The 57,671-nt window shown below is 65.8% G+C and carries 49 protein-coding genes (2 of these 49 only partly in view); 22 read left to right on the forward strand and 27 right to left on the reverse strand.

Annotated features, from left to right (window positions below; all coding sequences use genetic code 11):
• Positions 1–749: the 3' portion of a chromate transporter gene (locus CFB43_RS35850; protein WP_089498795.1), read on the forward strand. It extends 430 nt beyond the left edge of the window; only the last 749 of its 1,179 coding nucleotides appear in the window; its start codon lies beyond the left edge, outside the window; its stop codon occupies positions 747–749.
• A gap of 101 nt (positions 750–850) precedes the next feature.
• Positions 851–1,045: a hypothetical protein gene (locus CFB43_RS35855; RefSeq protein WP_256990195.1), complete on the forward strand. Its 195-nt coding sequence runs from the start codon at positions 851–853 to the stop codon at positions 1,043–1,045.
• Between the two features lie 121 nt (positions 1,046–1,166).
• Here CFB43_RS35855 and CFB43_RS35860 read toward each other — a convergent pair whose 3' ends face one another.
• The 12 genes from CFB43_RS35860 to CFB43_RS35915 form a co-directional block, all read right to left on the reverse strand.
• The gene (locus tag CFB43_RS35860) at positions 1,167–2,609 is read right to left on the reverse strand and encodes an amino acid racemase (RefSeq protein ID WP_373452574.1); all 1,443 of its coding nucleotides are present in this window, start codon (positions 2,607–2,609) and stop codon (positions 1,167–1,169) included.
• A 14-nt stretch (positions 2,610–2,623) separates the two neighbouring features.
• Positions 2,624–3,898: a dicarboxylate/amino acid:cation symporter gene (locus tag CFB43_RS35865; RefSeq protein ID WP_089498797.1), complete on the reverse strand. Its 1,275-nt coding sequence runs from the start codon at positions 3,896–3,898 to the stop codon at positions 2,624–2,626.
• Between the two features lie 183 nt (positions 3,899–4,081).
• Positions 4,082–4,996: a LysR substrate-binding domain-containing protein gene (locus CFB43_RS35870; protein ID WP_089498798.1), complete on the reverse strand. Its 915-nt coding sequence runs from the start codon at positions 4,994–4,996 to the stop codon at positions 4,082–4,084.
• A 246-nt stretch (positions 4,997–5,242) separates the two neighbouring features.
• On the reverse strand, positions 5,243–5,563 hold the full coding sequence (locus tag CFB43_RS35875; protein ID WP_089498799.1) for a high-potential iron-sulfur protein: 321 nt from the start codon (positions 5,561–5,563) through the stop codon (positions 5,243–5,245).
• Between the two features lie 140 nt (positions 5,564–5,703).
• Complete coding sequence (locus CFB43_RS35880) at positions 5,704–6,045, reverse strand: cytochrome C oxidase subunit IV family protein (RefSeq protein WP_089498800.1); 342 nt, start codon at positions 6,043–6,045, stop codon at positions 5,704–5,706.
• A gap of 7 nt (positions 6,046–6,052) precedes the next feature.
• Positions 6,053–6,772, reverse strand: a complete 720-nt coding sequence (locus CFB43_RS35885) for a heme-copper oxidase subunit III family protein (RefSeq protein WP_089498801.1) — start codon at positions 6,770–6,772, stop codon at positions 6,053–6,055.
• Positions 6,769–7,380 carry a cytochrome c oxidase subunit 3 gene (locus CFB43_RS35890; protein WP_089498802.1) on the reverse strand — a complete coding sequence of 204 codons (612 nt, stop codon included), beginning with the start codon at positions 7,378–7,380 and terminating at the stop codon, positions 6,769–6,771. The genes CFB43_RS35885 and CFB43_RS35890 overlap by 4 nt, the downstream gene beginning before the upstream one ends.
• Positions 7,377–9,137, reverse strand: a complete 1,761-nt coding sequence (ctaD, locus tag CFB43_RS35895; protein ID WP_089498803.1) for a cytochrome c oxidase subunit I — start codon at positions 9,135–9,137, stop codon at positions 7,377–7,379. Before ctaD ends, CFB43_RS35890 begins: the two co-directional genes overlap by 4 nt.
• Before the next feature lie 31 nt (positions 9,138–9,168).
• Positions 9,169–10,317 (reverse strand): cytochrome c oxidase subunit II, encoded by a 1,149-nt coding sequence (locus CFB43_RS35900; RefSeq protein ID WP_089498804.1) that lies wholly within the window; start codon positions 10,315–10,317, stop codon positions 9,169–9,171.
• 104 nt (positions 10,318–10,421) lie between these two features.
• Positions 10,422–10,937: a hypothetical protein gene (locus tag CFB43_RS35905; RefSeq protein ID WP_089444395.1), complete on the reverse strand. Its 516-nt coding sequence runs from the start codon at positions 10,935–10,937 to the stop codon at positions 10,422–10,424.
• Between the two features lie 211 nt (positions 10,938–11,148).
• On the reverse strand, positions 11,149–11,658 hold the full coding sequence (locus tag CFB43_RS35910; protein WP_089429798.1) for a DUF1269 domain-containing protein: 510 nt from the start codon (positions 11,656–11,658) through the stop codon (positions 11,149–11,151).
• A 202-nt stretch (positions 11,659–11,860) separates the two neighbouring features.
• Positions 11,861–12,076, reverse strand: a complete 216-nt coding sequence (locus CFB43_RS35915; protein WP_089498805.1) for a DUF3820 family protein — start codon at positions 12,074–12,076, stop codon at positions 11,861–11,863.
• A gap of 123 nt (positions 12,077–12,199) precedes the next feature.
• Here CFB43_RS35915 and CFB43_RS35920 point away from each other — a divergent pair, with 123 nt between their 5' ends.
• Positions 12,200–12,388, forward strand: a complete 189-nt coding sequence (locus CFB43_RS35920) for a hypothetical protein (RefSeq protein ID WP_069250279.1) — start codon at positions 12,200–12,202, stop codon at positions 12,386–12,388.
• A gap of 269 nt (positions 12,389–12,657) precedes the next feature.
• On the opposite strand, the gene CFB43_RS35925 is transcribed toward CFB43_RS35920, so the two are convergent.
• Both CFB43_RS35925 and CFB43_RS38255 read right to left on the reverse strand, forming a co-directional pair.
• A complete protein-coding gene (locus CFB43_RS35925; protein WP_089498806.1) occupies positions 12,658–12,999 on the reverse strand; it encodes a hypothetical protein in 342 nt (113 codons plus the stop codon).
• Between the two features lie 718 nt (positions 13,000–13,717).
• Positions 13,718–14,845 carry a hypothetical protein gene (locus CFB43_RS38255; protein WP_144023182.1) on the reverse strand — a complete coding sequence of 376 codons (1,128 nt, stop codon included), beginning with the start codon at positions 14,843–14,845 and terminating at the stop codon, positions 13,718–13,720.
• Positions 14,846–15,569: 724 nt separating this feature from the next.
• Between CFB43_RS38255 and CFB43_RS35930 the strand changes: the two genes are divergently transcribed.
• Entirely contained in the window at positions 15,570–16,373 is an 804-nt protein-coding gene (locus tag CFB43_RS35930; protein ID WP_089498807.1) for a hypothetical protein, read from the forward strand.
• Between the two features lie 308 nt (positions 16,374–16,681).
• On the opposite strand, the gene CFB43_RS35940 is transcribed toward CFB43_RS35930, so the two are convergent.
• On the reverse strand, positions 16,682–17,710 hold the full coding sequence (locus tag CFB43_RS35940) for a methionine synthase (RefSeq protein ID WP_089498808.1): 1,029 nt from the start codon (positions 17,708–17,710) through the stop codon (positions 16,682–16,684).
• A 26-nt stretch (positions 17,711–17,736) separates the two neighbouring features.
• Positions 17,737–18,723 carry a DUF1852 domain-containing protein gene (locus CFB43_RS35945; protein ID WP_089499070.1) on the reverse strand — a complete coding sequence of 329 codons (987 nt, stop codon included), beginning with the start codon at positions 18,721–18,723 and terminating at the stop codon, positions 17,737–17,739.
• 270 nt (positions 18,724–18,993) lie between these two features.
• Here CFB43_RS35945 and CFB43_RS35950 point away from each other — a divergent pair, with 270 nt between their 5' ends.
• Positions 18,994–19,902 (forward strand): LysR family transcriptional regulator, encoded by a 909-nt coding sequence (locus CFB43_RS35950; RefSeq protein ID WP_089430136.1) that lies wholly within the window; start codon positions 18,994–18,996, stop codon positions 19,900–19,902.
• Between the two features lie 410 nt (positions 19,903–20,312).
• Here the strand turns inward: CFB43_RS35950 and CFB43_RS35955 are convergent, their stop codons facing one another.
• A complete protein-coding gene (locus CFB43_RS35955; protein WP_089498809.1) occupies positions 20,313–20,975 on the reverse strand; it encodes an OmpA family protein in 663 nt (220 codons plus the stop codon).
• A gap of 125 nt (positions 20,976–21,100) precedes the next feature.
• Entirely contained in the window at positions 21,101–25,828 is a 4,728-nt protein-coding gene (locus CFB43_RS39245) for a YadA-like family protein (RefSeq protein WP_144023183.1), read from the reverse strand.
• A 1,443-nt stretch (positions 25,829–27,271) separates the two neighbouring features.
• Here CFB43_RS39245 and CFB43_RS35980 point away from each other — a divergent pair.
• Together CFB43_RS35980 and CFB43_RS35985 are read left to right on the forward strand one after the other, a co-directional pair.
• Positions 27,272–28,108 (forward strand): response regulator transcription factor, encoded by an 837-nt coding sequence (locus CFB43_RS35980; RefSeq protein WP_089476273.1) that lies wholly within the window; start codon positions 27,272–27,274, stop codon positions 28,106–28,108.
• Positions 28,101–30,446, forward strand: a complete 2,346-nt coding sequence (locus CFB43_RS35985) for a sensor histidine kinase (protein ID WP_089499073.1) — start codon at positions 28,101–28,103, stop codon at positions 30,444–30,446. The genes CFB43_RS35980 and CFB43_RS35985 overlap by 8 nt, the downstream gene beginning before the upstream one ends.
• 139 nt (positions 30,447–30,585) lie before the next feature.
• Here CFB43_RS35985 and yjfF read toward each other — a convergent pair whose 3' ends face one another.
• The 4 genes from yjfF to CFB43_RS36005 all read right to left on the reverse strand — a co-directional run bounded on the left by yjfF (position 30,586) and on the right by CFB43_RS36005 (position 35,258).
• Positions 30,586–31,674, reverse strand: coding sequence for a galactofuranose ABC transporter, permease protein YjfF (gene yjfF, locus CFB43_RS35990; RefSeq protein ID WP_089498810.1), 1,089 nt, complete (start codon positions 31,672–31,674; stop codon positions 30,586–30,588).
• Positions 31,671–32,711 carry an ABC transporter permease gene (locus CFB43_RS35995; RefSeq protein ID WP_089498811.1) on the reverse strand — a complete coding sequence of 347 codons (1,041 nt, stop codon included), beginning with the start codon at positions 32,709–32,711 and terminating at the stop codon, positions 31,671–31,673. The genes yjfF and CFB43_RS35995 overlap by 4 nt, the downstream gene beginning before the upstream one ends.
• Complete coding sequence (locus tag CFB43_RS36000) at positions 32,708–34,222, reverse strand: sugar ABC transporter ATP-binding protein (protein ID WP_089498812.1); 1,515 nt, start codon at positions 34,220–34,222, stop codon at positions 32,708–32,710. The genes CFB43_RS35995 and CFB43_RS36000 overlap by 4 nt, the downstream gene beginning before the upstream one ends.
• A gap of 73 nt (positions 34,223–34,295) precedes the next feature.
• Positions 34,296–35,258 (reverse strand): ABC transporter substrate-binding protein, encoded by a 963-nt coding sequence (locus CFB43_RS36005; protein WP_089429808.1) that lies wholly within the window; start codon positions 35,256–35,258, stop codon positions 34,296–34,298.
• Positions 35,259–35,923: 665 nt separating this feature from the next.
• Here CFB43_RS36005 and CFB43_RS36010 point away from each other — a divergent pair.
• The gene (locus CFB43_RS36010) at positions 35,924–36,970 is read left to right on the forward strand and encodes a DNA topoisomerase IB (RefSeq protein ID WP_089498813.1); all 1,047 of its coding nucleotides are present in this window, start codon (positions 35,924–35,926) and stop codon (positions 36,968–36,970) included.
• Between the two features lie 151 nt (positions 36,971–37,121).
• On the opposite strand, the gene CFB43_RS36015 is transcribed toward CFB43_RS36010, so the two are convergent.
• The gene (locus tag CFB43_RS36015; RefSeq protein WP_089498814.1) at positions 37,122–37,577 is read right to left on the reverse strand and encodes a hypothetical protein; all 456 of its coding nucleotides are present in this window, start codon (positions 37,575–37,577) and stop codon (positions 37,122–37,124) included.
• Positions 37,578–38,182: 605 nt separating this feature from the next.
• Here CFB43_RS36015 and proP point away from each other — a divergent pair.
• Complete coding sequence (gene proP / locus CFB43_RS36020) at positions 38,183–39,652, forward strand: glycine betaine/L-proline transporter ProP (protein ID WP_089498815.1); 1,470 nt, start codon at positions 38,183–38,185, stop codon at positions 39,650–39,652.
• Between the two features lie 75 nt (positions 39,653–39,727).
• Here proP and CFB43_RS36025 read toward each other — a convergent pair whose 3' ends face one another.
• The 4 genes from CFB43_RS36025 to CFB43_RS36045 form a co-directional block, all read right to left on the reverse strand.
• Positions 39,728–40,552 (reverse strand): alpha/beta fold hydrolase, encoded by an 825-nt coding sequence (locus CFB43_RS36025; protein ID WP_089498816.1) that lies wholly within the window; start codon positions 40,550–40,552, stop codon positions 39,728–39,730.
• A gap of 195 nt (positions 40,553–40,747) precedes the next feature.
• The gene (locus CFB43_RS36035) at positions 40,748–41,740 is read right to left on the reverse strand and encodes a LysR substrate-binding domain-containing protein (protein WP_089498818.1); all 993 of its coding nucleotides are present in this window, start codon (positions 41,738–41,740) and stop codon (positions 40,748–40,750) included.
• A 614-nt stretch (positions 41,741–42,354) separates the two neighbouring features.
• A complete protein-coding gene (locus CFB43_RS36040; RefSeq protein ID WP_089498819.1) occupies positions 42,355–43,227 on the reverse strand; it encodes a ferritin in 873 nt (290 codons plus the stop codon).
• 37 nt (positions 43,228–43,264) lie between these two features.
• Complete coding sequence (locus CFB43_RS36045; RefSeq protein ID WP_089498820.1) at positions 43,265–44,212, reverse strand: fatty acid desaturase family protein; 948 nt, start codon at positions 44,210–44,212, stop codon at positions 43,265–43,267.
• A 418-nt stretch (positions 44,213–44,630) separates the two neighbouring features.
• Between CFB43_RS36045 and CFB43_RS36055 the strand changes: the two genes are divergently transcribed.
• The 13 genes in view from CFB43_RS36055 to CFB43_RS36115 are tightly spaced (at most 58 nt apart) and all read left to right on the forward strand, a layout consistent with a single transcriptional unit that may run on beyond the window.
• Positions 44,631–46,394, forward strand: a complete 1,764-nt coding sequence (locus CFB43_RS36055; RefSeq protein ID WP_256990196.1) for a fatty acyl-AMP ligase — start codon at positions 44,631–44,633, stop codon at positions 46,392–46,394.
• On the forward strand, positions 46,391–47,101 hold the full coding sequence (locus CFB43_RS36060; RefSeq protein WP_089498822.1) for an ABC transporter ATP-binding protein: 711 nt from the start codon (positions 46,391–46,393) through the stop codon (positions 47,099–47,101). The genes CFB43_RS36055 and CFB43_RS36060 overlap by 4 nt, the downstream gene beginning before the upstream one ends.
• Entirely contained in the window at positions 47,073–48,290 is a 1,218-nt protein-coding gene (locus CFB43_RS36065; protein ID WP_089498823.1) for an ABC transporter permease, read from the forward strand. Before CFB43_RS36060 ends, CFB43_RS36065 begins: the two co-directional genes overlap by 29 nt.
• Complete coding sequence (locus tag CFB43_RS36070; RefSeq protein ID WP_089498824.1) at positions 48,287–49,027, forward strand: outer membrane lipoprotein-sorting protein; 741 nt, start codon at positions 48,287–48,289, stop codon at positions 49,025–49,027. The genes CFB43_RS36065 and CFB43_RS36070 overlap by 4 nt, the downstream gene beginning before the upstream one ends.
• Positions 49,017–50,336 carry a hypothetical protein gene (locus tag CFB43_RS36075; protein ID WP_089498825.1) on the forward strand — a complete coding sequence of 440 codons (1,320 nt, stop codon included), beginning with the start codon at positions 49,017–49,019 and terminating at the stop codon, positions 50,334–50,336. Before CFB43_RS36070 ends, CFB43_RS36075 begins: the two co-directional genes overlap by 11 nt.
• Before the next feature lie 15 nt (positions 50,337–50,351).
• Positions 50,352–51,461 (forward strand): hypothetical protein, encoded by a 1,110-nt coding sequence (locus tag CFB43_RS36080; RefSeq protein ID WP_089498826.1) that lies wholly within the window; start codon positions 50,352–50,354, stop codon positions 51,459–51,461.
• 58 nt (positions 51,462–51,519) lie between these two features.
• Positions 51,520–51,774: an acyl carrier protein gene (locus CFB43_RS36085; protein WP_011350104.1), complete on the forward strand. Its 255-nt coding sequence runs from the start codon at positions 51,520–51,522 to the stop codon at positions 51,772–51,774.
• A 7-nt stretch (positions 51,775–51,781) separates the two neighbouring features.
• The gene (locus tag CFB43_RS36090; RefSeq protein WP_089498827.1) at positions 51,782–52,666 is read left to right on the forward strand and encodes a hypothetical protein; all 885 of its coding nucleotides are present in this window, start codon (positions 51,782–51,784) and stop codon (positions 52,664–52,666) included.
• Between the two features lies 1 nt (position 52,667).
• Complete coding sequence (locus tag CFB43_RS36095) at positions 52,668–53,291, forward strand: hypothetical protein (RefSeq protein WP_089498828.1); 624 nt, start codon at positions 52,668–52,670, stop codon at positions 53,289–53,291.
• 1 nt (position 53,292) lies between these two features.
• On the forward strand, positions 53,293–54,276 hold the full coding sequence (locus CFB43_RS36100; protein ID WP_179254980.1) for a ferritin-like domain-containing protein: 984 nt from the start codon (positions 53,293–53,295) through the stop codon (positions 54,274–54,276).
• Between the two features lie 3 nt (positions 54,277–54,279).
• Complete coding sequence (locus tag CFB43_RS36105; RefSeq protein WP_089498829.1) at positions 54,280–55,263, forward strand: ketoacyl-ACP synthase III family protein; 984 nt, start codon at positions 54,280–54,282, stop codon at positions 55,261–55,263.
• Positions 55,253–56,428 carry a PLP-dependent decarboxylase gene (locus tag CFB43_RS36110; RefSeq protein WP_089498830.1) on the forward strand — a complete coding sequence of 392 codons (1,176 nt, stop codon included), beginning with the start codon at positions 55,253–55,255 and terminating at the stop codon, positions 56,426–56,428. Before CFB43_RS36105 ends, CFB43_RS36110 begins: the two co-directional genes overlap by 11 nt.
• 24 nt (positions 56,429–56,452) lie before the next feature.
• A protein-coding gene (locus CFB43_RS36115; RefSeq protein WP_089498831.1) for an acyl-CoA ligase (AMP-forming), exosortase A system-associated crosses the window boundary here: on the forward strand, positions 56,453–57,671 show its 5' portion. Its footprint extends 356 nt past the window's final position; the window shows 1,219 of its 1,575 coding nt (coding positions 1–1,219); it begins with the start codon at positions 56,453–56,455; the stop codon falls past the right edge of the window.

Genomic DNA, 57,671 nt, shown 5'->3' on the forward strand with positions numbered 1-57,671 from the left:
CCGTCGGCGACGACAAGCTCCTCTGGGCGATCTTCCTGACCTTGGCCGCGGTGACCTTCATCACGGAATCGGAAATCGCGTGGCTGTTCGTCGCTGCCGGCCTGATCGGCTGGCTGTGGCGTGCTCCACCGAAGTGGCTGCACAAGGGCGGCCTGAATGCCGTTGCCGCTGCCCAACTACCCGCAGTCAGCGGGTGGCTGAGCGGCATCGATTTACCGCAGCTCGTTCAGCTCGGTGCTTTCTTCATGAAGGCGGGTGCGTTCGTGTTCGGCTCCGGACTCGCGATCGTGCCGTTCCTCTATGGCGGCGTCGTCACCGAGCATCACTGGTTGAACGACAGGCAGTTCGTGGATGCCGTCGCGGTCGCGATGATCACGCCCGGCCCGGTCGTGATCACCGTCGGCTTCATCGGGTATCTGGTCGCGGGATTCCCGGGCGCACTCGTCGCTTCGCTCGGCACGTTCCTGCCTTGCTATCTGTTCACGGTCATTCCGGCGCCTTACGTGAAGAAATACGGGCACCGGCCGGGCGTCAAGGCGTTCGTGAACGGCATCACGGCGGCGGCCGTCGGGGCGATCACGGGCTCCGTTCTCGTGATCGCGAAGCGATCGATCGTCGATATCCCGACTGCGCTGCTCGCCGTCGCCACCGTGCTTTTGCTGTGGCGCTTCAAGAAATTGCAGGAACCGGTGATCGTGATCGCTGCCGCCGTCATCGGGCTCGTGGCGTTCCCGCTGCTTCATCACTGACTCGAGTCGACGTGCGGTGGAGGTGACGTACCGGATGAACGCGCGGGCAAGCGATCGCCACAGATACGGCTCGATTTCGGCTGACACGATACGGTATCTCCATGCAGCCACCGATGAAGGCGGTTCGCGCGACCGTGACGGTCAAGGAGATCCTCGCGAACCGGCGTCGGGTCGTGCTGGAAACCTGCTTCGAAGTGAACGGGCTCGTCGTCGTGGAAGGCACGGCGGCCGTCATGCCCACGAACGCCGAAGCCCGCCGGAAGGAAGCGGATAACGCCCAGGATCACGAGGCTTGACGGTCGCGCGGAGCGGGACGGCCGGCGGTGTCGGACTCGCGATGTACGGTCACGCGAGCCGCTTCGCGCGGGATGATCCGCGTCCACGAATCCGGTCGCGATGCGTCACACGGAAACCGGCTCAGCCGGCCGCCGCCATCGCATGGGCAACGCACGTCCGGGCCAACACGTCGGTCGGGTCGACCAGCGTTGCCCGGCTGCCGTTTCGCGTCACGTATTCGCCCCCCGGCAGCAGGATCGGCAGCTCGGTACATCCGAGCACGATCACGCTCACGCCGTCGGCAATCAACGCGTCGACGGCAGCGTCGATATCGTCCTTGCACTGTCCGGCCGTAAAGCCCGCCTTGACACCCGCCTTTCCGTAGATCGCTTCCATCACGCGCGCCTGCAACGCCGGGGCGGGCGCGACTTGCCGGAGTCCTTGCGATTCCAGCGCCTTTTCATACACACCGCTTTCGATCGTGCCGGACGTCGCCAGTACACCGACCTCGCGTAGCGCCGGGTAGGTGTCGCGCAAGTGAGCGACCGTGACGGTCAGCATGTTGACGATCGGAATGTCGAGATACGGCTGAATCCGCTCGACGAATGCATGCGCGGTATTGCACGGAATCGCGATGACGTCCGCATCGCCGTCCTCGAGCTTCTTGCAGGTCGCGTACAAGGCGATCGTCGGGTCCACGCCGGCACCTAAAAGATTCTCGGTTCGATCGGGGATTTGCGGATTCTGTTCGACCAGCAGCTTGATATGGTCCTGATCGCGCGACGCCGGTGTGTTTCGAACGATCTTGTCCAGGAAATCGACCGTTGCGGCCGGACCCACGCCGCCGACCACGCCGATCTTGAACGTCGATGCACGGGAGCCGTGCGGCGCCGATACCGCGTACTGCGCGTAGGCGAGATTCGAATCGATCAACGGCACCGGCAACGGGCCGATTTCATCCGCGACCAGCGCAATCTCGGTCAGCCCCGGGACGATGACCTGCACGCCCTGATCGACCAGGTCCTCGCAGGCGCGGCGCAACAGCTCGACCGGCCGCCCTCGAAGCGTGCCGCGCTTGATGCCGTCGGCACCGTAGACCGCTTCCGTCACGAGATCGACGCCGTCGTACGAACGCGGATGGACGATGTCGAATGGCGGCGACGGGAAATACGCATCGAAGAGCCGCTTGTCCCGCACGTAATCGGAAGCGAGCACGCCGATGCGTGTCGCGTCGGGATACTTGCGTTGCACATGGCTGCGAACGGCTTCGACGATATCCACGATCGGCAGCTTCGTATTCGCTTTCAGCTCGTCGATGAACGTGTGGCTCAGGAAACACGGGAGCACGACCGTCGTCACGCCACGCGCGTCGAACGCCCGGATCATGTCGAACACGTACAGCTTGCGTTCGATGGTCGCGGCACTGCCCGACCCCGCGCCATTGAACGGGTATTGCTCGAAAATCGCTTCGACATGCTCATCGTCGGACGACGCCGGCGTCGCCTTCACCATCTTGAAGAACACGTCGGCACTCCCCAGCGGCCCGAGGCCGCCGACCACGCCGAATTTTCTTCGGGTGCTCATGCTGGCCGTGCCCATCATGCATTCAGCTCCGGCTCGTCGAATACGGCGCCGTTCGACTTCACGGCTCGCCGGCCCTCCCACTTCGCGATCACGGCTGTCGCCACGCTGTTGCCGATCACGTTCGTCATCGTGCGCCCCATGTCGAGGATCTGGTCGATCGCGAGGACCATCGCGACGCCGGCCACCGGCAGATGGAACATCGGCGCGACCGCCGCGACCACGACCACCGAGCCGCGCGGCACGCTCGCCATGCCCTTGCTGCTCAACATCAGCACCAGCAGCATGAACACCTGCTCCGACAGCGGCATGTGCACGCCGAACGCCTGGGCGATGAAGATGGCGGCAAACGCCTGGTACATCATCGAACCGTCGAGGTTGAATGCGTAACCCAGCGGCAACGTGAAACCCACCACCTTCTTGTCGACGCCGAACCGCTCGAGCTGCTCGGTCAGGCGCGGATAGGCGGCCTCGCTGCTCGCGGTCGAGAAGGCGATCAGCGCGGGTTCGCGCACGGCCTTCAGCAGGCTCACGACGCGCCGACCGAGAAACGCATAGCCGGCGCCGATCAGGATCGTCCAGAGGACCAGCAAGCCGAGATAGAACGCGCCGATCAGCTTGCCATACGTGTAGATCACGTCGAGCCCGCGCAGCGTGACCGACGACGCGATCGCACCGAATACGCCGAGCGGCGCCGCGCGCATCACGTAGTTCGTCAGGCGCAGCATCACCGGCACCATCCCGTCGATCGACTGAATCACGACGCCGACGCGCTTGTCGTGTTTGAGCGCACTCAGCGCGACGCCGAGAAAGACCGAGAACACCAGGATCTGCAGGATGTCGTTGCGCGCCATCGCGTCGAGCAGGCTGGTCGGGAACGCATGCGTGATCACGTCCCGGGCGTTCAGCGCGGCCGTATTCAAGCCGGTATTGACGTCGCCGGCGGTTGCCGTGAGATTCAGGCCGGCGCCCGGCTGCAGCGCATTGGCCATGACGAGGCCCAGGCTCAGCGAAATCAGCGACGCGCAGATGAACCACCCGATCGAGCGCAGGCCGATGCGCCCGACGTCCTCGCCACTGTCCATGCCGGCCAGGCCCGACACGAGCGTCACGAACACCAGCGGCGCGATGATCATCTTGATCAGGCGCAGGAAGATGTCGGTGACGATCGAGAAATAGCCGGCAATCTCCTTGAGCGTGCCCGGGTCCGCGATGTGGGTGTGGCAGAGATAGCCGGCGACGACACCGAGAATCATGCCGACTGCGATGCTTAAGGTAAGGCGATTTTTCATGTCCATCCGTCCGTGGTGGCACCCGGCCGCCGGAAGGCGGGCCGCCGCTGCGATGCAGGCAGCGCGACGCGGGTCACGCATCACATCTGCCGTTGGAACGAATGGTAGGGATCGTCGATAAAACCGTGATGCCGGTGCGACATGGCGGTATGCGAGCGCCGCATAAGGCGGGAAAACCCTGACTCAGCCGAGCCGCGAAGGCGCCGCGCGCAGGTGCTGCCAGAGCGTGTCCAGGAATTCACTGCGATTGGACACGTCGCGATACACGCGCAGTTCGACGTCGAGGTTCCACGCCGCCGGCCCGGCCGGCACGAGATCGCCGGCCGCCAGTTCCGCCGTGATCGCGCTCCGGGGCAGCCACGCGACACCCTCGCCTTCCATCACGAGTTTCTTCAGCACCTCGGCCATGTCGGATTCGTAGTGCAGTTGCAAGGCCGGCGCATCCGGTGCGCGGCCGAGCAGCAGCGCGAGGCACCGCCCGAAGTAACTGGTTTCCGTATAGGAAATCAGCGGCAGCGGATGCTGCTTCGTCCCGGGAAGACGAAAGGCCGGCGCGGATCGACGGTTGGGCCTGCATGCCGGCATCAGCGTGTCGAGGCCCACGGTCAGGTGTTCGTATTTCACCGGATCGAGATGGAGCGGCAGTTCCGGGTGGTGATACGCAAACATGAGCTCGCAATTGCCGTTGACGAGCATCAGGATCGAATCGTGGACATTGGTCGGAATCACGCGCGCCCGCACTTCGCCGAAATGCGGCGCGAGCGCCTTGAGCCACGCCGGCAGGAAACTCAGCGCGATCGTGTGGCCCGCGGCGATCTGCAGGCTCTTGCCGGCGATCCGCTGCTCGGTGCGGATGATCGCGCGCGTGTCGAACAGGCGGCTGAGCACATCTTCGGCCGTCTCGCGAAACAGGCGGCCCGCCGGCGTCAGCACCGGCGGAAAGCTGCTGCGGTCGATCAGTTCGGCCCCGATCCACTGTTCGAGCGACTGGATGCGACGGCTGAAACCCGACTGCGTGACGTTGCGGAACTCCGCTGCCCGGGAAAAGCTTTGATATTGAGCGAGGGCGAGGAAATCCTCGATCCATTTGATTTCCATATCGGCCTTGGAGGATCGCGGTGGGATCGGCCTGCGCGTCACCGAAGTCGGGGGGACGCGCAGGCCGGCGGACGCTCACATTGTATGTGCTCGATCCGGCGCATCGCGTCGGCGTTTGCCATGGCGCCAGTGGCCGATCTGGACGTCGCCGTTCTGCGGGCTCGCCGACGGCGACGATATGCGCGGGCGACAACCCCGGCGGCGACGGCATTTCAGTTGCACGGCCGCCAGCCCATCCCTGCCTGGCTACGCCTTCTTCGTATAACTGTTGCACCAGCCTTCCGCACTCACCTGCTTGCCGCCGAAAATCGCGCACGCCCCCGTCGTGGCGCCGGCCTTGCCCTGGAAGAACCGACAATTCGCACAGGCCTCGCCTGCCTGGAATTTCGGGTACTTCGCATGATCGACCCGTCCGGCATCCGCCTTGTAGCCGAGCGCCTGGGCATTGGCATCGGCTTCCTGCACGACACCGGCCCCGGCATCCGCCGCCGTCGCGCGGCGTCCAACGGCGAGCGCGGAAGCGAGCACGGTGGTGACTGCAATGAAACGTCGACGAGAAAATTTCATGGATCCTCCCTTCAGGTTCGCGTGAACGGATGTCCGGAATGCGCCATTTCCCGATGACGAAACGCCGCCCGCTCCGAAACAGCGCCCGTCGATCGCGCAGGCATCCCGCCCATCCCGCCGACGCACGATCGACGCCGGAATCAGCGAAAGAACAGCTCCCGCATCCCGAACGTGTGATGCGCTTCCGCCGCCATCAGCACCATGAGCACCAGCAGGGTCAGTGGCGGGATCAGGATCGCGTACACGAGCGCCAGCCGCTCCCACATCATGTGCATGAAGATCGACACGATCAGCCCGGCCTTCGCGATCATCAGCACGACGATCAGCACCCAGCGCATCAGGCCCTGCACGTTGAAGTAGTCGACCAGGTACGACAACGTGCTCAGCACGAACAGCAGGCCCCAGATCTTCAGGTAGAGGCCGATCGGATGCTGCTGGCCGTGCGCGGCGTCGGGTCGATCGGCGGGGTCGGTGTGGTCCATCGCTACCTCACCACAAATAGAACAGCGCGAAGATGAACACCCACACCAGGTCGACGAAGTGCCAGTACAGCCCGGCGATCTCGACGATCTGGAAGTTGCCGTGTTCGGTGAATCCCGGCTGCAGGATCTTGCGCGCGATCAGCAGCAGGTAGATCACGCCGCAGGTCACGTGAAAGCCGTGAAACCCGGTGATCGTGAAGAAGCACGCGCCGAACTGCGCCGCGCCCAGCGGATTGCCCCACGGGCGAATGCCTTCACGGAAGATCAGGTTGCTCCATTCGAACGCCTGCAGCGACACGAAGGTCGCGCCCAGCAGCGCGGTGGCCAGCAACAGCGCGGCAGCGGGCCGCGCGTTGCGCCGGTAGCCGAAGTTGACGGCCATCGCCATCGTGCCGCTGCTGCTGATCAGCGTGAACGTCATGATCGCAATCAGCAGCAACGGCACTTCCACGCCGCCCACGCTGAGCCCGAACACCTTCGCGGTATCGGGCCACGGCGCGGTGGTCGACATGCGCACCGTCATGTAGCCGATCAGGAAGCTGCTGAAGACGAAGGTGTCCGACAGCAGGAAGATCCACATCATCGCCTTGCCCCACGGCACCCTGAAGGCTTCGCGGTCGGACGACCAGTCCATGACGATGCCGCGCCAGCCGTCGGGCCGCACGTCGGCGGTCGGCACCGCAGACGATTCGGCAGCGGATTCGGTGTGGATCGTGGGCGCTTTCATGGCGCGGCTCCGTATAGCGGCCCGCAGATGGCGGCGACGATCCCGGGGGTCAACCACTGCATCGCCGCCAGCAGCACGAGCCAGACCGCGAGCAGGAAATGCCAGTAGCGCGCGCACAGCGCGATGGCCCGTTGGGCCCGGAACGGGTCTGCGCGCCGGAGTTGCGCGATCGTCACGACCCACGCCGCCAGCCCGCCCAGCACATGCACCCCGTGCAGGCCGGTGAGCAGGTAGAGGAAGCTGTTGGACGGATTGACGGTGACCGTCTCTCCGGCTGCCGACAGCGTCTGCCACGCAACCAGCTGCCCGATCACGAACACGGCCGCCAGCACGCCGCCGGCTGCCAGCCACACCGTGCGGGACGGGCCGATCCGCCGGGCGCGCTGCATCGCGATGCTGGCCAGCGCCAGCGCGCCGGTGTTCCACCACAGCAGCGCCGGATGCGGGATCGGCTGCCAGTCGGGTTCACGCATGCGCATCGCATAGGCGAACAGCAGCAGCGAGAACAACGTCGTCGCCACCGCCATGAACACGGTCAGGCCGGTGCGGCCCGCATTCGGCAAGCCGGGTGGCGCATCGGGAACGAAGGGGCGCGGCAGCGTGGTCATTCGTGTGCCTCGCCCGGGTGCAGCGTCGGATGGGCCGCTTTGGATTGAGGCGCCGTCGCCGGCGGCTGGTTTTGCGGCACGAAGTCTTCCTCCTGCCCCGGCGGACTGTATTCGTATGCCCAGCGGTAGACGACGGGAAGCGTCGGCCCCCAGTTGCCGTGCACGGGCGGCGTGTGCGGCGTCTGCCATTCGAGCGTGGTGGCCCGCCACGGGTTGCCGTCCGCACGCCGGCCGTGGCGGAGGCTCCACGCGAGGTTGAACAGGAACAGCAGCTGTGCCGCCGCGACGATCAGCGCGACGATCGTGATGAACGTGTTGAGCGTTTGCGCCGAGTGCGGAATGAAGCTGTAGCCCTGATACACGTAATACCGCCGCGGCATGCCGAGGATGCCGAGATAGTGCATCGGGAAATAGATCGCATAGGTGCCGACGAAGGTGATCCAGAAGTGCGCGCGCCCGAGCGTGTCGTCGAGCAGGCGGCCCGTCACCTTCGGGTACCAGTGATAGAGGCCGCCGAACACCACGAGGATCGGCGACACGGCCATCACCATATGGAAGTGCGCGACCACGAAATACGTGTTCGACAGCGGGATGTCCACGCTCACGTTGCCGAGGTACAGCCCGGTCAGCCCGCCCAGCACGAAGGTGCTGATGAAGCCGATCGCGAACAGCATCGGCACGGTCAGGTGGATATCGCCGCGCCACAGCGTCAGCACCCAGTTGTAGACCTTGAGGGCGGTCGGGACGGCGATGATGAGCGTCGTGGTGGCGAAGAAGAAGCCGAAGTACGGATTCATGCCCGCGATGAACATGTGGTGCGCCCAGACCACGAAGCTCAGCGCGCCGATGATCACGATGGCCCACACCATCATCCGGTAGCCGAAGATGCTCTTGCGCGCGTGCGTGCTGATGAGATCCGACGCGATGCCGAAGGCCGGCAGCGCGACGATGTAGACCTCCGGATGCCCGAAGAACCAGAACAGGTGCTGGAACAGCAGCGGACTGCCGCCGGCGTGCTTGAGCGTCTGCCCCATCGACACCACGGCCGGGATGAAGAAGCTGGTGCCGAGCGTCCGGTCGAACAGCATCATCACCGCCGACACGAACAGCGCCGGAAACGCCAGCAGCGCCATGATGGTCGCGATGAAGATGCCCCACACCGTGAGCGGCATGCGCATCAGCGTCATGCCGCGCGTGCGTGCCTGCAGCGTGGTGGTCACGTAGTTCAGGCCACCCATCGTGGCCGCGACGATGAAGATCGCCAGCGACACGAGCATCAGCACGATGCCCCATTCCACGCCCGGCGTGCCCGGCAGGATCGCCTGCGGCGGATACAGCGTCCAGCCCGCGCCGGTCGGCCCGCCCGGCACGAAGAAGCTCGCCACCAGCACCAGCACGGCCAGCAGGTAGACCCAGTAGCTCAGCATGTTGAGAAACGGGAACACCATGTCGCGCGCGCCGAGCATCAGCGGGATCAGGTAGTTGCCGAAGCCGCCCAGGAACAGCGCCGTCAGCAGGTAGATCACCATGATCATCCCGTGCATGGTGACGAACTGGTAGTAGTGGTTCGCGTCGATGAACGCGAACTTGCCCGGAAAGCCGAGCTGCAGCCGCATCAGGTCCGACAGGACGAGGCCGACCAGGCCAATCGCGATGGCCGTCAGCGCGTACTGCACGGCGATGACCTTGTGGTCCTGGCTCCACACATAGCGGGTCCAGAAGCTATGCGGGATGGGGTCGGTATGCGCGTAGGTCATGGCGTCTGCTCCGTCTGCTTCGTCCGTTCCGCTAGGGCTGGGCGGCGGTGCCGGCGGGCGTCCCGCCTTGCGCCTCGATATAGGCCACCAGCGCGGTCAGTTCCTGCTCGCTCAGGTCGAAGTGCGGCATGATCGGCGAGAAGCCCTTCACGACGCGAGCCGTCGGATTGCGGATGAACGCGCGCAAATAGGCTTCGTCCACCTTCGCGGTGCTGCCGTCGGCCATCGTTTCGGTCTTGCCGTACAGGCCCTTCCAGGTCGGGCCCACGAGCGGGCTGCCGTCCACGGTATGGCAGGCGACGCAGCCCTTGGCCGCCGCGAGCGTCTTGCCCAGGTTGGCCAGCGCCTGCGCGCTGCCGCCCGCGGCGGCGGGTGCGGCCTGCACGTGGGCCATCTGCTGCTGCGCGAACGTGGTCTGCTGCGCCAGCCAGCGCGAGAACGCGGCTTCGTCTTCCACCACCACCACGCCGCGCATGCCGGAATGCCCGATCCCGCAGAGCTGCGCGCACAGGATGTCGTAGCGCCCAGCCTGGGTCGGTGTGAACCAGAAGGTGGTCACCATGCCCGGCACCATGTTCATCCGCGCCCGGAACGGCGGAACGTAGAAGTCGTGCAGCACGTCGCGCGACCGGGCCAGGACCTGGATCGGCCGGTTGAGCGGCAGGTGCACCTCGGGACTGTCGATCAGGTAGTTGTCACGGCCGTTCGGGTCGGCGGGGTTCAGGCCGAACGGGTTGTCGTTGCTGATGTAGCGCATGTCGGTCGTGCCCAGCTTGCCGCCAGGCCCGGCGAAGCGAAAGCGCCATTGCCATTGCTGGCCGAGCACCTCCATCTGCAGCGCGTTGCGCGGCGGCCGGATGTAGTCCGCGTAGACGAACAGGCCCGGCGCCAGCAACGCCGCCACGCCGACGATGGTCAGGCCGATCAGCCACCATTCCAGTTTCCGGTTGTGCGGTTCGTAGGCCGCACGATGCCCGCTGCGGTGGCGATAGCGCACCAGGGCGACCACGATGAACAGGTTGATGGCGATGAAGAATGCGCCGGTGATGACGAGCGTGATCGTCAGCATGTCGTCCATGCGCACCCAGTTCGACGCGATCGGCGTGATCCACCACGGACTGGCAAAGTGAAACCCCACCGCCAACAGGATGATCAGGACCAGGGCAATCGCAAGGGCCATAGGCCGCCTCGCTGCATCTCACTCGCCGGCGCCGCCGGCACCCGGTTCCGTGTCGCCCGTGGGCGCCGCGTGTTCAAGCGCGGCGCGGCGGGAGACGCGATGGGTCAGTCGTCCACGTTCTGCTTGCGCAATCGCTCCAGCCTGCCGTAGGTGATGGCCGCCACCACGCCGAACAACAGGTTGGCCAGCAAGGGCCCTGAACCGCGCTCGGAGACGAACCACGGGAACACGGCCGTCATCACGTAGAAGTTCCATCCATACGCAACGATCCCGAACGCCAGCCCGATGACGGCTTCCATGCCCACGCTCGAATCGAAGCGGAAAGGCGCCATGATCGCGGCGAGCATCATCCCCATGATCGCGCCGAGCACGTAGTGCAACAGCAGCGCCATCGCCACGATTTCGAGGTTGAATTGCGTCATCTGGCCGAGCGCGCTGCGGCCCATCACCATCGCCGCGATCTTGTGGGTCGGTTGCCACGGGCTCGAGCCGAGCACCAGCGTCGACCAGACGAATTCCAGCGCGATCACCAGCGCGCCGCCCGCGAGACCGGCCACGGCAGCGGCGACCCAGTCGGGCGTACGACGCGCCCAATGGTGCGATTGAATGTGCAGTTCCATACGGCCTCCTTGCCGACGGTTCGACGTTGGCACTTCGATTCCCCCAGGCATTACGCGCGTCGGCCCCGCGTCTCTTGCGCGCTTCGGCATGGCGGACAGGGGTTGCCTGCGCAACGAGCGCACGCCCCGCTCCCCGTGCGGCCGCGGCCGTGCGCCCGGCGAACCGCGTCAATCGACGCGGTTGTCGGGCAAGCCGATTGGCTGTCGCCTGTCAGGGGAAGATCGGTGACGTCGGTTCGGCGCCCTCCAGGTCCGCCTTCGGAAAATGCTGAGCGACCATCTCTTCGATTTCCTGCTCTCGCAATGCCGGCACGTCGGCCATGATCAGGATCTGGCCTGCCTGGATCGCCTCGCGAAATCGCTGGAGTCGCGCGTTCGGCTCGGCGATGCCGATCATCGCGGCGGTCCACGCCCCGAAACCCGCGCCGGCCAGCGTCAAGCCGACGACGGCGCCGCCCGCGATCACGAGCTCCGCCGGCGGAAAGACGAGCGCGACGAGGCCGATCAGCGCACCGGCCGCGCCGCCGAGCGCGACGCCGCGCTCGAGTGCATGCACGACGTCGCTGCTTTGCAGCAACGATGCTTCGGGCAACTGATCGAGTGTGACGCTGTGGTCGGCGAGAACGTGGATATGGCGCCAGACGATACGCGCGCGCAATAGATCGTCGACGATGGCCTTCGCCATCTGGGTATCGGGTACGAGGAAATAAAGGCGTCTCATGTTGGCACCCCTTTTCTTGCCATCAACGCGTCCAAGGGACTGCTTTATATTCTATGTCAGCATCGGCAACGTGCCAGGTGCATGCGAGCCGCGGACGGGGTCGCATGCGAGCATTCGGCACGCGTGGCAAGTGGGGTTGAAGCGCGGTGATGTTCGCGGTCGATCGATCCGGGGGGCCGGGGACGTTCGCCCCCGATGGGCGCTAAACGCGTTTGCGCAACGGCGCCAGCAAGTCCCGCAGGCCGTTGTGGTCGATCTCGTGCATCAGCGCGAGCTGCCGTCCGATTTCGCCGCGCGGAAACCCTTCGCGCGCCAGCCAGTTGAGGTAAGGCCCGGGCAGGTCGGCAATCAGCCGGCCTTTGTATTTCCCGAAGGGCATGGTGACGGTGACGAGCTGTTCGAGGTCTGGATTTTGCATGCGGGTATTGTGCACGGCTTTTCGGTCCTGTCGCCGACCTCGCGAAAAGGACTCGGCGAACCACCTGCGCCCCTTTTCTCGCCTGCTAGACTGGAATTCCCCCTGCACACGATGGAGGGAATCATGTTGTCCGTCTACGTCGTGAAGACCGGCGAGCAGTTCCTTTGCACCGCCGAGGATGGCGATATCGGCATGGCGCCGGCGGTTGAGGATGCCACGTCGTTTGGTTCGTATGAGGAAGCGGAAAAGGCGGCACACGTGCATGCCGACCCCGGATACGAAATCGTCGCCGTCTGTGTAATCAGGCACTGACAAGGCGCCCGCTGCCGGGCGCCCGGCGACGAGATGCGGCTCGCAGTTCCGCTGGCGCCACGCGATAGGGGTGGCGCGATGGGCTGTGCCCGGAATGACCTGGCACCGCATGGATGGCGTGCCGGGGTGCTCAGGAGGGGATCGCCGCGCGCGTCGGCAGCTCCGGTGTGTACGCTCCGACGCTACGCGCCCTCCCTGAAACGCCTGGCATCCGGCGCGCACGCCTCGTATGCGGCGCTGCGGGAATTCGGAGCGTCGCTGCTCCGCTGTTATCGCCTCGGCCCTTTCATGCCCTCCGACTCCATGGCCGCATGCCACTCCTCATTCGCCTCGATGGGGTCCATCGCTTCGTCGACCGAGGCCGTCGCGCGCTCGGCGGCGGCTCTGGCTTCGTCTGCCGGGGAGGCAAAATCACCGTCGCCTTCGCGATCGCCATCGCCATCACCGTCGCCCGGGGGATGCAGCATGTCCTTGAGCATCGCGCTTAGCTCCGGCGTGTCCCACGGCAGCCCACGCCGCGTCCGATCCTTGATGTAGTGCCTCACTTCCGCGTCCTGCTCCACGGTCAGCGGCAGCCCTCGGAAGGTGCTTTGGGGGCCAGCGTCGATCATCGCTTTCTCCTGTTTCTAGGGCATTTTCAGTGTACTCGCCATTGCAAGCCCGTGAGCAGCGATTACGGCGCGCTTGCGGCGGAGCAAACGTGTGGGGGCGACGGGTGAGCAGCGGAGAATTTCAGGCACCCGACCATAGGGGCGAGAGCCTGAAATTCGCCGACAACCGCTAGCACGCGATTGCCATGGGTCAATATCGATGAAAGTTTCGCGAGATTTCGGGACCGTTGTCCGGCGGGCTGCGCTTGCGGCCTGGCATGGGGTGCCGCCCTTCACGTCGGGCGGCATTCGGCCAGCTTGAGACGTTCGAGACCGACCGCAGATTCGACGACAATTGGGGGGATGCGCGCTAGCCACCACCCGTTGACCTGCACCTGACGTTGCGTACATTCAATGCCGACGCGCAGCAGTCGTGTCAAGGTTCGGAGAGGGAGACTCTCGGTTGGCCACAAAACTGTTGGAGAACACGTAATGGTAGGTTGGAAAATCCAGCCATTTGCGTCCTGATTGACGTATACGGAACCAGTTTGGGTGAAACTCCGGTCGAGCAATGAAGGGGCTTGTGCATTTCCTGATTGCGTTGATATTGAGCGGCAATCGTCAGGTGCTGACCAAGTGACTTTGTGGCACCTTGGCATCTGTTTGCAGGGTGGCGGTCCTAAAGCACACCATTTGGGGGGACTTGGATCGCGTCCGTGCCGATTTCTCGCTTCACGTTTCACTCGTTTGGAGGGGCTACCCTCATGACACCTTTTTTGAGATTGCTTCCGGGGATCACGTTTCCATTTGAATCGCACCAGACAATTAAATTTGGACTATCAGGATCGCGACATTTGAATGAAGGGATATTGGAATTGGATGTCTGCGCAACCGAAATAGCCGAAGCATCATTCGCTGCCCGAGTAATTCCGGAGTCAGCAGCCGATGCCGCTGAGGGAGATGCGACGTTCACCACCTCCACCAAATTTCGGATATGTTCAGATGAGGTGACGAACCCGATGGGATCGGTACGCAATACTCGGTTCGCTTGGGTTGCCGAAAAAGTATTTGGCGGCACGGCAGGTTTAGAGTCCAACGAGATTTTTTTCCCCATGGGTATGCTTTGCGCTCCACTCGGCACAAAACTAACTTGGATCGTATTTTGATTTGTAATTTTCGACTCTACGCCGCCGCCTACGGTGAACGGGCCAATTCCCAATGACACTTGCCCATTTGCGTCGACAAGGTACTTGATGTCTATTGTGAAAGTGTCGCCGGGATCAGTGCCGGCATTCGCCAATCGATCCACCGCAGAAAAACATGGTAATTGACTGTCGTTGACTTGATCTCTCTGTGCGGCAGCTATCAGTCCTTGTCTGAGTGTCAAGAGTGCTTGAGCTATAGGAGCATCGTCAATGCTCGATTTATTCAGAGAGGGATTGGTATATATGTTTGAGTAGTATCCATCTGGCTCAAGCCACTCACTAAAGACAAGCGTGCTGGTTGAAACGTTTTCTAGTGAAAGCGATGGCTTGATTGTCAGGATTGGACTGGTTTTCCCGCTTGCGTTTCCCGATGTGGTTGTGTCTGCGACCGTAAGCAGAGTGACTTTTACTCTGGAAATATCAAAATCCACGGAACCGTTCCCACACCAGTACCCGTCTGCAGCTGCAGTCGTCGCTATCCGAGCTTTATTTTTTTGAACCAAATAGACGCCAACCTGACGCTTTATGTCGGCCTGAACGTCTTGAACCTTGTCAAGTCGAACGGCAGTTACGGTAGTTCCACATCCCCAAAGAAATACAGAAAGCAATGGGCAGATAACTGTTAAATTCGAGAAACTGCGCCGTATGCGTACCGCCATCATGTTGATCCCCTAGCCAATTTTTTCTTGAATATTATTCTAAGTAAAAGTGAGTTTAGTACAGTTTTCCGACAATTCAAGATGCATTTGGAATGACGGTGACATGCAAGTAAACGTAAGGCGGAGGATTGTTTGTTTATCGGTCGCGGCTTCAGATGCATGAGTCGAACCGCCGAGGCTTGCCAACGGCAGTCGGCAACATCAGCACGTTCACCGCGACAGCCTCCGCACGATCTCGATCAGGGTTCCGGCGGGAATGCCGCCGCTCACGTGCAGTCGTGCATCGCCGCATTCGATCTTATACACATGATCGACGGGGGGCGGTGGGCATGCTGGCACTCCGGATGGCCAAACGTAACGGTTAGTTACGGACGGGACCGGGAACTCGCTTACGACAGGCGCGATACGAATGGCCAGTTTCGAGAAAGCCGGGAGTCCCTTGTGGGTCGAAAATGCCTATTCACTGAACCTGACAGCAGACGTTCAATACAGATCCTCAGCCGAACGTCCGCAAGATAGCGTCAAGTCGACCTGCCGCGGCCAACACGTGAACGCCTGCAACCGCCGGGCACTTGCCGCTCAGCGTATAGGCACGGGGCCACTGATATCCGGTTGAACAGTCGCCGAGGCTGCGCGGGCTCCAACGGCGATATTGGATCGATTGATCGCCATGTCCTCCACGAATAATCGACAACCTGGAACTATACTGGGCAACCAGGAGGCTTCCATGACCGATCTCGACAGACTGCATCCACTCCGTCCGCTCCTGAAAAATTGGGTTTGGGAGCATGGTCGAATCGGGACTCGCTATCTCGACTGCGTAGATGGCGAAATCAGGTTTGACGAGGGCAAGAAGTCGCATTTCGCGGCCGAGAAATATATCTATGTGCCTCTTGGCAAGGGCGCCGAAGACGATGCATCTGCGGAGGGCCCTGCGATCCATGAGGCTGGACTTGCCCGGTTTTTGCGGGCCGCGCAGTTGGGTACGCCGGAGGAAGCCGGTTCTGTAGCGGATGTCCAGCGCGCAGTGCAGGACTGCGTAGAAATTGGCCTGTTCAGCGCATATCAGTGGGAGGCTCGACAGGCGTTTGCCCGATACGCGCAGGAACCCATGTTCGATGACGAGATCCGCGCGGCGGTTGTCGACGACATCCGGCGTATTTACGCCGGCATGCGGGAGCAACTGGCGCTGTACGACTTCAGTGTGCTCCACGGCTTGCCCACGCCGCTGCTCATCGGCGACACGCCCTTCATCGACTGGCGCGTGCGTGCCAGTCCCGCACTTCCGTTTGTATCGCTCCCGCTGGGGCCTTACTGCCTGCTGGTGGGCGCGCCGTCAGGCAGGAAAAGCCGAATCGCGCCGGTCGTCTGGAAGGCCGCTGCCGCGATGGGCCCGTTGAAGGATCACAACCGCCAAATCGAGGCGCAGGCACGTCTGTGGCTGGTGGCGACCACGGATGACCAACTCGTCGCTGCGCAAAGCCGCATTGCCGCGGCCGTCGGCTCCAGGCAAGGGAATGAGAAACCCTGAACGAAGTTGACCTTAAGCAGATCGTCGGCGGTCGCTGAGTGAAAGACGGCACGTGAAGCCGACCGGCTCGCCATCGACGCGTGATGCAATCACCGTGATACCGGATGCATAGTGGCCGAGCGCCTCGCGAAAGCTCAAAGGCTCGATGGCCGTGCTGGAAAATGACATGGTGGATACCGAATACCGGGTGCGGTTCGGGAATACCAAGGCGGTGCGCTCCAACAGATTCAGGGAGCCGTTTCAACGCACTCCCTGAAATCTACACGGCCTTCAATTCCCCGATCGCACCCTCCGACGTCAGCCTGGAACTAGTTCGAGCATTCCTTGCGGACGATTTCCGCACCCGCGCTCAAAGCACTCAGCTTGCCTCGCGCGACTGCACGCGACAAGGGCGCCATGCCGCAGTTGGTGCAAGGATAGAGCTTGTCGGCGTCCACGAACTGAAGCGCCTTTCGCAACGTAGCGGCGACTTCCTCGGGGGTTTCGATGGTATCGGTCGCCACATCGATGGCTCCCACCATCACCTTCTTGCCCCGAATGAGTTCGATCAGATCCATGGGAACGCGCGAGTTGTGACATTCCAGCGAGACCATGTCGATACTGGATTTTTGCAGCTTGGGAAAGGCTTCCTCGTATTGTCGCCACTCCGACCCCAGCGTCTTCTTCCAGTCCGTGTTGGCCTTGATGCCATAGCCATAGCAAATATGCACGGCGGTTTCACACTTGAGACCTTCGATGGCTCTTTCCAGGGTCGCGACGCCCCAATCATTCACCTCGTCGAAGAAGACATTGAATGCGGGCTCATCGAATTGAATGATATCGACGCCGACAGCCTCCAGTTCCCTGGCTTCCTCGTTCAGGATCTTTGCGAACTCCCAGGCCAGTTTTTCGCGACTCTTGTAATGATCGTCGTACAGCGTATCGATCATCGTCATCGGCCCCGGCAATGCCCATTTGATGGGCTGGCTGGTTTGCCGGCGCAGGAACTTGGCATCGTCAACGAAAACCGGCTTCTGTCTCGCCACCGCATCGACGACCGTCGGCACGCTGGCGTCATAGCGATCGCGAATTCGAACGGTCTTGCGGTTCTCGAAATCAACGCCGCTGAGGTGCTCGATGAACGTGGTCACGAAATGCTGGCGCGTTTGCTCGCCGTCGCTGACGATATCGATGCCCGCATGTTGCTGCTCTTGCAACGACAGGCGCAACGCATCCTGTTTGCCCTCGATCAACCCGTCGCCCTGCAATTTCCACGGTGACCAAAGTGTCTCGGGTTGTGCGAGCCACGAAGGTTTAGGCAAACTGCCGGCGGTTGAAGTGGGTAGAAATTTTTTCACGGTAGACGGCCTTGTGTTTTTGTTGGTCAAAGCGCGTAGTCCGCAGACCACTGCTCAAGAATGGCCTGGTATGGCTTGATAAATTGCTCTTCGACAAACCTGCCCTGTTCGATAGCCAGCCGGCTACGCTCTTCCCGATCGTAAACAATCCGGGTGAGCGAAAAATCCTGATGCTTCAGACTCGGTTGGTAGGATTTTCCTGCCGGTGAATTCGCGTTGTAAATTTCGGGCCGGTAAATTTTCTGGAAGGTATCCATCGTGCTGATGGTGCCGATGAGCTCCAGATTGGTGTAATCGTCCAGCAAATCACCGGTAAAATAAAAAGCCAGCGGCGCGACACTATTCGGCGGCATGAAATAGCGCACCTTCATCCCCATTTTTCCGAAATACTCGTCAGTCAAGGAATACTCGTCCTGCCGGTATTCGATACCCAACACGGGATGCCGATTTGCCGTCTGATGATAGGTCTTGCTACTCGAAACGCTCAGGCATATAACGGGTGGTTTCGAGAAATTATCCTTGTAGGCGCTCGACTTCACGAAGGACTTGAACAGATTCCCGTGCAGGTCGCCAAAGTTATCCGGCGTACTGAAGCCGGGCTGATTCTTGTTGTGCTCCAGCAAGACCACACTGAAATCGTAATCTCGCACATAAGAGGAAAAATTATTTCCCGCGATGCCGCCAATGTGCTTGTTGTTTTTTCGATCGAAAATATTCGTCTTCAGTATTTCGATCAAGGGCAGCGAGGCACTTCCCCGCTCACCGCCGATATTCATTTCGACTGAAATGATTTCAAGCTTGACGGCATAGCGATCGCCTTTAGGATTGTCCCAATGTGCCAACGCATTGAAACGATTGTCAATCATCCTGAAGGTATTGCGCAAATTCTCCTGACGACTCTTTCCTCTGGCGAGGTTCGCGAAATTGGTCGTGATGCGCGTATGGTCGGAAGGCTGATAGTCCTCATCGAAACAGACGCTTTTAATAGCAAATGTAAACTCTTGACTCGTCATGATCTTGCGCCCCAGATTTCGAAATGAAAACTGCATCTGCTCCATGCCTTTCGATGCGGCTCGCTTTTCTTTTCCGATGAACGAATGTGACGTTGGGCCATGGCCGACTGGATATGAATCGATTTCAACCAACCATGAGCGATGCTCACGGTGCGGTGTGTCCGGTTCACATCGGAAGAAAAGTAACTGGCAGCGATGATATAGTTTCCATTGCATGAATAAAAATGGATTTATTTCATGCAAACATTAAATTTGTTCATGGAGTGGTCGATGCTGGATCGCAATCATCTGATGGTCGTGCGGGAAGTGGAGCGGCAGGGCTCGCTCACGGCCGCCGCCGATACGCTCAACCTCACGCAGTCGGCGCTCAGCCATGCCGTGAAGAAGCTGGAGCAGCAGCTCGGTACGCCCGTGTGGGCGCGCGAAGGACGGACCATGCGGCTCACGCAAGCCGGACAGTACCTGCTGAGCCTCGCGAACCGGTTGCTGCCGCAATTCGAACTCGCCGAGGAGCGCATGAGGCAGTACGCGCAGGGCGAGCGCGGCACGTTGCGGATCGGCATGGAATGCGCGCCGTGCTATCAATGGCTGCTGAAGGTGGTGTCGCCGTATCTCGCGCACTGGCCGGATGTCGATGTCGACGTGAAGCAGCGCTTCCAGTTCGGCGGCATCGGTGCGTTGATCGGCTATGAAATCGACGTGCTCGTCACGCCCGACCCGCTCAAGAAACCCGAACTGCATTTTGAGCCGGTGTTCGATTACGAGCAGGTGCTGGTGGTTGCCGATGATCACCCGCTGGCCGGAGAAGCGTATGTCACGCCGGAACAGCTGACGCACGAGGTGCTGATCACGTATCCCGTCGAAACGGACCGGCTCGATATCTACACGCAGTTCCTCACGCCCGCGAACAGGGTGCCGAAGCGCCACAAGGTGATCGAGACGACCGACATCATGCTGCAGATGGTGGCGAGCGGCCGTGGCGTGGCGGCGTTGCCTCGCTGGCTCGCGGAAGAATACGCGGGCTGGATGCCGCTTACGCCCGTGCAACTTGGAAAGAAGGGGATTGCGAAGCAGATTTTCCTCGGCACGCGCAAGACGGATGACGACGTCGATTATCTTGCGGCGTTCGTAAAGGCTGCGCGGGAATGGAAATGGGCGGACGCGAAGATGCGAGACTAGTTTTGCAATTGGGACATGAACAAACTGATTGCTCCCGCAACGGGTCGCCTTCCGCGCCTTCGTGCTTGTCGACCCGCGCTGCAGTCGAGCCCGCGTCAGCCACGCGACCATTGCAGCCCCGCACCTCCGCCGAAGTCTCTCTCATCCCTTTTCACGCAGCGGCACCGGGCATTGCTTGCGCCCTGTGCAGCAACACGTCGGCAGGCGCCGATGAACCCACGACATCGGCGTCCGCCAACCGGCCCGCGGGCCGTCGTGCCGCGTCGTCGTCCGCGCGATGGCGGCATCGCGCACGCCCATCGCGACGCGTTGCCTGATTCGACCGCCAGCGTCTCCGAACGGCGCCACAGCCGCAAGCGAGAGCCGTCCGTTCGCGACGGCCACGCCTGCGGCAACCCGGTGGCGACGCCCTACTTCCGCAGCGAGATTTCCACCCGGCGATTGCGCGCGCGCCCGTCGGCGGTCTCGTTCGATGCGGCCGGGTTGGTTTCTCCATGCCCCGTCGCCGCGACCGAATCCGCCTTCAGCCCGTGTTCGCGCAGATACCCCGCGACGGCATCGGCGCGGCGCTTCGACAGGGCCTGGTTGTGTGCATCCGAGCCGGTCGCGTCGGTATAACCGTCCACTTCCACACGCGAGAAGTGCCTGTCGCCCTGCTGGCTCAGCAAACTGTCGAGCGCAGCAGTAGCGGCGGACGTCAGCACGGCGGAGTCGGTCGCGAAGTACGCATCGCCGGTCAGGCTCACCTTCTCGACCGCGGCGGGCGCTGGCGCGGCTGCCGCGGCGACCGGCGCGGGCGCCGCACCGCACTGGAACACCATCGAGTGCGGATCGGCGCCGTCGCGGTACGGCATCGTGGAATCGACCGTGCGCACGGCCTCGTTGCCGCACATGCGCGTCGCGACCTTCATGCAGGTATTGGCGCTCGACAGGATGCCGTGACAATCGACACGGAACGTCCGGATGCCGTCGCGGGGCTGAAGTTCGTATGCGTTGTACGTCGGTCCCGATGCGCTCGAACAGGCCGCGAGGGAAACGACGGACGCCAGCAGTGCAAGATGAATGTTTTTCACGTGAGGACTCCGAAAATGCGAGGGGCGCAGCGCGGGCGGCGCAATGGCGCAGCCGCATCCGCGTGCGTTTGCGTTCGACGCGGTCCGCCCCGGCAGTGCGTGCCGGCGCGAACCGCAGCGCGCGATTACTTCCACTGATACAGCATGCCCGCGCCGACGACGCGCTGGCTGCCGGCGAAACCGCCGTTCAGCGTCGCCTTCAGGTTTTCCGTGACACGCGCCTGCACGCCGACCGCCATCGCCTTCTGCCCCTGGAACGTCGCCGTACCGACCCCCATCGCGAAGTTCGAGTCGCGGTCCATGTGCGGGATCGACGCCATCGCCGCGGTGGCCGCGATCCCCTCGCGTGCCATCGAATCGGTCTGCTGGATCTGCTGCTGCATCTGTGTGAGCTGGTTGTTGACCGTGTTCAGCGACTGCGTGAACTGGTTCGACACCGCATTCAGCTGGTTCACGTTCACGGCATCCGTGCCCTGCGTACCGGCCGCGACGTTGACCACCTGGCGCGCCGATTCCGCCGAACCGACCGCGACGACGTTCGAGCGCCCGCCGTCGTTGCTGCCCGTGCCGATCGCGGCCGAATTGCTGCCCGATGCCGTCGAGCCCACGCCGATGGCGGTGGAGCCGTTGCCCGATGCGAGCGCATTGTTGCCGACCGCCGTGCTGTTCGAGCCCGATGCCACCGCGCCCGACCCACCCGCCGACGAGTTCGGGCCGGTCGAGCCCGGCGGCACGTTCGCGCCGTTCGGGTTCGTCGTGTACTGGCCGCCGAGGTTGGTCGTGCGCTGGTCGATCAGCGTCGTCAGCTGGTTCGCGACCGAGTCGAGCTGCGACACGTTCACCGCGTCCGTGCCGTTCTTGCCGGCCGCGAGGCCCGTGATCTGCCGGTTGCCGATGTTCACTTCGCCGGCCGACGATTGCGGGCTGCTCAAGCCGTACGCGACGTAGTTCGTCAGCGCGCCGACCGTCGTCAGCGAACCGGCGCCCAATGCGACGCTGTTCGCGAACGTCGCGGACGCACCGGCGCCCAGCGCGAGCGCATCGGTTGCGTTGCCGAGCGCGCCGGAACCCAGCGCGACGCTGCCCACGCTGACCGCCTTCGCATTCGCGCCTTGCGCGACCGACTGCGCGCCCAGCGCCGTCGCGCCGCTGCCGAGCGCGAGCGCGTCGGCCTGCGCGGCACTCGCCGCCTGCCCGATCGCGATGCCGCCAGGCGCGGTCTGGTCGACGATCGCGCCGTTGCCGATGCCCACGCCGTTGTCGCCGTTGACGACCGTCGTCGGCCCCACCGCGACCGATTCCGCGCCGACGGCGAGCGAGTCGGCCGCCGTCGAATTCGCGTGGAAATACTTCTGGCCCGTGACCGCGAACGACTGCAACGCACCGGCCAGCTGCCGCACGGTCACCGCATCCTGCTGCCCGGTGCCGTCCGCGACGTTGGTGATCTGGCGATACGTCTTGCTGGTCGCGTCGCCAACCGATACCGCGCCGAGCAGCGTCTGGTCCGTCGTGTTGAACGGGATCGATGCGGTGCCGTTGCGGAGGATGCCCGACGCCGGCGTCGTCGCGCGGTCGGATACCGACCCCGCACCGAGCGCGATGCTGCCGTCCACCTTCGAGATCGCATTCGGGCCGATCGCGACGCTGTCGAGCCCGATCGCCTGGCTGTCCGGCGCGGTCGAGTTCGCGTGGAAATACTTGATGCCGTGCGCGTTGATGTTGTCGATCGCCGAGCCGACGTTGTTGTTGATCGTCGTCGACCCGTCGCTGTTGTACGTCACGTACGACGGCGCCGAAATCGTGCCGGTCGTCGGATCGTAGGTGGCCCCGCCGCCGATCGCGCCCGCCGTGCTGTTGCCGAGGTTGGTGTTGTTGCTGGCGATCGAGCTGAGGCCGGTGGACAGCGAGCCGAGGCCCGTCGACGTCGCGGTGGACAGCGACGTCAGGTTGCTGTTCGTGCTCGACAGCCCGGTGGACAGCGAGCCGACGGTCGTCGAGGTCGACGTCGACAGCGACGCGATCGAGCTCGTCGTCGAACTGAGCCCGGTCGACAGCGAACCGATGCTCGTCGAGGTCGCGGTCGACAGCGACGTGACGGTGCTGTTCGTCGAGCTCAGGCCGGTAGACAGCGAACCGACCACCGTCGAGGTGGACGTCGACAGCGACGTGATCGAGCTGTTCGTCGAACTCAAGCCGGTGGACAGCGAGCTGATGCCCGTCGACGTCGAAGTCGACAGCGACGTGACCGAGCTGTTCGTCGAACTCAGGCCCGTGGACAGCGAACTGATGCCCGTCGACGTGGACGTGGACAACGATGTCACTGAGCTGTTCGTCGAACTCAAGCCAGTGGACAGCGAGCTGATGCCCGTCGACGTCGAAGTCGACAGCGACGTCACCGAGCTATTGGTCGAACTCAGGCCGGTCGAAGTCGACGTGGACAGCGACGTAATCGCGCTATTGGCCGACGACAGGCCGGTCGACGTGGACGTCGACAATGACGTCACGGCGCTGTTGGTCGAACTCAGGCCCGTCGACAGTGAGCTGATGCCCGTCGAGGTCGAAGTCGACAACGACGTGATCGCGCTATTGGCCGACGACAGACCGGTCGACGTGGATGTCGACAGCGAAGTCACTGCGCTGTCGGTCGAGCTCAGGCCCGTCGACAGTGAGCTGATGCCCGTCGAGGTCGAAGTCGACAACGACGTGATCGCGCTATTGGCCGACGACAAACCGGTCGACGTGGATGTCGACAGCGACGTCACCGAGCTATTGGTCGAACTCAGGCCCGTCGACAGCGAACTGATGCCCGTCGACGTCGACGTGGAAAGCGACGTGATCGCGCTATTGGCCGACGACAGACCGGTCGACGTGGATGTCGACAGCGACGTCACCGAGCTGTTGGTCGAGCTCAACCCCGTCGACAGCGAGCCGATGCCCGTCGACGTCGAGGTCGACAACGACGTCACCGAGCTATTGGTCGAACTCAACCCCGTTGACAGCGAGCTGATGCCCGTCGAGGTCGACGTGGAAAGCGACGTGATCGCGCTGTTGGCCGACGACAACCCGGTCGACAGCGACGACACCCCCGTCGACAACGAACCGACGCTCGACGCCGTGGAAGTCGACAGCGAATTCACCGCCTGATTCGTCGCATCGAGCTGCGACCCGTTGATCGCATCCGTGCTCGCCGAACTGATGCGCCCGGCCGCGACATTGGTGATCTGGCGCTCGGTACCCGCGGCACCGACACTGACGACACTGGTCGGATTCGTGCCCTTGAACGTGTACGTCACGCCGCCGATCGTCGCGCTTGCGGTGGGATTCGGCGCGGCCGTCGTCGAGCCCGAGCCGAGCGCGACGTCGCCGGCATTGTTCGCCACGGCCGACGCACCGAACGCCAGCGCACCGGCCGCCGCCGCCGTCGACGTGTTGCCGAGCGCGAGCGAACCGGTGCCCTGCGCGATGTTCGAATTGCCGATCGCGACCGCGCCGTCGCCGTTCGCCGTGTTGTTCGACCCGGCCGTGACCGCGCCGGTGCCGATCGCGGTGCTCGGGTCGCCGATCGCCACCGCGCCGTTGCCGCTGGCCGTCTGCCCCAGGCCCAGCGCGACCGCGCCGATGCCGCCCAGCACCTTCGAGTTGTTGCCCCCGGCAATCGAGCCCGCCCCCGCCGCGGCCGCGACCGAGTTCGAATCGCCGATCGCCACGGTCGACCCCGCCGCCGCGACGCTGTTGATGCCGATGGCCGTCGCATTCGTGGCCGACGCCGTCGCGCCGGCCCCCAGTGCGCTCGCCGACACGCCGGTCGCCACCGCGGTATTACCGAGCGCGGTCGCGAACTGCTGCGTCGCGCTCGACTGGACGCCCATCGCAATCGAACTGATACCCGTCGCCTTCGTGCTCGTGCCGAGCGCCATCGAGGTATCGGCGCCAGCCGTCGTATTCGAGCCCAGCGCGATCGAGCTGGTGCCAAGCGACTGCGTGCCCGAGCCGGCCACCCCGGCGACGCCGCCCCAGCCGATCGCGATCGACGTCGTGCCCTTCCCGCCGCTGTTGACACCCAGCGCGAGCGCAGAATTGCCGGAAGCCAGCGAGCCGCTACCCACCGCTACACCGGCCGCGCCGGAACTGGTGGACTGGTTGCCAAGTGCAATCGCGCCCTGGTTGGTCGCCTGAGCTGAAAAGCCGAGCGCAACGCTGGCGAGGCCCGACGAAACCGCGCCGAGACCCAGCGCGGCGGCATCCTGTCCGGAGGCCGTGGCATTGTTGCCGAGCCCGATGGCAGAAACGCCGGTCGCGGTCGCGCCACTGCCCATCGCTACCCCACCGGATTGCGTCGCTTGCGCCTGGTTGCCGACGGCAACCGAAAATGCGCCCGAGCCGATCGCCTGCACGCCCATCGACGTGCTGTTGACGCCCGTCGCCTGCGCGTTGATGCCGACGGCCGTCGAAGCGTCGCCCATCGCATGCGCCCCCGGGCCAAGCGCCGTGGCCGACACGCCCTGCGCCGTCGACAGGTTGCCCAACGCGGTGGAATTCGTCTGCGCGGCGCTCGACCCGACGCCGATCGCGATCGACGAGACGCCGCCGGTGGCCGTGCCGCCATCCGGGTTGTACTGCGCATGCGCGCCGGCATGGAACAGCGCGAGATACGCGGACGCCATCAGCATGGCGAGCCGCCTGAGCGACGGGGCCGAGGTCGCGCCTGCGCGAACCGCGGCCGCTCCTTCGACGTCACGCTCCGGCTTGCCACGCGACGACGCAACGCGCTTGCCGCGCGCCCGATCAAGCTCCGAAGCCGCAACCCAGGCTCCCAATGCTTCGTTCCAGATCGACTTGAACGACTTGTTCATCTTGTCTTCCCTCGGTTCTCATGTGCTGGATGACGCAACGGCGAACACGGCAGCCGGCGAGAACGTCCTCTGCACGTTCCCGTCCGCCTCGCGACGCCCGCCACTCACTTTGGATCACTAACTAAACAGCCGGGTAATGCTGCTCGACACGCGCGATGGACATCGCGATCACGCGATCGCGCGCCGCCCGTGCCGGTCGGCACGAGGCGACGCGACGATCGCCGGTTATCGAATCATGGAAGCCGACACGGCCAGCCCGGCGGCTCGACGCGGGGCGTGCCGTTCAACCGCGCACGCGCGCGCCATCGCGCCGAACCCGCGACGACCTCGAATCTCATCGGAAAGCGTCTTTCAGACGCCGGATGGGCGGAAGCCGGCCCGCGCCCGCGGGGCGGCCCGCCCTGTTTCATTCAGGAGGAGGATGACGCCGTGCGATCCCCGGGACTGAAGCATGCGCCACCGGTTCGTGCGAACCGGTGCGTTGGCCTGTCATGCCTGTTGTGTTCATCGTTTTCGTGCCCGCCTGATTCGAGAGCGCGCCGCGCGCGACCGTTCCCCGATGGATCGAACCCTCGGACGGCCCACGCGCAGCCACTCACCCTTTTCGTCCCGCATTCAAACGCATTTCCGGAATCCCGGAACAGCATCGACGACTTGCCGGACGACCCCTGCACCGAATTAATCGATCGAATTTCCTTGACGATTTCGTCTCGACCGGTGCGCCATTCCCAACCGAATTCCAGAACTCACCGATTTCTCTTATATAGCGACGTATTCGGTGAATGGCGGAATTTGCATTACCCTCGTGCCAGTTATTCGTTCGCCGACGCAGTCCCATATCATGGGATCGAACATCGATCAATGTCTCATTGGTATCGCGTGCTTCGAAATAGAACGTCGGCATGCGATCCGCGCGATTCCGACCGTTTGAAAGAACCGATTCCAGCCGCGCCGGGGCTAGTTTGCCGGCATCCGTCGGAACGAACCTTTTCCAGAGCGGAAAAATCCTTTTCCCGAGCAGACAGCATTTACATTCATACATTCCAACGCAAAATGCGATTTCACGACTAACACGATTCCGACCCGCCATCAGAAAAAAATTAATCATGCAACCCACAATTTCTTCATTCTTTTCACATAGAAGGCATCGACTTCGGAACGCATGTCAAACTGATTCACCCGCCCCATCCCATTCCAATTATTCCGAATTGATCCGGAAATTAAGACCGATTATTAAAAGCCAATTCGGCATGTTTTTCCACTTCCTTTTCTTCCGGCCGGACGCCGCGGCGGCCAACACGCAGCACCCCGCCGCACAAGCCCCCACATGCCACACGGAATCCTCACTATGTGACCTGTTGTCGGCATATAATTTTTCGCAACAATCGTGCAGACCGCGATGCACGTCATCTGACCGGCCACCCTTCCACCGCCTCCGCAACCATGTCATCCCGCTCGTCCAGTTCGGCGTCGCCTCGTCCCACGCCGGATCTTGCTGACGCACATATTCTTGTCGTCGACGATCGCCCGAACGACCTGCGGCTCCTCACGGAAATCCTGCGGGCCGCACGGTGCCGGATCAGCGTCGCGTTCGACGGGCTGCAGGCGTATCACCGTGCCCAGGCGATCGCGCCCGACCTGATCCTGATGGATGTCCGCATGCCGCGCATGGACGGCTTCGCGGCGTGCCGGCTGCTGGCGTCGACGCCGTCGACGCAATCGATCCCGGTCATCATCCTGACGGCCGCGGGCGATCTCGAGGATCGCATCGCAGGGCTCGAAACCGGCGCGATCGACTACATCATCAAGCCGTTCGAGCCGACCGAAGTGCTGGCCCGGATCCGCAATCACCTGAAACGCGCGCGGCGCAGCCAGCCGTTCGCGCATCTGCCCGAGCTGCCCGACAACCCGGATGCCGCCCTCGTGCGCGCGGCGTCCGAGGTCCTGCTGCGCGACCTGCGCCATCCGCCGGCGCTCGAGGATCTCGCCAGGCAGGTCGGCACGCACGAGAAGCGTTTGTCCCGCGTGTTCCGCGATCATCTCGGCCAGACCGTGTTCGAATATCTGCGCGACACGCGCCTGCGCGCCGCGATGCACTTTCTCGCGGAGACGTCGATGGGGATCGGCGACATCGCCGAGGAAATCGGCTTTTCCACGCCCGGCAACTTCGCCACCGCCTTCCGCGAACGCTTCGGCATCACGCCGTCCGACTGGCGGCGCCAGCGCCATGCGGTCAATGCCCCGCCCGCCGCACCCGGGGCGCACCATCACGATGGGTAGGCGCCACGCGGCATGGGCAGCCGGCTGTCGCGCGGTGCTGCTGCTCCTGCTCGCGATGGCCGTCACCTGCGCGACCGCGCGTGCCGCGTCGACGCCGCCCCCCGCGCAACTGGACGCCGTGTCGGTCTTCGAGGACGCGAGCGCGACGATGTCCGCCGATCAGGTCGCCGCACGGCTCGCCGATCCCGCGCATGGCACGCCGGTGGCCGGCACGTCGTCGTTCAACGTCGAGTTCTCGCGATCGGCGTGGTGGATCCGCGCCACGCTCACCAACCGCGACAGCGCCGCGCGCCCGCTGGTGCTGGTGATTCGCGACGCCCGCGTCGACCAGGCGGACTTCTATCTCGGCCGGAACGGCGGGTGGATGCTCGACAACCGCTTCCCGGCCGCCGGCGCCGGTAGTGACGCCCGGCCGTCGTCGCGCTACCCGGCGCTCGACGTCACGTTGCGTGCCGGCGAAAGCGTCCCCGTGCTGATCCGCGTCACGTCGCGCAAGGAAATGCGGCTCGCGCCGGCCGCGTTCACGCGTGCGGCGTGGGATGCGCTGGAGCGGCGCGCGACGATGTGGGACTTCGGCTTCTTCGGCGGGCTGCTCGCGCTGATGTGGTGCGCGCTGCTGATCGGGTTCTTTTCGCGCAGCGGCGTGTTTCACGTGCTGGCCGCGGTGGCGCTCGGCACGACGCTGTTCGAAGCGGCTTACCGCGGCTACCTGGCGATGGCGTTGCCGCCTGCGCTGCGTGAATGGTCGGCGCGTGGCGAAGTCATCTTCGCGTACCTGGCGGTTTCCTGCTTCTTCCTCTTCATCCTGATGGTCGCCCGGCGCGAGCAGGCGAAGCTGCCGATGCGCGCGATCTACATGGCATTCATCGCGCTTGAAGGCGTCGGCATGGTCGGCGCCGCCTGCGGCGACCTGCTGACGTTCACGTGGTTCTGCCTGCGGCTGAACGCGTTGACCGCGATCGTCAACATCAGCCTCGCGCTGCTGCTCGCGATCCGCCGGACGCCCACCGGCCGCGTGATGCTGATCGCCATTGCGATCGCCAGCTTCAACATGCTGATCCGCGTGCTCGACGGCAGGAACACGCTGCCGCCGGCGCTCGCGTGGCTGAAATCCGACATCTTCCCGAACCCCGTCATCGCGGTCGTCGGGCTCGCCACGCACCTGCTGGTGCTGGCCGCGTGGATTCATCACGTCGGCCGCCAGCGTACCGAGGCGAGGAAGCGGCTCGAGCACTGGCAGCTCACCGAACAGGATCGCCTGCGCGACGAAGTCGCACGCCGCACGCTCGCGCTCAACGACGCGCTGCAACAGGTGACGACCCACATGCAGCAAAAGATCGAGACGCTCGGCTACGTCAGCCACGACCTGCGCGCGCCGCTGTCCACGATCAACGGCTATGCGAAGCTGCTGCTGCAAGGCGCGACGCGCGGCCAGGCGCGGCTGATCCGGTCGATCGACCGCAGCATCCGCTATCAGCTCACGCTGATCGATGAGCTGCTCGCGTTCACGAAGGCCGAGCTGCAGCCGCTCGGCGTGACGCCGGACACGACCGACCTGCCCGGCCTGCTCGACGACATCGGCCACTATGCGCTCGCGCTGTGCGCGCAGCAGGACAACCGGTTCGTCTACCGGCCGGCCACGCCGCTGCCGCGCACGGTGTCGATCGACGGCATGCGGCTGCAGCAGGTGCTGCTCAACCTGCTGTCCAACGCATCGAAGTTCACGCGCGACGGCACGGTCACGCTGTCGATTCATGCCGCGCGCGAGGGCGACACCTGGCGGCTGCTGTTCGAAGTGGCCGATACGGGCATCGGGATCGACATCAGCGGCAACCGCGACATCTTCCGCGCGTACCAGCAGGTGCAGGCCGTGAACGGCGGCACCGGGCTCGGCCTGTTCATCGCGCAGCGCATCGTAGGCGCGATGGCGGGCGAGCTGGCCGTCGCCAGCCAGCCGGGCGTCGGCACGGCATTCTCGTTCGCGATCGTCGCGCCGGCCGTCGGGCACGCGCTCGTGCCGGTGTCGGAGCTCGTCCGGCGGTTTCAACCGGACGGCGAGGCCGAGCCGGACGTCCCCACGCCCACGATGCCGTGCCCGCCCGACGATGCGCTCGACCAGCTGATCCTGCTGGCCGACAACGGGCAGCTGACCGATATCGAGGCATTGCTCGGCCCGTATGCTGACGAGCCGGATTACGCGGCCTTCGTGCGGGACGTGCGCGACCACCTCGATGCACTGGACCTGGACGCGATCGGGAAACTGGCCGGCTCGCTGAAACAGGCGCGCCGCGCCGCGACGGCGTTCGACGCCGAAACCGACGCGGCCGGGCCGGCCTGACGGCACGGGCCGCCGTGGCGCGCACGCGCCGATCGTGGTACCGGCCGGCCGCCGGATGCGACCGCCCGCGCATCGGCACCGGCCACCGTCGGGTCAAGTTGCTTCGTGCCGCGGCCGCCCCCGCCGGCCGATGCGTGCGCTACAGCCGCCGCATCGTCGAAACCAGCGCGGCATCCTCGTCGGGCGATGCTGGCCGCGCCTGTGCGGGGCTGCGTTTCGGCCTCGGCGCCCCAAGCCCCGTGCCGCCCGTGCGCCGCCGCGCGGCATGCCGTTCGATCACCCGTTGCAGCACGCAGAACACGCACAGCAGCGCGCCGATCACGATCCGCGTCCACCACGAACTCAACGTGCCGTCGAACGTGATCAGCACCTGGATCGTGCCGAGGATGCCGACACCGAACACCGAGCCGAGCACATAGCCCACCCCGCCGGTGAGCAGCGTGCCGCCGATCACGGTCGCGGCGATCGCGTCGAGTTCCATGCCCTGGGCCTGCAACCCGTAACCCGACAGCACGTACAGCGTGAACACGACGCCGCCGAGCGCCGAACAGAAGCCGCTCAGCGCGTACACGCCGACCTTCGTGCGCGCGACCGGCAGCCCCATCAGCAGCGCCGAACGCTCGTTGCCGCCGATCGCGTAGACGTTACGGCCGAAGCGCGTGAAATGCGCGACGTAGATCGCGCCGGCCAGCGTCGCGAGCGCGATCAACGCGCCCGCGCTCAGCGTGCCGCCGCCCACCGGCACGCTGAAGCCCGCGATCGCATGAAACACCGGCTCGTTGATCGTGATCGACTGCGTCGTGATCAGGAAACACGCGCCGCGCGCGAGAAACATCCCGGCCAGCGTGACGATGAACGGCTGCAGCCGGAAATAATGGATCAGCGCCCCCATCGCCGCGCCGTACAGCGCGCCGAACGCGAGCACCAGCGGCACGATCACCCACACGGGCCAGTGCAGCCGCTCGGCGCCGACCGCGCAGAAGATCGTCGTCAGCGCGACGACCGAGCCGACCGACAGGTCGATGCCGCCCGACACGATCACGAACGTCATCCCGAGCGCGACGATCAACAGGAACGCGTTGTCGACGAGCAGCCCGGTCAGCACCTGCATCGAGAAGAAGCCCGTGTAGGTCACGGACCCGAAGCCGAACAGCGCGGCGAACAGCACGATCGTCACGACGATCGGCAGCGTGCGCGGGTCGGCGAGCCGGCCAAGGAATCGGTTCATCGCGGCGTCGCTCCGGAAGTGGCGCGCGAACGCGCGGAAGGCAGCAGCCGCGACGCGTGCCGGACGACCGACGCACGTGCGGCCTCCGACTGGATCAGCGTCACGACGATCACGACGACCGCCTTGACGACGAGCGTCGCCTCCGGCGGCACGCCGATCGAATAGGTCGTGTAGGTCAACGTCTGGATGATCAGCGCGCCGAGCACCGAGCCGGCGAGGCTGAAGCGGCCGCCGAGCAGCGACGTGCCGCCGAGCGTCACCGCGAGGATCGCGTCGAGCTCGAGCAGCAGCCCCGCGTTGTTGCCGTCGGCGCTGCGCACGTTCGAGCTGGCCAGGATGCCCGCGAGCGCCGACATCACGCCTGAAAACAGATACACGCCGAACACGATCGCCCCCGAGCGCAGCCCGACGAGCCGCGTCGCGACCGGGTTCACGCCGATCGCACGGATGAACAGCCCGAGCGCCGTGCGGTTCACCAGCAGCGCGGTCGCGGCGATCGTCGCCAGCGCGATCCACACCGCGCACGGCACGGCCGCGAGATAGCCGCCGCCGAGCGCGAGGTAGCCGGGCGCACCGATCGGGATGATCTGGCCGCCCGTCAGCAGTTGCGCGACGCCGCGACCGGCCACCATCAGGATCAGCGTCGCGATGATCGGCTGCATCCCGACGAACGCCACCAGCAGCCCGTTCCAAGCGCCGGCCAGCAGCCCGACGCCGAGCGCGGCGGCCAGCGCCACGCCGATTCGCGACGGGTCCGCGTCGAGCACGATCGCCGCGGCTGCCCCCGCGATCGCGACGATCGCGCCGACCGAGATGTCGATCCCGCGGGTCGCGATCACGAGCGTCATCCCGAGCGACACGATCACGAGCGGCGCCGCGCGGTTCAGGATGTCGATCGGCGCGCCGAACAGATGGCCGTCGAGCAGCGTGATCGACAGGAAGCCCGGGCGATACGCGACGTCGAGCGCGAACAGCAGCGCGAGCGTCAGCACCGGCCACACGAGCGAATGACGGAACAACGTGCGCAGCTGCGTCATGACTGGCCTCCCGCGATCAGCCGGTACACCTGCTCCTCGGATGCGTCGGCGCCGGTCAGTTCGGCGACCTTGCGCCGGTCGCGCAGCACCGCGATCCGGTGGCTGACGCGCACGACTTCGCTGATCTCCGACGAAATGAACAGGATCGCGAGCCCTTGCGCGCACAGCGCGAGCACGCGCTCCATGATGTCGAATTTCGCGGCGACGTCGATGCCGCGCGTCGGCTCGTCGAGGATCAGCAGCTTCGGTTCCGTCGCGAGCCAGCGCGCGAGCAGCACCTTCTGCTGATTGCCGCCCGACAGTAGCCCGATCGGCTGCTCCGCGTCGCGCGCCTTGATGCCGAGGCGCGCGATGTACGTTTCGGCGAGCTCGCGCTGCCGCGCGCGCCCGATCAGCCGCCACCAGCCGCGCCGCGCCTGCAGCGCGAGAATGATGTTCTCGCGGATCGACAGCGCGGCGACGATCCCCTCCTTCTTGCGATCCTCCGGGCAATACGCGATGCCGTGCCGGACCGCGTCGTGCGGCGACGCGAGCCGCGTGCGCGCGCCGTCGACCTCGATCGCGCCGGTGTCGGCGCGCTCCGCGGCGAATGCCAGCTGCGCGGTTTCGGTGCGCCCCGAGCCGAGCAGCCCGGCCAGCCCGACGATCTCGCCGGGCCGCACGTCGAGGTCGAGCGGGCTCATCATTCCGCGCCGGCCGACCTGCTGCATCGACAGGAACGGTTCCGCGTCGCCGGCGGTGCGTTCGACCGCCGCCGCGCCCGCCTGCAGCGTGTCGGACATCCGTTCGCGGCCGGTCATCTTCGCGACCAGCACGTCGACCGGCAGGTCGCGCGCGAGATACTCGCCTTCGCGCTCGCCGTTGCGCATCACGGTGATCCGGTCGGACACCGCGTAGGTCTGCTCGAGAAAGTGCGTGACGAACAGGATCGCGATGCCCGACGCCTTCAGCCGGCGCAGCACGTCGAACAGCCGCGCGACCTCGCCGTCGTCGAGGCTCGACGTCGGCTCGTCGAGAATCAGCACGCGCGCGTCCACCGACACCGCCCGTGCGATCGCGACCATCTGCTGCACGGCGATCGGATACGCGTCGAGCGAGCGCGTGACGTCGAGCGCCAGGTCGAGTTCGGCCAGCGCCGCGCGCGAGCGTGCATGAATCGTGTTCCAGTCGATCGCGCCGCGCCGCATCGGCTGCCGGCCCGCGAAGATGTTCTCCGCGACCGACAGGTTCGCGCACAGGTTCACTTCCTGGTAGAGCGTCTGGATGCCGGCCGCCTCGGCTTCGCGCGGCGCGGCGAAATTCACCGGCGCGCCGCCGACGCGAATCTCGCCCGCATCGTGCGCATGCACGCCGGTGAGCACGTTGATCAGCGTCGACTTGCCCGCGCCGTTCTGGCCCATCAGCGCGTGGATCTCGCCCGGAAACAGCCGGAAGTTCACGCGCTGCAGCGCATTCACGCCCGGAAACGACTTGTCGATGCCGATCATCTCGACCACCGGCGCACTCTCCATGCATCCTCCCTCGAAACGGTTGGCGCCCGGGCGGCCGCCACGCCGCCGCCCGCGCCGGATCGTCGTATGTCGTTCAGTACTTGCGGGTCGGCAGCACCTGGGCCGCGACGTTCATCGGGAACACGGTCTCGTTCGTCACGATGCGCTTGGGCAGTTGCTTGCCGGCGACCACGTCCTTCACCGCGGTCATCAACTGCGGGCCGAGCAGCGGGCTGCATTCGACGTCGACGTTGATCTTGCCCGCGACCATCGCCTGGAAGCCGCCCTTCGTCGCGTCGAACGACACGACGCTCACGTCCTTGCCGGGCTTGATCCCCGCCTCTTCCATCGCCTGGATCGCGCCGAGCGCCATGTCGTCGTTGTGCGCGTAGACGACATTGATCTGCTTGCCGTAGGTCTTCGCGAACGCTTCCATCACCTGCTTGCCGCCGGCCAGCGTGAAGTCGCCGCTCTGCGACGCGATCACCTTGAACTTAGGATTGCTCTTGATCACTTCGAGCAGGCCGGCCCGCCGGTCGTTGGCCGGCGCCGAGCCGACCGTGCCCTGCAGCTCGACGATATTGATCGGACCGGGGTCGTTCTTGTAACGCTCTTCCATCCAGTGGCCGGCGCGCCGCCCTTCCTCGAGGAAGTCCGAGCCGATCATCGTCACGTACAGCGACGGGTCCTTCACGTCGACCCCGCGATCGGTCAGGATCACCGGGATGTGCGCGGCTTTCGCTTCGGTCAGCACGGGCTCCCAGCCCGATTCGACGACCGGCGAGAACGCGATCACGTCGACCTTCTGCGCGATGAACGAGCGGATCGCGCGAATCTGGTTCTCCTGCTTCTGCTGCGCGTCGGAGAATTTCAGGTTGATGCCGGCGTCCTTTGCCGCGCCCTTCACCGACACGGTGTTCGCGGTGCGCCACGCGCTTTCCGCGCCGACCTGCGAGAAGCCGAGCGTGATCGGTTTCTGCTGCGCGTGCGCGCCGCCGGCCAGCACCGTCGCCGCGGCAACGATCGCGCCCGCCGCCAGCTTCCTGATGAATGTCATGGTTCGTCTCCGATGATGTCGTTGTGTGCCGCTGCGCTGTTCTGTTTCTGCGTGGCGCAAGCGCGGATCGGGGCGGTGCGCCGGCCGGGGGCTTCGCGCCGGCCCGGTCTGCATGCCCCGCATCAGTCTAGAAACAAGTCCGATAACCTTCTAATGAAATATTGGATTGGGACGATATCGGATTCGGCATACGTATAAACACCTAAGCAGGTGGGCGGGGCCGTTCTGGCCGGCCTTGGCCGCGTTTTGCGTGGCCTTTGCACGGCCTTTGCACGCGCCACGCGCGCCACCGGCGCGTGGTCTCGCGGCATCGTCAAACGCTCGTTCCAGCCGACATCGAGGAGCTGCGCGGTGGCGTCGAGGTTCGTCGAACGCGACATTGCATCGACACAATCCGCCCGATGCCGGCACCGGTCCGCAGTCATCTTGGCCGGGCGAAGCCGTTGCGTGATTTCGTCCATGCAGCGGTAACAAACGCCCGAACGCCCGCCCGGCGCGCACTTGCGCCGGGTCTCCTCGGGCGCGCCTGGAACGGCGCACGGTTCTTGCTGCGCGACGCCCGAACGTACGCATAAACAGGAGAAAACCGTGCGCGCAGGATGTCCACCCGGAACGCAGCCCGACGATACGCGGATCGGCACCGACGTCGATCGCCGCGCCGCAGCATGAAGCAGCGCGCCCCGTCGCAGCCGAATGCACGCATGCCCGCCGGGCCGCTGCGTCATGTCGACGACCGCCGCCCCGGCTATACGCGCCGGCCGCTCCGCAACGGCTTCGCGTATTACGGGCCGGACGGTGTGCGAGTGCGCGATGCCGACGAAATTGCCCGTATCAACGCGCTGGCGATTCCCCCCGCGTACACCGACGTGTGGATCTGCATGGACCCGCGCGGTCATCTTCAGGCAACCGGCCGCGATGCACGCGGGCGCAAGCAGTATCGCTATCACCCGCTGTGGCGCGAGACGCGCGATGCGAACAAGTACGCGCGGATGGCCGCGTTCGCGCGTGCGCTGCCGCGCATCCGCGCGCGCGTCACGCGCGATCTGGCGCTGCCGGGCATGCCGCGCGACAAGGTCGTGGCGACGATCGTCCGCTTGCTCGACACGACGCTCGCGCGGATCGGCAACGCGGAATACGCGCGCGAAAACGGCTCGTACGGGCTGACGACGCTGCGCAAGCGTCATTTGAAAATTCGGCCCGGCCAGGTGCAGTTGCGCTTCGCCGGTAAGAGCGGGATCGAACACGACGTGACGGTCGACGACGCGCGGGTCGCGCGGATCGTACGGCGCTGCGCCGAGCTGCCCGGGCACGAGTTGTTCCAGTATGTGGACGACGACGGCGTACGCCATCCGGTCGGGTCGTCCGACGTGAACGACTACCTGCGCGAGGCCGGCGGCGCGGATTTCACCGCGAAGGATTACCGGACCTGGGCCGGCAGCGTGCATGCGCTCGGGTTGTTGCGGCGCACCGAGCATCGCGGCGTCACGCACGCGCGCAAGCAGATCGTCGAGACCGTGCGCGCGGTGGCCGAGCTACTGCGCAACACACCGGCCGTGTGCCGGCGCTGCTACATCCATCCGGCCGTGCTCGACGCGTTCGAGGCAGGCACGCTCGCCGCGCTTGCGGTCCGGCGGACGCCGCGCGGCTTGCGCGCGGATGAAGCGGCGTTCGTGGCGTTGCTCGGCGCCGCCAGCCGGGGAGCGAGGAGATGATCCCGCCCATCGCGCCGAGGCCCGGTCGACGCAATCGGCGCGGCGTGAACATCGTGGAATCGGCATACGTATTGACAGCCGGGCACCAGAAGGCGAACCGGGCACGGGCACAGCCACGGGGCGGTGACGTTCCGGGCACCGATCTCCATGATCAACGGGAGGCCAGTGGCTTGTGACCCGTCGCTTTCAACGCGGCATTGATGTCATCGCGCGTATTGACGGCACGGCCTTTTACGTTGCAATCCGATTGCACCGGCTTTGCGCCGGCGGCAAATCCCACACCGCTCAGCATGGTCGCGAACCATTGCGGATGACGCTTTTCCAGCACGAACGTCATGATCCCGGCCTGGTCGTCCGTCAATATCAAGCCGCCATCCTTCTCCGCCAACGCAACGCATAAAAATGCGGCATCGTGGTCCTTGAGCAGGTCGACCACGAGATATCGATAGTCCTTCATCTCCGGATCACTGTCGTTCAATCGATGGACGGCCGCCAGTATTTGGGCTCGGTCAGGGTCGCTCTTGTCCAGATCGCGGGCACACGCCACGTTGGCGATGGTCGCGCCGAGAATCAGTGCGCATGCAGCAAGCTTGGATACCTTCATCATCGACAATATTCGAGAATCAACCAATCGTTCGGGGGCAATCCGTCATTGAGCGGTGGCGCAGCCGTTCAGGATATCGGCGACAGGATCGTCCATTTCATCGACCCGGACACGCGCGGCGTGTTCCGCCTGCCGATCGAACCGCATCGTACACCGTCGGGCGAGATTTAATGCGACACATTCCGTTTCGACGCACGCCCATACCTCGACGTCAGAGGCCGCTCGTCCGGCATATCGCGTCGCTGACCGCCGACCTCGACGCGACGCTCGAATCGTCGCCACTCCCCCCTTCCATGCGCGACGGATGCGGGCAGAGGCCAACCGACACGCCGTCTGGCGCCCCGGTCGGCCGGACGTGCTTCAGTACAACCAGCACTGCCTGAACCCGATGTCGTTTACCACCGGGTTCCGGGCGCATGACCGATAGCCGCCCGCGCCCGTTTCCCTAAACTGGTTCGCACAACACACCTGCCCGGTGTCGTCCGCTACGCGCGTCACGCCACCGGCATCGACGCATCCCCGAGACATCCGCCTTCGCTGTCCGTCGGCCCGCACGCCCCCGCTGCATCCCGCCGGCCGCGCCGCCAAGGCCATTCCAGGAGAGTTCATTGAGCCCGTCGCAAGCGCGCCCCGCGAAAACCCGATCTTCGCGCCAGTCCGTCAAGCTGGATGACATCACGATCGTCGACCCCGCCGTCCTCAAGCGCGCGGTCGGCGCCATGGCGTTCGGCAACGCGATGGAATGGTTCGACTTCGGCGTCTACAGCTATATCGCCGTCACGCTCGGCAAGGTGTTCTTCCCGTCCAGCAGCCCGTCCGCGCAGCTGCTCGCGACCTTCGGCACGTTCGCGGCCGCGTTCCTCGTGCGCCCGCTCGGCGGCATGGTGTTCGGCCCGCTCGGCGACCGCATCGGCCGCCAGCGCGTGCTCGCCGCCACGATGATCATGATGGCCGTCGGCACCTTCGCGATCGGCCTGATCCCCAGCTACGCGTCGATCGGCATCATGGCGCCCGTGCTGCTGCTCGTCGCCCGCCTCGTGCAGGGCTTCTCGACCGGCGGCGAGTACGGCGGCGCCGCCACCTTCATCGCCGAATTCTCCACCGACAAGCGCCGCGGCTTCATGGGCAGCTTCCTCGAGTTCGGCACGCTGATCGGCTATACGCTCGGCGCGGCGACGGTCGCGCTGCTCACCGCGTCGCTGTCGCAGGAAGCGCTGCTGTCGTGGGGCTGGCGCGTGCCGTTCTTCATCGCCGGCCCGCTCGGCCTCGTGGGACTCTATATCCGGCTGAAACTCGAGGAAACGCCCGCGTTCAAGAAGGAGGCCGAAGCACGCGAAGCGGACGAACGCACGCGGCCGAAGCAGCGCTTCGCGACGCTGCTCGTCGAACAGTGGAAGCCGCTGCTGCAATGCGTCGGCCTCGTGCTGATCTTCAACGTGACCGACTACATGGCGCTGTCGTACCTGCCGAGCTACCTGTCGGCGACGCTGCACTTCCGCGAATCGCACGGCCTGTTCCTGGTGCTGCTCGTGATGGTGCTGATGATGCCGATGACGCTCTACGCCGGGCACCTGTCGGACAAGGTCGGCCGCAAGCCGGTGATGATGGCCGGCTGCGTGGGCCTGCTCGTGCTGGCCGTGCCGGCGCTGATGCTGATCCGCACCGGCGGCATGCTGCCCGTGTTCGGCGGGATGCTGATCTATGGCGTGCTGCTGTCGTGCTTCACCGGCGTGATGCCGTCGGCGCTGCCCGCGCTGTTCCCCACGCGCATCCGCTACGGCGCGCTCGCGATCGGCTTCAACGTATCGGTGTCGCTGTTCGGCGGCACGACGCCGCTCGTCACCGCGTGGCTCGTCGATCGCACCGGCGACCTGATGATGCCCGCGTACTACCTGATGGGCGCATCGTTCATCGGCATCGTGTCGGTGCTCGCGCTGCGCGAAACGGCACGCCAGCCGCTGCCCGGCTCCGCGCCATGCGTCGCGAACCGCGCGGAGGCGCTGAGCCTCGTTCGCGGCCGGGCCGACGAAGCGCGCGGGCGGGACAGGAAGCTCACGCCGGTCAGCGAACGCGCGTGATGCGGGCGCGGGTAGCGCTGGCGCTCATGAGGTGGCGCGACGCCGCGCGACATGCGCCGCGTCGCGCGCACCGCGTCAGCCTGCCGACAGCCGCTGCGCGTCGAACCAGTCGAGCAGCATGCGCGTGACGAACGCGGGATTTTCCAGATTCGAGATGTGGCCGGCGTCCGGCACCAGCGCGTGGGTGCAGCCAATCACGCTCGCCATCTTCACGGTTTCCGACGGCGGGCGCGCCATGTCGCCCGCGCCGCACATCAGCAGCGTGCGTTCGGCGTCCAGTTCGGCGAGTGCCGGCAGCGTGTCGGGCCGGCCGAAGATCAGCCGGCCGAGCGGAACGATCGATTGCCGCAACCGGTCGGCCGGCAGGTTCGCGAGCGAGTCACGAAACGCGGACGGCACCGGGCCCGCCAGATTGACATCCGGCCGGAAGAACAGCGGCACGATCGCATCGAGCAGCGGCGGCGCGATACGGCCCGCGGCGGCGATGGCGTCAAGCATTCCGAAGTAGCGCAGCCGCGTCGCCTCGGGCTCGGCCTCGAGCGACGCATCCATCAGCACGAGCGAGCGCACGCGCTGCGGTTCGCGCAACGCGAGCCGCGCGCCCCACATGCCGCCGACACTGAGCCCGACGAGCGCGCACTGTTCGATCGCCAGCGCGTCGAGCAGCGCACTCGCTTGCGCGGCAAGATCGTCGAGCGCCTGCGTGCCTTCCGGCAGTGCGCCCGATGCGCCGTGCCCCCACAGGTCCGGCACGATGACACGATACCGGCGCGACAGCGCGTCGATCTGCGGCGCCCACATCGCCGCATCCCACAGATAGCTGTGCCCGAGCAGCACCGGGAACCCGGTGCCGTGATCCTGGTAATGCAGGGTGCTGCCATGAATGTTCACTGCGGGCATGTCGTCTCCGGTGTCGGCGCGATCGGCAGCGGCCCGGAACCGGGCGCCGCGCTCGGCGGCGTGCTGCAACGAAGGCGAAGCGGCGCATCATCGCACAGGTTGCAGGCGCGGCGCATGACGGTTCGCACCTGCGTGCGCGTCGAACCTGCCGCATGCCCCTTCGACACGCACGCGCGACGACGTAGCGCGACCGCACTATCCGACGCGATACATCGGCACCACGTTGCTGCCGGCCGTTTCCGGGTCCGACGCGAGCGGATGACTCGCCTGTTCGAGCAGCCAGTTGGTCAGCACCGCGATATCGAACTCGTTGCATGCATCCGGGTTCTGCACCAGCACGTAGCTGCCCGATGCGACCGTGCAGTGCGGGAACAGCTCGACGAGCCGGCCCTGCTTCAGCAGCCCGTCGACCAGCGGCCGCCGCCCGATCGCGATGCCGTGCCCGTCGACCGCGGCCTGCACCAGTTGGTCGTACTGGCTGAAATGCAGCGCGCCGGCGGGCCGCAGGCGCGGCACGCCCAGCTCCTTCAGCAGATGGCTCCATCCGTGCCACGGCCACTCGCCGCGCGGATCGTCGAGATGCAGCAGCACGTGCCGATCAAGATCCTCCGGCTTCATCGACGCGACGTCGCCCGCCGCCGGCATCAGGCTCGGGCTGCAGACCGCCACGACGCGCTCGCGAAACAGCACGTCCGTCTCGTCCGTCGACGTATACGGCCCTGCATATCGCACGGCCAGGTGCAAACGTTTGCGTTTAAGATCTTCAATTTCGCTCGTGGCGGATACGCGTACGTCGATGTCGGGGTAGCTGGCGCGGAACGAACCGAGGCGCGGAATCAGCCACAGCGCCGCGAACGAAACGGTGGTCGACAACGAGATCGCGCGCTGGCCCACGCTCGACGACAGCTTGCCGATCACCGATTCCAGGTCGGACAACGCGAACGAGATCGCGTCGTACAGCTCGCGCCCCTTGTCGGTCAGCGTCAGGGAACGAATGTGCCGGTGAAAGAGCTCGATCCGGAGCTGCTCCTCGAGCGCCTTGACCTGCCGGCTCACGGCGGATTGCGTGACGTTCAGTTCCTGCCCGGCACGCGTAAAGCTCAAATGACGCGCCGCGCATTCGAAGCCTCTCAGGAAATCCAGGGAAGGCATACTTCTCAATCGCTTTGCCAATCTCACATTAGCCATACCGCCGCCTCAAAGTTGCACCCACCGACAGGCAAGTCGCCGTTCGTCTCCCTGACTCGTTTCTCCTTTTTGGATTCGGAAACGATTTTATATTGAAGCATGGATGCGGATCATTCTTATTTTCAATCGTGACACTCGTATTTATCTATCGATTTTCATCGGCCAGATAATCTTACATTACCATTATCAAGTAGTGATTTTGTAAAACAATAAGCGACCAGAATGGCGCGAATGATGACAGACAAAGTCGCGCAAAAACAGCACATTACGGGCAAAAATCGACGCCACGACAGCGATACGGACGTTTCGGCAGACGTGCATCCGCATACCTACAATTCAATTTCAGTCACCAAACGATTTTATTCATTTACCGTATTGCGAAAAGAAAACGCACTCCAACATACACGCCGAATACCATTTAAATCCATGATTTCATGTTTATAAAAACATACTAAACGCATGAAATTGAATTGCGCCGTGCAATTCCCGTAAATTGATGAACCTATTATGTCCGGTAATGAATATTCCGCGGACCGGAAACGGCAACCCGCGTGCATGACACCACCCCGTCGTCCGGAATCGGTTCCGCCCTTTACCGGACTGGATGCGCGCCGCTATACCGCGTCCACCACGCCGTCCGTCACACGGGGCGTTCGCGCGGTCACTTCGCGGCGATAGCGGTTCAGCTCCTGCGCGGTCGCGAACGGACGCTCGAACAGGATCGACAGGTTGTGCAGGATCCGCTCGACCACCTTCTTTTCCCATTCGCCGTCGAAGCGGATCTGCTCGTCGAGCCAGCGCTCGAGCCACGCCGGATCGGGCAGGCGCGACTGCACGGTGTCGCGCGGGAACAGCGCCTGGTTCACGTGCAGGTTGGTCGGGTGCAGCGGCTTCTCGGTACGGCGCGCTGACGCCATCAGCACGCCGATCTTCGCGAACGCGGCACGCGCGACGTCGCCGCAGTCGTTCAGCGCCTTCTTCATATAGCGCAAGTACGCGCCGCCATGGCGTGCTTCGTCGCGCGAGATCGTTTCGTAGATCTGCTTGATGACCGGCTCGGTGTGCCAGTCGGCCGCGCAACGGTACCAGTGATTCAGGCGGATCTCGCCGCAGAAGTGCAGCATCAGCGTCTCGAGCGGCGGCGCCGGGTCGAATTCGAAGCGCACCGCGTGCAGTTCCGCTTCGGTCGGCACCATTTCCGGCTTGAAGCGGCGCAGGTATTCCATCAGCACGAGCGAATGCTTCTGTTCCTCGAAGAACCACACGCTCATGAACGCGGAAAAGTCGCTGTCGTGCCGGTTGTCGCGCAGGAACATTTCCGTCGCGGGGAGCGCCGACCATTCGGTGATCGCGTTCATCCTGATCGTCTCGGCCTGCTCGTCGGTGAGCAGCGACGCGTCGAAGCGGTCCCACGCAATGTCCTTCTCCATGTCCCAGCGCACCGCTTCCAGCGACCTGAAAAGTTCCGGATAGAGCATCGTCGTCACCGTCGTTGAAAGGCATTCGGGCCCGGCACCGGCCCGGTCATGCCGATTGCGTGGACGCCGGCGCCGTCGCTTCGGCGTCGGGTGCGCGGTCGTCCGCATCGTCGTCCACTGTGCGCGGCGACAGCCTGCCGCGCAGCAACGCGTAATAGAACTGCCGGTAGGTGCGGTGGTAATAGCGGATGCGCGGCCCGATCGCGCCATGCAGATCGTGCAGCCGCTCGATCGGCAGGTTCGGCATCATGTGGTGCTCGACGTGATAGTTGTTGCCGTTCGTGAACCACGTCATGAATGCATTGCTCTCGATCGTCCGCGTGTTGCGGAACGGATCGGTGCTCGTCAGGTCGCAGCGGTAATGCTCGGGCATCTCGACCAGCGCATGCACGGGCGCGGCCACGAACACGAGCGGCACGACCCACACCCACACGACGAACCACGTGTGCAGCGCGATCGACACGCCGGCCAGCAGCGCGATCGCCGCGACCATCAGCAGGTGATCGCGGCGGATCGCGCGCGACACGAGCGGGTTGTCGCCGAAGCGTGCGCCCGGCAAGACGAGCTTCGCGACGTTCTTCGCGAACTGGATATAGTGCGCGGCCATCGACAGCCGCCACGCCCACAGGCCGAGATTCACGACGGGGCGCGCGCCGTACTGGTCGCCGTAGTCGAAGAACTCCTTGTTCTCGGGCGTGCCGAGCAGCCGGTGATGGCGCAGGTGGCTGTCCTGGTACGCATGAAACGACACGAGCATCGGCATGCCGAGCAGCACGCCGAACACCATGTTGAGCCGCTTGCTCCTGAATCCCTGGTAATGCAGCGCCTGGTGCTGCAGCTCGACCCCGTGCGCGTACATCGCCCCGATCAGCAGGATGCCGACGATCTTCAGGACCACGACCGTCGACAACGCGAACAGCATGCCGTGCGCGATGAGTGCGACGTAGACCGCGAGCTTCAGCGAGAAGACGACGCCGCTCGGGCGGCTCTTCATGTCTGCAACCGGTTTCTGACGGGCGAGAAGCGATGAGGTGACGGACAAAATGCTCTCCTTGGCCGGACCCTGCCCGGCACGATGACGCGGCGACACTGGCGCGCTGCCGGGTTGCAATTCTTCTGTGTGTCGATGCTTCGGACAAACGAATTTTCCGAACGCATTGCATGACGCCCGCGCATGAGCGCACCACATCGTGAACTAGACGACCGGTCGAATGCGTACCGACCATTCACCTCGCACGGGCTCGCACGTATACACACATGGCAGTGCCGAGTGGATGCGTGCCGCTCATGCATAGCCTGCAAATATTCCGTTTGTCGTGCCATGTCGATCCGGCAAGAATCCCCCTCACTCGACGAACGGCGCCGCCGGCACCGTGGCGCGAGCGGCCGTGTTCCTCAAGGGGAGAATCCTCGTGACGAAGTGCGCATCCACCATTCATCGCCTCATCGAATCGCTCGAGGACGTCCCGGGCGCCATGCATCGCATGACGTTCGTCGACGACGCCGGCAACGAGGCGAGCATCACGTACCGGCGCTTCGCGGAAGAAGTGTTTCGCCAGGCCGGCGCGCTGCGCGAACTCGACGTGCGCGAGAACGACATGGTGATGCTGGCCTTGCCCGCGTCGGTCGAGCATGCGGTCGCGATGATGGCCTGCGTGATGACGGGCGCACTGCCCTGCACCGTGCCCGTTCCCGCGCGCCGCGCCACCACCGGGCGCCAGGTGATCGACGTGGCATGCGAGCTGTACCGGCCGCGCCTCGTCATCGCCGCGGATGCGCAGGCCGCCGCATGGCGCGACGATGCGTTTCCCGCTTCGTCCACGCGCGTCGTCGATCTCGACACGCTGTCGCTCGTCGCGGATGCCGGTGCGCGCGCGCTGATCAGCGCGAAGCATGGCCGCGATCCGCATCATGTCCAGCTCACGTCCGGCTCGACATCGCATCCGAAGGCCGCGGTGCTCAGCCACGAGAACGTGATCGCGAACGTGCTCGGCATCGGTGGGTCGGTGCGTTTCGACATTGCGGCCGGCGACGGCACCGCGTCGTGGCTGCCGCTTTATCACGACATGGGGCTGCTCACGCTGCTGTCGAACCTGCATTACCGTGCGCCGCTGCTGATGATGCAGCCGAACAGCTTCATCCGGAATCCGCTCGGCTGGTTGAAGCGCATCGCGTCGGCGCGCGCGACGACGACATCGGTGCCGACCTTCGCGCTGCGCTACTGCGTGCGCCGTTTCAATGCCGCCGCGATGGAAGGCGTCGATCTTTCCGCGTGCCGCAACATCTTCATCGGCGGCGAACGCGTGGACGACGCGACGCTGCGCGACTTCGCCGCGACGTTCGCGCCGTACGGTCTCGCGGCATCGGCGCTGCAGCCGTGCTACGGGATGGCCGAATCGACGCTCGCGGTATCGATGCATCGTGCGTGGCACGACGGCGCCGTTGACGGCGCGCCGTACGTGATCGCCGACACGCTCGACCGTCGCGCGCTGATCGAGCGCCGCGACGCGCAACCGGCCGCCGCGAACGACGGCGCCGACACCGACACCGAAACCGTGCTCGCGATGGGCACGCCGATCGAGGGCATGGCGTTCCGGATCCTCGACGACGGCGACCACGCGCTGGCGAATCGCGCGGTCGGCGAAGTCGCGATCCGCGGCACGTCGGTGATGCTCGGCTACCTGAATCCCGACGACGGCTCGATCGCCGCGCCGCTGACGGCCGACGGCTGGTTCCGCACCGGCGACATCGGCTACGTCGCGGATGGCCAGCTGCATATCCTCGGGCGCAAGAAGGAAGTCATCATCATTCGCGGCAGCAACTACTTCCCGCATGAAATCGAGGAGGCGTTGGCCGCCCATCGCACGCTGCGCAAGAGCACCTGCATCGCGTTCGGGCTGCCCGATCCGGAGACGGGCACCGAGCGGCTGGTCGTCGCGATCGAGGCGCGGCCCGTCGATGCGACGCCGCAGACGCGCGCCGAGTGCCAGCAGCTGCTCGCCTCCCGGATCGGCTTCGCCGCGCAGGATCTGTGCTTCGTCGAACCCGGCTCGCTGCCGCGCACGACGAGCGGCAAGCTGCAGCGCCTGAAGTGCCGCGACCTCTATGCGAGCGGCGCGCTGTCCGTGATCCACGTGACGGCCGCCGCCGAAGCCGGCCAGGGAGCGTACGCATGACGACCGCCACGCTCACGCCGGTGCTCGAACTGCGCGACGTCTCGCGCGTGTACGAGGGCGCGGGCCGCGTCGTCGCGGTACGCGGCGCGACGATCTCGATCGGCCGGCGCGACGTCGTCGCGCTCGTCGGCCCGTCGGGCAGCGGCAAGAGCACGTTGCTCAACCTGGCCGGCTTTCTCGACGTGCCGAGCAGCGGCGAACGCTGGCTCGAAGGCCGCCGGATCGACGATGCGCCGGACACGCTCGAACGGATTCGCCGCGAGCGCATCGGCTTCGTGTTCCAGCAGTTCAACCTGATTCCGGTGATGTCCGCGCTCGAGAACGTCGAGCTCGGCTGCTTCGCATGGGGCACGCCTCGCACACGGCGCGAGCGCGCCCGCGCGATGCTCGACGCGGTAGGGCTCGCCGCGCGCGAACGCCATCGCCCCGGCGAGCTGTCCGGCGGCGAGCAGCAGCGGGTCGCGCTGGCCCGCGCGCTCGCCAAGGAGCCGGCGATCGTGATCGCGGACGAGCCGACCGCCAGCCTCGACAGCACCAACGCACGGGCGGTGGCCGAGCTGATCCTCGACACCAACCGCACGCTGGGCACCACCTTTCTGATTGCGTCGCACGACGATCGTCTGTGCGCGCACCTGCCGCGCCGCATCGAGATGCGCGACGGCGTACCGGGAGTGAATCGTGAACTGGTCGACGTTTGCGTGGCGTAACCTCTGGCGCAACAAGCGCCGCACCGTGCTGACGATGGCGATGATCGGCGTCGCCGCGTTCGCGTCGAGCCTCGCGCTCGGCTACGTGATCGCGACTTTCGACGCGGTGCGTGAAGGGTCGATCGACAGCGGCGTCGGCCACATGCAGGTGCTGCACCACGGCTATCTCGACCTGATCGGCGAGCGTCCGCTGCAGTACGGGCTCACCGCCGACGAGCAGGCCACCGCGACGCACGCGATCGCGGCGTTGCCCGGTGTCGCGACCACCGCGCGCGGCATCGACTTCGACGGGCTGATCTCGAACGGCGATCTCAGCTACGGCTTCGTCGGCGAAGGCATCGAGCCGAACCGCGAGCCGCCCGGCTTCTTCGACTATCACACGGTGCTGTCGGGCCGCTACCTGTCGCCAACGAATCCCGGCACCGAGGTCGTCGTCGGCGCGGAACTCGCGCGCAAGCTCGGCGTACACGTCGGCTCGGTCGTGCAGTTGATGGCGTCGACCGCGCACGGCGGCATCAACGCGACCGATGCGCAGATCGTCGGCGTGATGAGCACCGGCAACAAGGACGTCGATGAGCGGATCGTCAACGTGACGTTCACGGCCGCGCAGGCGCTGCTGCGCACCGACCGCGCGTCGCGCATCGCGGTGTTCCTGTCGGACACCGCGCACACGCCGGCCGCCGCCGCGACGCTGCGCGCCGCGCTGCCCGCGCTCGACGTGAAGACCTGGGACCAGCTCGTGTCGCTCTATCACCAGGTCGTCGCGCTGTACAAGAACCAGTTCTCGGTGTTCGGCGCGATTCTCTGCCTGACGATCCTGCTGTCGATGAGCAACTGGATCCTGATGAGCATCGTCGAGCGCCGCCGCGAGATCTCGACGCTGCGTGCGCTCGGCGTGCCGGCCACGACGGTGCGCGGCGTGCTGATCCAGGAGACCGCCTTCCTCGGCCTGCTCGGCGCCGCCGCCGGCATCGCGGTGGCGCTGCTGACGATGCTCGCGCTCAATCACGCGCAGATCCATCTGCCGCCGCCGCCGGGCCGCGTGAAGTCGATCCTGCTCGCATTCACGGTCTCGCCGGCCGCCGTGGCCGCCGTCGAAGGCGCGTTCGTCGTGCTCGGGGTGGCCGCCGCGCTGCTCGCGACGCTCGGCCTCGCCAAACGCAACATCCTCGAAGGACTCGCCCCATGATTCGCATTCGCCACCTGGCCGCCGCGCTCGTCGTGTGCGCGCCGCTCGTGCATGCCGCCGACGCCCCGACGGCCCAGACCATGCTTGCCCGTGCCGACGCGTACCGCAGCACGGCCGCCGATACGCAGACGAACATCCAGATCACGAACGAAGTGGGCGGGCAGTCCGGCGACGCGACGCGCTACCTCGTCTATACGCGCGGCAACGGCGACACGCTCGCGCTGACGCGCAGCGGCGAGAACGACGGCCAGAAATACCTCGCGACGACGCGCGGCCACTGGTTCTACGTGCCGAACACGCGCAGCGCGGTGCGCATCAACGGGATGCAGCGGCTGCAGGGCGAGGTCGTGATCAGCGACATCACGCGCACGCACTGGGCGGACAGCTATCGCGCATCGGCCGCGCCGGGCGCGACGACGATTGCCGGCAAGCCGGCCACCGAGCTCGACCTGACCGCGACCGATCCCGACAACGTCTACCCGACGATCAAGCTGTGGGTCACACCCGACACCGACGTGCCGGTGCGCGCGCAGTTCTTCCTCGCGAGCGGCCTGCTGTTCCGCAGCGCCGATTTCTCCGCGCCGGTCGATGCGAACGGGCGCAAGGTGATCCGCAAGATCACCTATCGCAACGAGATCGAAAAGCAGCGCGCGAGCGTCGTCGACATCCTCGACGGCCAGCCGCGCAAGATTCCGTCGGGCTGGTTCAATCCCGACACGCTTGCCGATGGCCAGTGACCACGCCGCCCATGTCGACGCCCATCGTGACCGCCTCCGTCCATCATCCGGCCGCATCTGGCCCGCCGCCGCACTCGCCGTCCCGCTTGCGCTCGGCTGCACGCTCGCGCACGGAGAATCGCTGATGGAACAGTTGAGCACGCTGAACGGCATCGCGTACGCACGCACCGTCGACAGCATGGACGGGCACGCGCTGCTAGGCAACCTGATCGGCGACCAGCCGCGCAACCTGCAGGAAGCGGGCCTGCTCGCGCGCATCGACGGCGAGAACCTGTTCATGAACGCCCGTGCCGTGGCCAGCAACCACTCGCTCGGCGCGCAGGCCACCCGCTTCAACGAGGCCGGCGTGCGCTACGCATTCGACAACGGCATCACGCTCACCGCCGGCAAGCGGATCGATCCGCTCGATACGTCGCAGGCGTTCTTCCCGCTCGGATTCTTCCAGAAGCGGGCCGCGACGGCCGACATCTACGACCGCTACGGCGACGTCGAAGGCACGCCGCTCGTCGAAGCGAAATGGGCCGGCGAACAGACCACGCTGCAGTTCATCGCCGGGGAAAACCGCACGCTGCGCAGCGACGTCGACAACCGCGACGTGCAGGGCGCGACGCAGCTCGTGCGCGGTGCGTACAACTGGTCGGGCGGCTCGGCCGCGTTGCTCGCCGGCCGGCATGCGGGCCACGGCGGCGCCGGCGCGACGCTGTCGTTCGACGTCGCGCGCTCGAACACCGTCTATGCGAGCGCGTGGCTCGAGCGCGGCACGACGCGCCCGCTGCCGGCCTTCATTGCGAACGGCACGCCGCTCGATTCCCCGGCCGCGTACGACGCAGTCGATCGCCGCAACGATCGCCAGATCATGTGGCGCAGCGCGGTCGGCATGCAGAGCGCACTGCCCGGCAACTTCTCGCTGATCGTCGAGTGGTCGCACGACGAGGCGCGCTACGACGCGAACCAGTGGCGCCAGATGGTCAATGCGGTCCGCATGAACAACGCGCTGCTGCCCGTCGCACCCGGCGCCGCACTGGGCGGACTCGGCGGCACGGCCGATTTCGTGAGCGTCGACGGCAACCTGCGCGACTACCTGTTCGCGCGGCTCGGCAAGAAGATCGGCCGCGTCGAGTATTCGCTGCGCGGCGTCTATTCGCCGCAGGACAAGGGCCTGCTCGCGATCGCGCAAGTCGTCGCCGATGTGAACAAGCGCGTGAGCGTCGATGTCGCGGTCACCCGCGCGTTCTCCGACAGCAACTCCGAGTACCGGATGGTCGGTCTCGGTACCCGTATCGACGCCGCCGTGCGCGTGCGCTTCTGACAGGAACCCTGCCCCATGTCCACGCTTTCCGCTCCCGCTTCGTCCGCCGCCCCGCTCGCGCCCGCGCCGCTGCTGCTGCGCGTGGCCGACCAGGCCGCGTATCCGGTGCTGCGCCACTTCGACACGATCGCGTCGCTCGGCACGCCGCCGCGCGCGGCCGCCCGGCTCGTCGAAGCCGCTGCCGTGCGGCTGCTCGACAGCGAGATGGTGATCGCGCTGCATGCCGCCACGCCGGACGTGCTGCCCGATTCGTCCGCGTCGACGCCGCTGCGGCACGACGAAGCGCCGCTCACCGAAGCACTGCTCGAACAGATCGGCCGCGAAGGGTTTCATCACCTGTTCAAACCGTTCATGCGCGCGTTCATCCGCATCATGTTCGGGCTGTTCTTCTCCGACGACCAGAACCGTCGTGCGTGCGACTGCATCGACAGCGGCCACAACTTCGCGTTCCTGATGAGCGACGGCGGCGGCCCGACGCTCGCCGCATGGCGCACGGTCGTGCGCAGCGACGACAACGGCCTCGCGCTCACCGTCGACAAGGTATGGGGCATCGAGGCGCATCGCGACTGCATGGCGGTGGTCGCCGCGCGGTTGCCGGGCGTGATGTTCCCGGCCGCCTACCTCGTGTGGCCCGACGAGTACCGCAAGCTGAAGCGCACGACCTGCGGCGCGCCGTTCCTCGCCGGCAACCTGCAGCTCGCGAACGTCGGCGGCCAGGTGCGCGCGCATGCCGAAGACCGCCTGCGCATCGGCGGCCCGACCGTGTTCAACAAGTACCTGACCGTCGTGCGCCCCTACTTCGTCCGCGCGCTGATGGCGCACGTCGGGTGGCTCGCGCAAACGGGCCGCATCGAACTCGATGCCGACGCGCGCGCCGTCCACCGGTTCATCGCGGACGCCGCGCGCAGCCAGACCGACGACGCGCACTACAGCTTCGGCAAGGTGCAGCGCGTGCTCGCGATCAAGCTGCTGTCGAACGAATTCCTGACCGCGCTCGTGCGCGACGGCAGGGTGGCGACTTTCGACGACCAGCGCGACCTGCTGGCGTTTTCGAAGATGGAAGGCAGTTCGTACCGTTGTTATCACGAGCTTCGCAAGAGCCTGCGCTGCGAAGCCGGCAGTTGACCCACGCGACAGGCCGATCGATCCCGATCAACCCACTTCATTATCAGGAGCTCCTCTCATGACGACCCAGAACGTTCCGGCCGACGCGCTCGACATCCTGTCCCGCGAAGTCGCGAAGATCCTCAACGTCGAGACCGTCGACACCGACGCCGGCATCGGCGAACTCGGCATCGATTCGCTGAACATCGTCGAGCTGATCGTGTTCTGCGAACAGCTCTACGGCTCGATCGACCCGGAAGCGCTGAACATCACGCAGTACACGACGCTGCAGCAGCTCGACGCGCAACTGCGCCGCCAGCAGCACGCCGCCTGACACGACGATGCTCGCGCCCCTTGCGACCGTGGCGGCCCCCGCCGCCCAGCCGGCCCCGGCGACCGCGCTGACCGTGCAGGCGCTCGCGTACCGGCGCGTCGCGCCGTCACGCGACGGCGCGGCCGTGCCGCTCGACGACACGGCCCGCGCGATCGGCACGCTCGCGTGCGCCGAACGCGAGCGGCTGTGCGGCGCGGTCGGCGCGGACGACTACGTGGTCAGCTCGACGATCCTGTCGATGCTGCTGATGAACGACTCACCGCAGCATCGCGTGTTCGCGCAGGCACTGGCCGGCGCGAACGACTACGCGCCCGACTGGATGACCTGCTCTTACGAATGCGCGGGCTGGGGCTACGTATTGCGCCGCTCGCTCGCCACCGCGGCCGAAACCGGGCCGCGCACGCTGCTGCTGCAGATCGTCGACATCGACGTGCACGGCTACACGTACTGGCACGGCAACCCCGCCTGGGGACGCTCGGGCTTCGGCGTGTGCACGCTGCTCGTCGATGTCGGCCGCGAAGCGGCGCCGTCCATGACGTCGGTGCTGGCCGATGCCGCGCCGCCGGCCAGCGCGGTCGTGCGGCTGGGCCGCGACATCCGCACCTTCTGCGCGGCCCGCCCCGGCTTGCACGCGGCGCTGCCGTTCTTTCCGGCGACGTCGCGCCGTGCGCTGCTCGCGTCGGTCGGCAAGACGCCGCTGCTGCCGGACGGCCATGGGCAGTTCGGTCATGCGTTCGGCAGCGATCCGTGGCTGTCGGTGCTGCTCGCGCATCGCGACGGCGACACGCCGCGCCGCGCGGCCGTCTGCTCGCTCGCGCTGAACGGCTATTACGCGATCGCCGACGTTGCGTTCGCGCCGGACGCGACGTTTTCTCTCGACGACGAGGCGTGACATGGTGCGACCCGTTCACTTCACCTACCGGATCGAGCGCGACGCGCGGCAGCCGGTCGCGGTCACCGCGAGCGCGTACCGGATGCCGCTCGACACGCCGGCCGACTATGCGCGCGCCGCGCTCGCGGAAAGCGCCGGCGACGTGTACGACGCCGGCGATGCACTCGGCGGCGATCGCCGCGTGTTGCTCGATCATGTCCAGTACTTTGCATTCCTAGCCGAAATCACGGCGCGGATCCGCAATGAAGTGCATCCGGACGCACGCGTATTCATCGAAGTCTGCGCGCCGTATTTCGGCGCGCTGCCGGCCGAACTGCTCGCGCCGCACGTGCTGCTTGGCGTGCACCTGTACGACGAAGCGTTGCGCGATGCCGCGCGCGGCGCACCCGTCGTGTGGATCGGCGACCGGATCCTGCGCGACGCGGAGTTCGCCGGCGACAACCGCGTGTGCTGCGCGATCTGGCCCGCGCGGCTCGCCGACGCCTTCGACGCGCAATTGCGCGGCGCATGGCCGGCGTATGCGATCCGCCTCGACCCGCACCCGGCCGCCCCGCGCGCCGCCGCCACGACGCTTACCGATTCCGCCCATCATTCCGGCGCCGCCGCGCGGCCGGGGAGACCTTGAAATGACTGACACGCTCACCGTAATGCAGGACACGGCCGACATCCGCTGGTCGATGCCCGTCGACGCCCTGATGTCGAACGACTACGCCCTGCGCGAAGAGGCGCTGAACCGGTTGTACGAAAAGGCGAAGGCCGCACAGTGGGACGTCGCGACCGACGTCGACTGGAGCCACGATCTCGATCCGGCGAACCCGCTCGGCATGCCCGACCCGACGCTGCTGATCTATGGCACCGAGCTGTGGGGCAAGCTGTCGGACACCGACAAGCGCGAGGTGCGCCATCACGCGCAGGGCTGGCTGCTCTCGCAGATCCTGCACGGCGAGCAGGCCGCGCTGATCTGCGCATCGAAGCTCGCGTCGGCCGAGAACGGCCTGAGCGCGCGGCTGTGCGCGGCCGCGCAGATGATGGACGAAGCGCGCCACGTCGAGGCGTACGCGAAGCTCGTCAACGAGAAGCTCGACGTCAGCTACCCGATGAGCCGTTCGCTGAAGGGGCTGCTGCACGACACGATCACGAGCAGCGCGCTCGACATGACGAACCTCGGGATGCAGGTGCTCGTCGAGGGCATCGCGCTGTCGATCTTCCAGAGTGTGGTCGCGTACAGCACCGATCCGTTCATCAAGGACCTGTTCGTGCGGATCCAGCGCGACGAATCGCGCCACTTCGCGGTCGGCCGGATCACGCTGTGCCGCGTGTATGCGGAGATGAGCGCGGTCGAGCTGCGCGAGCGCGAGGAGTTCGTCTGCGAAGGCGCGGCCGTGCTGTACGAGCATCTGTGCGCGGACGACATCTGGGAACCGATGGGGCTGTCGAAGCGCGAATGCAGCGCGATGGTGCGCGAGTCGCCGGTCTCCAGCTCGATCCGCCGCTCGATCTTCCGGCGCTTGGTGCCGACGATCCGCGAGATGGGCCTGCTCACGCCGACCGTGCAGGCGACCTTCGACAAACTCGACGTCCTCGACTACGCGGCGATGCCGCTCAACTGAACCATGACGACGACCTCCTCCCAAGCGTCACGCGATTTCTGGATCGGCATCGACGCGGTGGCCTACGAGCTGCCGGGCCTGCCCGTCGACATCGAGGCCTGGGCCGCCGAGCGCGACTACCCGGCGCAGCGGGCCGCGGCGATCGCGCAGTCGGGCAGCCGCTATTTCCACATGGCGCTCGACACGAGCGAGACCGACCTCGCGATCGCGGCGGCCGGCCGCCTGCTCGACACCGCGCGCGTGCATCCGTCCGACATCGGCGCGATCGTGCACGTGCACACGCAGCAGTTCAGCGTGCCGCCCGCGCCGCGCAGCCTGCCGCACGAGCTGGCCGCGCAGCTCGGCATCGAGCCGCTGTGGCTCGGCTCGGTCGCGCAGCTGAACTGCGTGTCGGTCGCGGCCGGCATCGAGACGGTGCGCGCGCTGATGCGCCGCTATCCGCAGCTCGACGCGGCGCTCGTCGTGTCGTCCGACCGCGTGTACGGCGAGGATTACCGGATGCGCCAGATGACGGGCGTGCAGTGCGACGGCGCGGCCGCGATGCTGATCGCGCGCAACAGCACGAAGAACCGGCTCGGCGGCATCGCGATCGAGACGCATGCGAAATGGCATCGCGGCTCGGACACCGTCGCCGCGAACGAGGCCGACCTGATCATGATGGAGTGGCCGTACACCCGCAAGGCGATCGATGCGGCGGTCGCGCTCGAGCCGTACGCGCTCGACGCATACGAACTCGTGCTGCCGCACAACGCCGACCTGCCCGGCTGGAACGCGCTGTGCCGTGCGATGCGCGTGCCGGCCGAGCGGCTCTATGCGGAAAACATCCATGCGCGCGGCCATGCGTGCTGTTCGGATTTCCCGATCAACCTGGCCGACGTCGGGCTCGACGCGGTCGCGCGCGGCCAGCGCGTGCTCGGCGTGATGCAGTCGAACTGCGGCGCGTACGCGGCCGCCACGCTCCATCCGGTGGGCCGCCATGACGCCTGAGCGCCCGCTTCCGCCCGCCGGCGACCACGCGTGGATCGCCGACCTGCGCACGCCGTGCTACGTGTACGAGCCGGAAGTCGCGATCGCGCGCTACCGGTCGCTGAAAGCGCGGCTCGGCACGCGGCTGATCGTGTCGCTGAAGGCGAACCCGAACCAGGACATGCTCGCGCGCTGCGCGCATGCGTACGAGGATGGCGTCGAACTCGCGAGCCGCGGCGAACTCGACGCGGTGATCGGCCGGATCAAGACGCCGCGCTACCTGAACAACCCGTCGATGGACGAGATGTTCATGCGCGCCGGGCTCGCGTCGCGCTGCCATTTCGTGCTCGACAACCCGGACGCGGTCGCGCGCTTCGCGCCGCTGGCGCGCGAGGCGGCGGCCGGCGGCAGCACGCCGGGCGCCGTGCTGCTACGCGTGAATGCCGGCGCGCTGGCCGGCGACGATGCGCGCGCGCTGTGGCACGACCACTTCGGGATGACGCCGAACGAGGCGCACGACGCGGTGCGCACGCTCGCCGCTGCCGGTTTGCCGGTGGCCGGGCTGCACGTGTTCTCCGGCCCGCATTCGTTCGTCCGCCAGGACGCGACGCAGCCCGACACGCTCGTGCTGCCCGAGCGGCTCGCGGCGCTCGCCCGCGATCTCGCGCCCGCCAACGGCGCGCCGCTCACGTCGCTGAGTCTCGGCGGCGGTTTTGCCGACGATCACCCGGGCGATGCCGCGTTCGAGCGCTATGCGACTGCGCTCGCGCCGCTGGCCGGCCAGTACTCGCTCGCGCATGAATCGGGCCGCGCGATCTTCGCCGATGCGGGCGTGTTCGCGACGCGCGTCGTCGCGGTCAAGACGTGGCAGGACCGCACGATCGCCGTCTGCGACGGCGGGCTGTCGCATGCGTTCCTGCTGGCGCAGACCGAATCGGTGATGCGCCGGCTGGCCGCGCCGTCGCTCGTGCGCCGCACTGCGGAGCCGCCGGTACGCGGCGTGCCGACGATCTACGTCGGCAGCACCTGCAGCCGCGCGGACGTGATCGGCCGCGACGACATGGGCGCCCCGCCGCAGGTCGGCGACATCGCCGTGTTCGCGCGCTGCGGCGCGTATCACCGCACGTACTCGATGGCGCATTTCCTGTCCCACGAAGCCGCGCACGTGTACGTGCGGCCCGCTTAGACCCACCTGAGAGAGAAGCCGATCATGAACGCCCTGATCAGCGTCGCCGACCTGCTCGAACACGGCGCCGCGCGCTGGCCGCAGCATCCCGCGTATGCCGACGGCGGCGGCACGATGACTTACGAACAACTCGCACGCGCGGTCCGCCGCGCGGCCGCCGCGCTCGCGTCACGCGGCGTGCAGCCCGGCGAGCGCGTCGCCATCTACGCGCCGAAACGCATCGAAACCGTGGTCGCGATGCTCGCGGCCAACGCGCTCGGCGCGATCTTCGTGCCGGTCAATCCGCAGTTGAAGGAAGCGCAGATCGAACACATCGTCACCGACAGCGGCGCGGCGCTGTTCATGACCGGCGCGCAGCGGTTGAAGCGCCTGCCGGCGCTCGCCGCGCTCGTCGGCGAACGCGCGATGCTGATCGAGGAACTGGCCGACGCGATCCACGCGCCCGGCACGGATTCACCGGCACCGGCCCCCGCCGGCCGGCCGGTGGACGACGATCCCGCCGCGCTGCTCTACACGTCCGGCTCGACCGGCAAGCCGAAAGGCGTGGTCGTGTCGCATCGCAACCTCGTGTCGGGTGCATTCAGCGTCGCCGCGTACCAGGGGCTGGCCGACGACGACGTCGTGCTCGGCGTGCTGCCGCTCAGCTTCGACGCGGGCCTGAGCCAGCTCACGACCGCGCTGGCCGCCGGCGCGTGCTACGCACCGCTCGACTTCCTGCAGCCGGCCGAAGTGCCGCGCCATTGCGACGCGTTCGGCGTGACGTCGATCACCGGCGTGCCGCCGTTGTGGATGCAGCTCGCGTCCGCCGGCTGGAGCGACACGGCGCGCACGCGGATCCGCCGCTTCGCGAACACCGGCGGCCATCTCGCGACGCCGCTGCTGCACCGCCTGCAGGCGGTGTTCACGAACGCCGCGCCGTACCTGATGTACGGGCTGACCGAAGCGTTCCGCTCGACCTACCTGCCCCCGGGCGACGCGGCACTGCGCCCGACGTCGATCGGCAAGGCTGTACCGAACGCCGAGATCCTCGTGCTGCGCGCGGACGGCAGCGAATGCGCGGCCGACGAACCCGGCGAACTCGTGCATCGCGGCGCGTTCGTCACGCTCGGCTACTGGAACCGGCCCGAGCTGACCGCGCAGCGCTTTCGCCCGCTGCCGCGCCGGCACGGCGAGATCCCGCGCGCCGACGTCGCCGTGTGGTCCGGCGACATCGTGCGTCGCGATGTGGACGGCTACCTGTATT

The sequence above is a fragment of the Burkholderia sp. AU15512 genome, assembly GCF_002223325.1.
In the GTDB taxonomy this organism is placed as follows: Bacteria; Pseudomonadota; Gammaproteobacteria; order Burkholderiales; family Burkholderiaceae; genus Burkholderia.

Excerpts from the sequence above, each read along its gene's own strand:
- CFB43_RS35885 (WP_089498801.1), bottom strand. The coding sequence starts at position 6,772 with ATGAAAGCGCCCACGATCCACACCGAATCCGCTGCCGAATCGTCTGCG.
- CFB43_RS36105 (WP_089498829.1), top strand. The coding sequence starts at position 54,280 with ATGACGACGACCTCCTCCCAAGCGTCACGCGATTTCTGGATCGGCATC.
- CFB43_RS36080 (WP_089498826.1), top strand. The coding sequence starts at position 50,352 with ATGTCCACGCTTTCCGCTCCCGCTTCGTCCGCCGCCCCGCTCGCGCCC.
- CFB43_RS35865 (WP_089498797.1), bottom strand. The coding sequence starts at position 3,898 with ATGAAAAATCGCCTTACCTTAAGCATCGCAGTCGGCATGATTCTCGGT.
- CFB43_RS35855 (WP_256990195.1), top strand. The coding sequence starts at position 851 with ATGCAGCCACCGATGAAGGCGGTTCGCGCGACCGTGACGGTCAAGGAG.
- CFB43_RS35915 (WP_089498805.1), bottom strand. The coding sequence starts at position 12,076 with ATGCAAAATCCAGACCTCGAACAGCTCGTCACCGTCACCATGCCCTTC.
- CFB43_RS36100 (WP_179254980.1), top strand. The coding sequence starts at position 53,293 with ATGACTGACACGCTCACCGTAATGCAGGACACGGCCGACATCCGCTGG.
- CFB43_RS36070 (WP_089498824.1), top strand. The coding sequence starts at position 48,287 with ATGATTCGCATTCGCCACCTGGCCGCCGCGCTCGTCGTGTGCGCGCCG.
- CFB43_RS36075 (WP_089498825.1), top strand. The coding sequence starts at position 49,017 with ATGGCCAGTGACCACGCCGCCCATGTCGACGCCCATCGTGACCGCCTC.
- CFB43_RS36000 (WP_089498812.1), bottom strand. The coding sequence starts at position 34,222 with ATGGAGAGTGCGCCGGTGGTCGAGATGATCGGCATCGACAAGTCGTTT.
- CFB43_RS36060 (WP_089498822.1), top strand. The coding sequence starts at position 46,391 with ATGACGACCGCCACGCTCACGCCGGTGCTCGAACTGCGCGACGTCTCG.
- CFB43_RS36025 (WP_089498816.1), bottom strand. The coding sequence starts at position 40,552 with ATGCCCGCAGTGAACATTCATGGCAGCACCCTGCATTACCAGGATCAC.
- ctaD (WP_089498803.1), bottom strand. The coding sequence starts at position 9,137 with ATGACCTACGCGCATACCGACCCCATCCCGCATAGCTTCTGGACCCGC.
- CFB43_RS35860 (WP_373452574.1), bottom strand. The coding sequence starts at position 2,609 with ATGAGCACCCGAAGAAAATTCGGCGTGGTCGGCGGCCTCGGGCCGCTG.
- CFB43_RS35950 (WP_089430136.1), top strand. The coding sequence starts at position 18,994 with ATGCTGGATCGCAATCATCTGATGGTCGTGCGGGAAGTGGAGCGGCAG.
- CFB43_RS35875 (WP_089498799.1), bottom strand. The coding sequence starts at position 5,563 with ATGAAATTTTCTCGTCGACGTTTCATTGCAGTCACCACCGTGCTCGCT.
- CFB43_RS35925 (WP_089498806.1), bottom strand. The coding sequence starts at position 12,999 with ATGATCGACGCTGGCCCCCAAAGCACCTTCCGAGGGCTGCCGCTGACC.
- CFB43_RS35890 (WP_089498802.1), bottom strand. The coding sequence starts at position 7,380 with ATGACCACGCTGCCGCGCCCCTTCGTTCCCGATGCGCCACCCGGCTTG.
- CFB43_RS35980 (WP_089476273.1), top strand. The coding sequence starts at position 27,272 with ATGTCATCCCGCTCGTCCAGTTCGGCGTCGCCTCGTCCCACGCCGGAT.
- CFB43_RS35870 (WP_089498798.1), bottom strand. The coding sequence starts at position 4,996 with ATGGAAATCAAATGGATCGAGGATTTCCTCGCCCTCGCTCAATATCAA.
- CFB43_RS36085 (WP_011350104.1), top strand. The coding sequence starts at position 51,520 with ATGACGACCCAGAACGTTCCGGCCGACGCGCTCGACATCCTGTCCCGC.
- CFB43_RS35900 (WP_089498804.1), bottom strand. The coding sequence starts at position 10,317 with ATGGCCCTTGCGATTGCCCTGGTCCTGATCATCCTGTTGGCGGTGGGG.
- CFB43_RS35985 (WP_089499073.1), top strand. The coding sequence starts at position 28,101 with ATGGGTAGGCGCCACGCGGCATGGGCAGCCGGCTGTCGCGCGGTGCTG.
- CFB43_RS36005 (WP_089429808.1), bottom strand. The coding sequence starts at position 35,258 with ATGACATTCATCAGGAAGCTGGCGGCGGGCGCGATCGTTGCCGCGGCG.
- CFB43_RS38255 (WP_144023182.1), bottom strand. The coding sequence starts at position 14,845 with ATGATGGCGGTACGCATACGGCGCAGTTTCTCGAATTTAACAGTTATC.
- CFB43_RS36045 (WP_089498820.1), bottom strand. The coding sequence starts at position 44,212 with ATGAAGAGCCGCCCGAGCGGCGTCGTCTTCTCGCTGAAGCTCGCGGTC.
- CFB43_RS36015 (WP_089498814.1), bottom strand. The coding sequence starts at position 37,577 with ATGATGAAGGTATCCAAGCTTGCTGCATGCGCACTGATTCTCGGCGCG.
- CFB43_RS35920 (WP_069250279.1), top strand. The coding sequence starts at position 12,200 with ATGTTGTCCGTCTACGTCGTGAAGACCGGCGAGCAGTTCCTTTGCACC.
- CFB43_RS35930 (WP_089498807.1), top strand. The coding sequence starts at position 15,570 with ATGACCGATCTCGACAGACTGCATCCACTCCGTCCGCTCCTGAAAAAT.
- CFB43_RS36090 (WP_089498827.1), top strand. The coding sequence starts at position 51,782 with ATGCTCGCGCCCCTTGCGACCGTGGCGGCCCCCGCCGCCCAGCCGGCC.
- CFB43_RS36010 (WP_089498813.1), top strand. The coding sequence starts at position 35,924 with ATGAAGCAGCGCGCCCCGTCGCAGCCGAATGCACGCATGCCCGCCGGG.
- CFB43_RS35880 (WP_089498800.1), bottom strand. The coding sequence starts at position 6,045 with ATGGACCACACCGACCCCGCCGATCGACCCGACGCCGCGCACGGCCAG.
- CFB43_RS36095 (WP_089498828.1), top strand. The coding sequence starts at position 52,668 with ATGGTGCGACCCGTTCACTTCACCTACCGGATCGAGCGCGACGCGCGG.
- CFB43_RS35945 (WP_089499070.1), bottom strand. The coding sequence starts at position 18,723 with ATGACGAGTCAAGAGTTTACATTTGCTATTAAAAGCGTCTGTTTCGAT.
- CFB43_RS39245 (WP_144023183.1), bottom strand. The coding sequence starts at position 25,828 with ATGAACAAGTCGTTCAAGTCGATCTGGAACGAAGCATTGGGAGCCTGG.
- CFB43_RS35905 (WP_089444395.1), bottom strand. The coding sequence starts at position 10,937 with ATGGAACTGCACATTCAATCGCACCATTGGGCGCGTCGTACGCCCGAC.
- CFB43_RS36110 (WP_089498830.1), top strand. The coding sequence starts at position 55,253 with ATGACGCCTGAGCGCCCGCTTCCGCCCGCCGGCGACCACGCGTGGATC.
- yjfF (WP_089498810.1), bottom strand. The coding sequence starts at position 31,674 with ATGAACCGATTCCTTGGCCGGCTCGCCGACCCGCGCACGCTGCCGATC.
- CFB43_RS36035 (WP_089498818.1), bottom strand. The coding sequence starts at position 41,740 with ATGGCTAATGTGAGATTGGCAAAGCGATTGAGAAGTATGCCTTCCCTG.
- CFB43_RS35910 (WP_089429798.1), bottom strand. The coding sequence starts at position 11,658 with ATGAGACGCCTTTATTTCCTCGTACCCGATACCCAGATGGCGAAGGCC.
- CFB43_RS35995 (WP_089498811.1), bottom strand. The coding sequence starts at position 32,711 with ATGACGCAGCTGCGCACGTTGTTCCGTCATTCGCTCGTGTGGCCGGTG.